47 protein-coding genes and 1 tRNA gene (1 of these 48 running past the window's edge) are annotated in these 57,671 nt (G+C 39.6%); 23 read left to right on the top strand and 25 right to left on the bottom strand.

All coding sequences use genetic code 11. The features are described 5' to 3' along the window. Window positions 1–200: 200 nt before the first annotated feature. Entirely contained in the window at window positions 201–1,655 is a 1,455-nt protein-coding gene (locus tag P2W72_RS05960; RefSeq protein ID WP_276360038.1) for an arabinose isomerase, read from the top strand. A gap of 56 nt (window positions 1,656–1,711) precedes the next feature. Here P2W72_RS05960 and P2W72_RS05965 read toward each other — a convergent pair whose 3' ends face one another. The 6 genes from P2W72_RS05965 to P2W72_RS05990 all read right to left on the bottom strand — a co-directional run bounded on the left by P2W72_RS05965 (window position 1,712) and on the right by P2W72_RS05990 (window position 6,764). Continuing rightward, on the bottom strand, window positions 1,712–2,200 hold the full coding sequence (locus P2W72_RS05965; RefSeq protein ID WP_276360041.1) for a DUF4920 domain-containing protein: 489 nt from the start codon (window positions 2,198–2,200) through the stop codon (window positions 1,712–1,714). Window positions 2,201–2,250: 50 nt separating this feature from the next. Next, window positions 2,251–3,657 carry a DNA repair protein RadA gene (gene radA, locus P2W72_RS05970; RefSeq protein WP_276360043.1) on the bottom strand — a complete coding sequence of 469 codons (1,407 nt, stop codon included), beginning with the start codon at window positions 3,655–3,657 and terminating at the stop codon, window positions 2,251–2,253. 129 nt (window positions 3,658–3,786) lie between these two features. Then, window positions 3,787–5,337, bottom strand: coding sequence for an Rne/Rng family ribonuclease (locus P2W72_RS05975; RefSeq protein WP_276360045.1), 1,551 nt, complete (start codon window positions 5,335–5,337; stop codon window positions 3,787–3,789). Between the two features lie 163 nt (window positions 5,338–5,500). After that, the gene (locus P2W72_RS05980; protein WP_008506795.1) at window positions 5,501–5,590 is read right to left on the bottom strand and encodes a hypothetical protein; all 90 of its coding nucleotides are present in this window, start codon (window positions 5,588–5,590) and stop codon (window positions 5,501–5,503) included. A 28-nt stretch (window positions 5,591–5,618) separates the two neighbouring features. Continuing rightward, window positions 5,619–6,464, bottom strand: a complete 846-nt coding sequence (locus tag P2W72_RS05985) for a tetratricopeptide repeat protein (RefSeq protein WP_276360047.1) — start codon at window positions 6,462–6,464, stop codon at window positions 5,619–5,621. A gap of 15 nt (window positions 6,465–6,479) precedes the next feature. Continuing rightward, entirely contained in the window at window positions 6,480–6,764 is a 285-nt protein-coding gene (locus tag P2W72_RS05990) for an HU family DNA-binding protein (protein ID WP_276360049.1), read from the bottom strand. Between the two features lie 170 nt (window positions 6,765–6,934). Between P2W72_RS05990 and mutY the strand changes: the two genes are divergently transcribed. After that, window positions 6,935–7,993: an A/G-specific adenine glycosylase gene (gene mutY / locus P2W72_RS05995; RefSeq protein ID WP_276360051.1), complete on the top strand. Its 1,059-nt coding sequence runs from the start codon at window positions 6,935–6,937 to the stop codon at window positions 7,991–7,993. A gap of 19 nt (window positions 7,994–8,012) precedes the next feature. Continuing rightward, complete coding sequence (locus P2W72_RS06000) at window positions 8,013–8,465, top strand: single-stranded DNA-binding protein (RefSeq protein WP_276360053.1); 453 nt, start codon at window positions 8,013–8,015, stop codon at window positions 8,463–8,465. Window positions 8,466–8,507: 42 nt separating this feature from the next. On the opposite strand, the gene P2W72_RS06005 is transcribed toward P2W72_RS06000, so the two are convergent. The 4 genes from P2W72_RS06005 to aspS all read right to left on the bottom strand — a co-directional run bounded on the left by P2W72_RS06005 (window position 8,508) and on the right by aspS (window position 13,450). Further along, window positions 8,508–9,815, bottom strand: coding sequence for an amidohydrolase (locus P2W72_RS06005; protein ID WP_276360055.1), 1,308 nt, complete (start codon window positions 9,813–9,815; stop codon window positions 8,508–8,510). A 54-nt stretch (window positions 9,816–9,869) separates the two neighbouring features. Then, window positions 9,870–10,598 (bottom strand): copper homeostasis protein CutC, encoded by a 729-nt coding sequence (locus tag P2W72_RS06010; RefSeq protein WP_276360057.1) that lies wholly within the window; start codon window positions 10,596–10,598, stop codon window positions 9,870–9,872. 1 nt (window position 10,599) lies between these two features. Beyond that, window positions 10,600–11,616, bottom strand: a complete 1,017-nt coding sequence (locus P2W72_RS06015; protein ID WP_276360059.1) for a N(4)-(beta-N-acetylglucosaminyl)-L-asparaginase — start codon at window positions 11,614–11,616, stop codon at window positions 10,600–10,602. Window positions 11,617–11,704: 88 nt separating this feature from the next. Further along, window positions 11,705–13,450 carry an aspartate--tRNA ligase gene (aspS, locus tag P2W72_RS06020; RefSeq protein ID WP_276360061.1) on the bottom strand — a complete coding sequence of 582 codons (1,746 nt, stop codon included), beginning with the start codon at window positions 13,448–13,450 and terminating at the stop codon, window positions 11,705–11,707. Between the two features lie 832 nt (window positions 13,451–14,282). Between aspS and P2W72_RS06025 the strand changes: the two genes are divergently transcribed. From P2W72_RS06025 to P2W72_RS06040, 4 genes are all read left to right on the top strand, one after another. After that, a complete protein-coding gene (locus P2W72_RS06025) occupies window positions 14,283–16,649 on the top strand; it encodes a TonB-dependent receptor (RefSeq protein ID WP_346429769.1) in 2,367 nt (788 codons plus the stop codon). A 63-nt stretch (window positions 16,650–16,712) separates the two neighbouring features. Further along, the gene (locus tag P2W72_RS06030) at window positions 16,713–17,348 is read left to right on the top strand and encodes a thiamine phosphate synthase (protein WP_276360063.1); all 636 of its coding nucleotides are present in this window, start codon (window positions 16,713–16,715) and stop codon (window positions 17,346–17,348) included. 36 nt (window positions 17,349–17,384) lie between these two features. Next, window positions 17,385–17,951, top strand: coding sequence for a thiamine pyrophosphokinase (locus tag P2W72_RS06035; RefSeq protein ID WP_276360066.1), 567 nt, complete (start codon window positions 17,385–17,387; stop codon window positions 17,949–17,951). A 1-nt stretch (window position 17,952) separates the two neighbouring features. Continuing rightward, window positions 17,953–18,441 carry a GNAT family N-acetyltransferase gene (locus tag P2W72_RS06040; RefSeq protein WP_276360068.1) on the top strand — a complete coding sequence of 163 codons (489 nt, stop codon included), beginning with the start codon at window positions 17,953–17,955 and terminating at the stop codon, window positions 18,439–18,441. Here P2W72_RS06040 and P2W72_RS06045 read toward each other — a convergent pair. Further along, window positions 18,438–19,739: a M20/M25/M40 family metallo-hydrolase gene (locus P2W72_RS06045; protein ID WP_276360070.1), complete on the bottom strand. Its 1,302-nt coding sequence runs from the start codon at window positions 19,737–19,739 to the stop codon at window positions 18,438–18,440. The genes P2W72_RS06040 and P2W72_RS06045 overlap by 4 nt on opposite strands. A gap of 62 nt (window positions 19,740–19,801) precedes the next feature. Continuing rightward, window positions 19,802–20,920 carry a DUF4407 domain-containing protein gene (locus P2W72_RS06050; RefSeq protein ID WP_276360073.1) on the bottom strand — a complete coding sequence of 373 codons (1,119 nt, stop codon included), beginning with the start codon at window positions 20,918–20,920 and terminating at the stop codon, window positions 19,802–19,804. A 140-nt stretch (window positions 20,921–21,060) separates the two neighbouring features. Here P2W72_RS06050 and P2W72_RS06055 point away from each other — a divergent pair, with 140 nt between their 5' ends. Beyond that, window positions 21,061–21,378: a rhodanese-like domain-containing protein gene (locus tag P2W72_RS06055; protein WP_276360076.1), complete on the top strand. Its 318-nt coding sequence runs from the start codon at window positions 21,061–21,063 to the stop codon at window positions 21,376–21,378. 6 nt (window positions 21,379–21,384) lie between these two features. Beyond that, window positions 21,385–21,579 carry a DUF6358 family protein gene (locus P2W72_RS06060; protein ID WP_276360078.1) on the top strand — a complete coding sequence of 65 codons (195 nt, stop codon included), beginning with the start codon at window positions 21,385–21,387 and terminating at the stop codon, window positions 21,577–21,579. A gap of 24 nt (window positions 21,580–21,603) precedes the next feature. On the opposite strand, the gene P2W72_RS06065 is transcribed toward P2W72_RS06060, so the two are convergent. Further along, window positions 21,604–22,617: a dipeptide epimerase gene (locus P2W72_RS06065; protein ID WP_276360080.1), complete on the bottom strand. Its 1,014-nt coding sequence runs from the start codon at window positions 22,615–22,617 to the stop codon at window positions 21,604–21,606. Between the two features lie 133 nt (window positions 22,618–22,750). On the opposite strand from P2W72_RS06065, the gene P2W72_RS06070 reads away from it, so the two are divergent. Continuing rightward, on the top strand, window positions 22,751–23,716 hold the full coding sequence (locus P2W72_RS06070; RefSeq protein WP_276360082.1) for a nitrilase family protein: 966 nt from the start codon (window positions 22,751–22,753) through the stop codon (window positions 23,714–23,716). Between the two features lie 4 nt (window positions 23,717–23,720). Here the strand turns inward: P2W72_RS06070 and P2W72_RS06075 are convergent, their stop codons facing one another. Next, entirely contained in the window at window positions 23,721–24,395 is a 675-nt protein-coding gene (locus tag P2W72_RS06075; RefSeq protein WP_276360084.1) for a TetR/AcrR family transcriptional regulator, read from the bottom strand. Window positions 24,396–24,593: 198 nt separating this feature from the next. Here P2W72_RS06075 and P2W72_RS06080 point away from each other — a divergent pair, with 198 nt between their 5' ends. From P2W72_RS06080 to P2W72_RS06095, 4 genes are all read left to right on the top strand, one after another. Beyond that, window positions 24,594–25,235 (top strand): carbonic anhydrase family protein, encoded by a 642-nt coding sequence (locus P2W72_RS06080; RefSeq protein WP_276360086.1) that lies wholly within the window; start codon window positions 24,594–24,596, stop codon window positions 25,233–25,235. A 104-nt stretch (window positions 25,236–25,339) separates the two neighbouring features. Next, window positions 25,340–26,095, top strand: a complete 756-nt coding sequence (locus P2W72_RS06085; protein ID WP_276360088.1) for a DUF2490 domain-containing protein — start codon at window positions 25,340–25,342, stop codon at window positions 26,093–26,095. A 151-nt stretch (window positions 26,096–26,246) separates the two neighbouring features. Continuing rightward, entirely contained in the window at window positions 26,247–26,927 is a 681-nt protein-coding gene (locus P2W72_RS06090; RefSeq protein ID WP_276360091.1) for a hypothetical protein, read from the top strand. Window positions 26,928–26,956: 29 nt separating this feature from the next. Continuing rightward, on the top strand, window positions 26,957–27,946 hold the full coding sequence (locus tag P2W72_RS06095; RefSeq protein WP_276360093.1) for a hypothetical protein: 990 nt from the start codon (window positions 26,957–26,959) through the stop codon (window positions 27,944–27,946). Between the two features lie 9 nt (window positions 27,947–27,955). Here the strand turns inward: P2W72_RS06095 and P2W72_RS06100 are convergent, their stop codons facing one another. Together P2W72_RS06100 and P2W72_RS06105 are read right to left on the bottom strand one after the other, a co-directional pair. Continuing rightward, window positions 27,956–28,588, bottom strand: coding sequence for a rhomboid family intramembrane serine protease (locus P2W72_RS06100; RefSeq protein ID WP_276360095.1), 633 nt, complete (start codon window positions 28,586–28,588; stop codon window positions 27,956–27,958). 140 nt (window positions 28,589–28,728) lie between these two features. Continuing rightward, complete coding sequence (locus tag P2W72_RS06105) at window positions 28,729–29,073, bottom strand: MmcQ/YjbR family DNA-binding protein (RefSeq protein WP_276360097.1); 345 nt, start codon at window positions 29,071–29,073, stop codon at window positions 28,729–28,731. A gap of 81 nt (window positions 29,074–29,154) precedes the next feature. Here P2W72_RS06105 and pepT point away from each other — a divergent pair, with 81 nt between their 5' ends. The 4 genes from pepT to P2W72_RS06125 all read left to right on the top strand — a co-directional run bounded on the left by pepT (window position 29,155) and on the right by P2W72_RS06125 (window position 35,434). Next, on the top strand, window positions 29,155–30,405 hold the full coding sequence (gene pepT / locus P2W72_RS06110) for a peptidase T (protein ID WP_276360099.1): 1,251 nt from the start codon (window positions 29,155–29,157) through the stop codon (window positions 30,403–30,405). 183 nt (window positions 30,406–30,588) lie between these two features. After that, entirely contained in the window at window positions 30,589–31,398 is an 810-nt protein-coding gene (locus P2W72_RS06115) for a hypothetical protein (protein WP_276360101.1), read from the top strand. A gap of 45 nt (window positions 31,399–31,443) precedes the next feature. Then, complete coding sequence (locus P2W72_RS06120; RefSeq protein ID WP_276360103.1) at window positions 31,444–34,302, top strand: outer membrane beta-barrel protein; 2,859 nt, start codon at window positions 31,444–31,446, stop codon at window positions 34,300–34,302. Window positions 34,303–34,411: 109 nt separating this feature from the next. Next, window positions 34,412–35,434: a PIG-L family deacetylase gene (locus P2W72_RS06125; RefSeq protein WP_276360104.1), complete on the top strand. Its 1,023-nt coding sequence runs from the start codon at window positions 34,412–34,414 to the stop codon at window positions 35,432–35,434. 67 nt (window positions 35,435–35,501) lie between these two features. Here the strand turns inward: P2W72_RS06125 and P2W72_RS06130 are convergent, their stop codons facing one another. Both P2W72_RS06130 and P2W72_RS06135 read right to left on the bottom strand, forming a co-directional pair. Next, window positions 35,502–37,829, bottom strand: a complete 2,328-nt coding sequence (locus P2W72_RS06130; protein WP_276360105.1) for a M1 family metallopeptidase — start codon at window positions 37,827–37,829, stop codon at window positions 35,502–35,504. 119 nt (window positions 37,830–37,948) lie between these two features. Then, entirely contained in the window at window positions 37,949–38,524 is a 576-nt protein-coding gene (locus P2W72_RS06135) for a HupE/UreJ family protein (RefSeq protein WP_276360106.1), read from the bottom strand. A 71-nt stretch (window positions 38,525–38,595) separates the two neighbouring features. Between P2W72_RS06135 and P2W72_RS06140 the strand changes: the two genes are divergently transcribed. Further along, entirely contained in the window at window positions 38,596–39,084 is a 489-nt protein-coding gene (locus tag P2W72_RS06140; protein WP_276360107.1) for a DUF6702 family protein, read from the top strand. A 30-nt stretch (window positions 39,085–39,114) separates the two neighbouring features. Then, window positions 39,115–40,521: a sulfatase gene (locus P2W72_RS06145; protein ID WP_276360108.1), complete on the top strand. Its 1,407-nt coding sequence runs from the start codon at window positions 39,115–39,117 to the stop codon at window positions 40,519–40,521. Between the two features lie 37 nt (window positions 40,522–40,558). On the opposite strand, the gene P2W72_RS06150 is transcribed toward P2W72_RS06145, so the two are convergent. Continuing rightward, a complete protein-coding gene (locus P2W72_RS06150; RefSeq protein WP_276360109.1) occupies window positions 40,559–41,305 on the bottom strand; it encodes an NIPSNAP family protein in 747 nt (248 codons plus the stop codon). A gap of 671 nt (window positions 41,306–41,976) precedes the next feature. Between P2W72_RS06150 and P2W72_RS06155 the strand changes: the two genes are divergently transcribed. Both P2W72_RS06155 and P2W72_RS06160 read left to right on the top strand, forming a co-directional pair. Then, on the top strand, window positions 41,977–45,024 hold the full coding sequence (locus P2W72_RS06155; protein ID WP_276360110.1) for a SusC/RagA family TonB-linked outer membrane protein: 3,048 nt from the start codon (window positions 41,977–41,979) through the stop codon (window positions 45,022–45,024). A gap of 101 nt (window positions 45,025–45,125) precedes the next feature. Beyond that, entirely contained in the window at window positions 45,126–46,733 is a 1,608-nt protein-coding gene (locus tag P2W72_RS06160; protein ID WP_276360111.1) for a SusD/RagB family nutrient-binding outer membrane lipoprotein, read from the top strand. Between the two features lie 159 nt (window positions 46,734–46,892). On the opposite strand, the gene P2W72_RS06165 is transcribed toward P2W72_RS06160, so the two are convergent. Next, window positions 46,893–46,964, bottom strand: a tRNA-Arg gene (locus P2W72_RS06165). 5 nt (window positions 46,965–46,969) lie between these two features. Further along, a complete protein-coding gene (metG, locus tag P2W72_RS06170) occupies window positions 46,970–49,072 on the bottom strand; it encodes a methionine--tRNA ligase (protein WP_276360218.1) in 2,103 nt (700 codons plus the stop codon). Window positions 49,073–49,252: 180 nt separating this feature from the next. Here metG and P2W72_RS06175 point away from each other — a divergent pair, with 180 nt between their 5' ends. Then, window positions 49,253–50,185 (top strand): LD-carboxypeptidase, encoded by a 933-nt coding sequence (locus tag P2W72_RS06175; RefSeq protein WP_276360112.1) that lies wholly within the window; start codon window positions 49,253–49,255, stop codon window positions 50,183–50,185. A gap of 131 nt (window positions 50,186–50,316) precedes the next feature. Here P2W72_RS06175 and P2W72_RS06180 read toward each other — a convergent pair whose 3' ends face one another. The 4 genes from P2W72_RS06180 to P2W72_RS06195 form a co-directional block, all read right to left on the bottom strand. After that, window positions 50,317–51,813, bottom strand: coding sequence for a hypothetical protein (locus P2W72_RS06180; protein ID WP_276360113.1), 1,497 nt, complete (start codon window positions 51,811–51,813; stop codon window positions 50,317–50,319). 24 nt (window positions 51,814–51,837) lie between these two features. After that, window positions 51,838–54,948, bottom strand: a complete 3,111-nt coding sequence (locus P2W72_RS06185; RefSeq protein ID WP_276360114.1) for a SusC/RagA family TonB-linked outer membrane protein — start codon at window positions 54,946–54,948, stop codon at window positions 51,838–51,840. A 350-nt stretch (window positions 54,949–55,298) separates the two neighbouring features. Next, window positions 55,299–56,774: a RagB/SusD family nutrient uptake outer membrane protein gene (locus P2W72_RS06190; RefSeq protein WP_276360115.1), complete on the bottom strand. Its 1,476-nt coding sequence runs from the start codon at window positions 56,772–56,774 to the stop codon at window positions 55,299–55,301. Window positions 56,775–56,800: 26 nt separating this feature from the next. Next, window positions 56,801–57,671: the 3' end of a TonB-dependent receptor gene (locus P2W72_RS06195; protein ID WP_276360116.1), read on the bottom strand. The gene runs 2,264 nt beyond the window's last position; the window shows 871 of its 3,135 coding nt (coding positions 2,265–3,135); the start codon falls outside the window, past its right edge; the stop codon is at window positions 56,801–56,803.

The following is a 57,671-nucleotide window of genomic DNA, read 5'->3' on the forward strand; positions in this document are numbered from 1 at the left end:
AGTAAGATAATTCCTGCTTGATCGTTTCATTAAAGTACTCCCAAAAGGAGTGGCTTTTTCAGTGCCCTCGTATTAATCTGCGGGCCTTTTGTCTTTTCAAGGGATTTATTTCTTTCCCGTTAATACTGAATTGAATGAATAAAAATTCGAAATTGGATTTTTCTATTGCATCTTTAATTAACGTTTAAATAAAATATTTCATGAACAAATTGAACAATGATGCAGTCAATAAATCAAGTTTGAAGATTGGCCTTTTCGGCATCGGACTGGATACGTACTGGCCTCAGTTTGAAGGTTTGAAAGAACGTCTGGAAGGCTATTTAAATACGGTAGGGCAAAAGCTTTCCGACATTCATCCCTCTGTGGTTAACGCCGGACTGGTAGACAGTCCTGATAAAGCTTTTCTGGCAGGAAAATTATTTAAAACAGAAGATGTCGATCTGATCTTTTTATATGTCACCACATATGCCCTGTCATCAACCGTACTACCTGTAGTGCAACGGGCAAAGGTTCCTGTCATTATTTTAAACCTGGCACCTGAAGCTGCAATTGATTATGCCTCGTTTAATGCAATGAGTGATCGAACCAAAATGACAGGCGAATGGCTCTCTTACTGTTCTGCATGCCCGGTTCCTGAAATAGCAAATGTTTTTAAGCGCGTCGGTATCAGATTCCAGCAGATTACAGGTATGCTAAATGATGATCCTGAATGCTGGAACGAAGTTACTGAGTGGGTGGAAGCAGCAAAAGTTGCAAATATCATGGCCTTTAACCGACTGGGGTGCATGGGCCATTATTACAGCGGCATGCTCGATATCTATACTGACCTTACTCAGCAATATGCAAGCTTCGGCGGACACATTGAACTGCTGGAGGTTGAGGAACTTGCCAAATTAAGAAAAGAAGTAAGTGAGCAGGAAACTCAGGAAAGATTGAAATTATTCTATGAAACATTCGATGTACAACCTGATTGCCCTGAAAATGACATGGAAAAAGCAGCAATCACATCTGTTGCCCTTGATAAACTGGTAGAAAAACATCAGTTGGGTTCTATGGCTTATTATTACAAAGGGACCGGAAATCCTGAAAATGAAGAGGCTATTGCTTCCATCATTCTGGGAAATTCATTACTCACTGCCAATGGTATTCCGGTGGCAGGTGAGTATGAAATAAAAAATGTTCAGGCGATGAAAATTATGGATTCATTTGGCGCAGGAGGATCCTTTACTGAGTATTATGCCATGGATTTTAAAGATGATGTTGTTTTAATGGGCCATGATGGTCCCGGACATATTGCCATTGCAGAGGGGAAAACCAAAGTAAGGCCTTTGCATGTTTATCATGGTAAGGTTGGCAAGGGTGTTTCGGTAGAGATGATGGTTAAGAATGGTCCGGTTACATTACTTTCAGTTGTTGAAAAACAGGGCGGCGGACTAATGCTGCTGCTGGCTGAAGGCGAATCAGTTCCGGGTACAGTACTACAGATTGGAAATACAAATAGTCGTTACAAGTTTGAACCCGGCGCAAGAAAATTTGTAAATATGTGGAACAGTCATGGCCCGGCACATCATTGTGCTGTTGGCGTGGGACATATCGGCTCAAAAATTGAGAAACTGGGGCAGTTGTTAAATCTGGATGTTATCAAGGTATGCTAAACATCTTTTTAAAGAGAGAACTCTAAATTCAGAACTCTCTCTTTAAAATCAAATAATCAGTTCATTACAACCACACCCTTAGCTTCATAAGCAAGCTGTACTTTAGGACTGGTTATTGCCGCTATCTCAACTTCAGATTTACCTGCATCTTTAGCATAATGCTGAAGACTTTCAACCGATGTGGTATCCAGATATGCAAACCCATCCAGTATAACTTGCCTTCCTCCCAGATCCTTTGGAACAAATATCTTGTAATCTTTAAAAGTAACACGAACAGTTTCACCGTTTCCCAAATCCATAGTCATCCAGCAGCCTTTACTCTGACATACTTCCTTTACCTGTCCTTTAATCTTCAGATTTTTTTTGGTCTCTCCATTCATTGCTGACTGAAGTGAAGCCAGCTGAATAATATTATCGTTCCTTACTGAATCACCATAAATGGCCGTACCTTTTATAATTTCCGGTGTATCATTTTGAGTTTTTGACTGATTGTTGCATGCAGCTAAAAATCCAATTGAAATAAGTAAAAGCGCAATTCTTTTCATTTTATATTGGTTAATTGTTCAAAGTTCGTCAAAAATTAGTTAACCATATATCAGCCAAATAAAGCATTGAACACCTCTTCAACCTTTGCAACTGTATTAATTTCAATATTAAATCTCTGCCATTCAGGTGCAGATTTAATTCCTTTACCAGCAGGCAAATTGTACTTGGAAATAAATATTCGTTCAAAACCCAATTTTTCTGCTTCGGCAATACGCTGTTCAATACGGTTAACCGCCCTGATCTCGCCCGATAAACCAACCTCTGCGGCAAAGCAGGTTTTGCTGTCAACCGGCATATCCTCATGAGAAGAAATAATAGCAACAACTACCCCAAGATCAATTGCAGGGTCTTCAACTCTTAAACCACCTGCTATATTCAAAAAGACATCCTTTGCACTTAGTTTAAATCCGCAACGCTTCTCCAGCACGGCAAGGAGCATATTCATCCTCTTCGTATCAAAGCCCGTTGCAGAACGCTGAGGGGTTCCGTATGCCGAAACGCTCACCAATGCCTGCGACTCGATTAACATCGGTCTGAGGCCCTCCATCATAGCAGAAATCGTAATTCCGCTCAGAGGTTCATCCCTTTGCGACAGCAATATCTCTGAGGGGTTGGAAACTTCTCTTAATCCGCTGCCCTGCATTTCATAAATACCAAGTTCAGATGCCGAACCAAAACGGTTCTTCACAGCACGTAAAATACGGTAGACATGATGCCTGTCGCCCTCAAACTGCAATACCGTGTCGACCATATGTTCCAGAATCTTTGGCCCGGCAATCATTCCATCCTTTGTGATGTGCCCGATAAGAAATACCGGAGTACCGCTTTCCTTGGCAAAACGCAGTAGTTCAGCTGTACATTCCCTGACCTGCGATACACTGCCGGGAGTTGATTCAATATGTGCAGAATATAAAGTTTGAATGGAATCTACTACCAGCAGATCGGGTTGTAAGATTTCAATCTGCTTGAAGATATTCTGGGTAGATGTTTCAGTAAGAATATAGGTATCTGTCTTCTTTCCCGGCACATTAAGCAAACGTTCAGCACGCATTTTAATCTGCTGTTCACTTTCTTCACCCGATACATATAATACTTTGAGGCCCGGAAGATTTAATGCCACCTGCAGCATCAGTGTAGATTTACCAATCCCTGGTTCACCACCGATCAGAATAATAGAACCACTGACAATACCCCCCCCAAGAACACGGTTTAGTTCCTTATCAGGAGTAATCAGCCGATGCTCTTCACTGTAAACTATTTCATGAATTGCTGAAGGTTTATTGGCACGCTGAGTACTTGCAGAAGCAGCTTTCCAGTCGGGAACCGACTGATTTCCCTTCTCAATAATTTCTTCTACAAATGTGTTCCATTGATTACATGAGGGGCATTTACCAAGCCATTTGGCAGATTCGTATCCGCAACTCTGACAGAAATAAGCGGAACGTGTTTTTGCCATTGTTTTTTAGATTTAGAGATTGCTAATTTATCGAAAAGATAGCTATCAAATACAAAACAGGATATTCGTAAATAAAAAATGTGCAAACGGGTTAGTATCATTTGCACATTTCTTATTTTGATAAGAGCTTTACAGCTTAATTTCTTCTTCCTTTGAATTTAGAAAGTGGAATTCTGTAAGGTAGTAGGACGGAACCGCCTTAACCTTGATCCACTTACTGAATTTAAAGAACCATTTCCATTGAATGGATATCAGCCCCTTTTTAATATAGGCTTCAATATACGGATGAACACATAAAGTGATGCTGCGCTCATTCTGCTCGTTAAGAATGTAATTCAGATTACTTTCGATATCATCCATTAAAATGATACTGGCCTTTATTTCTCCTGTACCATTACAGGCCGGGCATTTCTCATTGGTTATGATATTCATCTCAGGCCTTACACGCTGACGGGTAAGCTGAACAAGTCCGAATTTACTTGGAGGCAAAATGGTGTGTTTCGCACGATCAAGCAACATCAGATCCTTAAGATGATCAAAAAGTTCTTTACGGTTCTGAGGTTTGTGCATATCGATGAAATCGATAACCACGATACCACCCATATCACGCAGACGCAGCTGCCTGGCGATCTCCTTTGCAGCTTCCATATTGATCATCAGCGCATTTTGCTCCTGATTTTCAGTATTGGCTGTACGGTTACCACTATTTACATCAATAACATGAAGAGCTTCTGTATGTTCAATAACAAGGTAAGCACCACCCGGAAGGTTTACTGTACGTCCGAAAGCAGCTTTAATCTGCTTTTCAATACCAAAATGTTCAAAGATTGGTTCTTTGCCTCTGTAAAGCTTTACAATCTTCTCCATTTCAGGCGAGATCTCATGAACATAGGATCTGATCTCCTCATATAAAGCAGGATCTCCGATATGTATGTTTGTGAAATCGGTATTCAAAATATCCCTGAGGATAGTTGAAGTACGTCCCATTTCACCTAAAATCTTTTTTGACGGCTCTGTAAGCGGTAAACGGGTTGTGAATTTTTCCCATTTATCGATCAGGTCGAGAAGATCCTTCTGTAACTCTGCAACACCCTTACCTTCAGAAACTGTACGGATGATCACACCAAAGTTTTTCGGTTTGATGCTTTCTACTATTTTCTTAAGCCGGTTACGCTCTGTATTACTCTTAATTTTTTTGGATATAGAAATAACATCCGAAAAAGGAACAAGCACAGCAAAGCGGCCTGCAATAGAAATATCTGAGCTTAAACGCGGACCTTTTGTTGAGATCGGCTCTTTAGCGATCTGTACAGGAAGCAACATATTCCGGTTCAGAATCTCTGAGATCTTACCGGTTTTGTTAATATCCGTTTCCAGCCTGAAACTATTGAGCAGTTTATCTTTGTAACTGCCACTTTTTACAATCTTGGTAAGCTTTAACAGGGATTGAACCTGAGGCCCAAGGTCAAGATAATGCAGAAAAGCATCTTTTTCATAGCCCACATCAACAAAGGCAGCATTCAGCCCGGGCATGATCTTCTTAATCTTACCGAGATAAATATCGCCAACAGCATAATTGTTGCTGACCTGCTCTGTGTTTAATTCTACGAGTTGCTTGTCTTGCAGTAAAGCAATAGTAACCCCGCTGGGGGATGAATTGATAATTAATTCTTTTACCAATGGCTAAATTTAAGACACCGGTTGGGTAACCGGTATACGTTTAAAACAAGAGAAAAATAAAAACAAAGAAATAAATTTAACCTCCAACGCAAAACTGCGGGAGGTTAAATTATTTTATAAGTCTTTTAAGAAACCTGATCCGGAGGATCAAATCCGTATAAGACTATTTTTTCTTATGTCTGTTTTTTCTTAAGCGCTTTTTACGCTTGTGAGTAGCCATTTTATGTCTTTTTCTTTTTTTACCGCTTGGCATAATGTTGTTTTTTAAAATGTTTTATAATCTAATTACTTAATTCAGTCACTTTTCGATCAACAAACTGACTCATATTTGGGTCAGCCGCAATCTCTTTTGTTTTCAAATAGGCTGCAATAGCTTCAGTTTTCATGTCCATGTTCTCATAGCTGGACGCCAGATAGAACCATGCCTCAGCACTGGGTGCTATTGCAATTACTGTTTTAAAACGCTCAACAGCCTTATCAAACTGACCTGATTTCATCGAAAACAAGCCCAGATTCAGGTTAGCCTTTAAGTTTTTCGGGTCCTGCTTTACTACGTCAAGCAATAAAGTAATTCCCTGCATTGGATTCGGTGTTCCTGTTACGTAGGCAATACCCAATCCGGTTTTAACTTCCGGAGTATTTGGTTTAATCTTATCAGCTTTTTGATAAGAGCTGATAGCCTTTTGAACCAATGCCGGTTGAACAATAGTATCCATACTTTGCTGATAAGCATCCGTAAATTTATCACCTGCTTTTAACCATGAATCAAAATCAGGCTCTTTCTCAGCAATTAATTCATAGTAAAACGCTGCAGGAGTGGGCTGATTAACATCATCCCATTGCTGAGCAAGTTGCTTTTGAATATTTAGCTTTTCACCTTCCGACGCACTTTTAAGCATTGCCTCCAGATCAGAAACCTGCTTCTTCAGACTAGCATTTAAAGTTTTCTTTGCCGTCTCTGAAACCTCCTCAACACTTACTGCCTTTACAGGCGCTGCTGCAGGAACTGCACTGGATGCCGAAGCATTTTCTTCAGGCTTAACCAAACCCTGGATATCTAAAGAAAGCAGTATTCCCATCAGTATTACTACTGAACCAATGACTACAATTTGCTTTCTGTTCAACATTCGGGAGATTTTATATTATTTATTACCGGTTTTTACCTTTTCAACAAAAACCTTGGCAGGCTTAAAACTTGGAACAAAATGCTCAGGAATAATGATAGCCGTATTTTTTGAAATATTTCTTGCTGTTTTCTTCGCTCTCTTCTTCACTACAAAGCTGCCAAAACCTCTAACGTAAACGTTTTCACCATTTACCATTGAATTTTTTACAACTTTGAAAAATGCTTCAACTGCTTCCTGTACATCTACCTTCTCAATTCCGGTTTTATTAGAGATCTCTGTAATGATTTCTGCCTTGGTCATATCTATTTTCTTTAATTTTTGACTCTAAATACTTAACTTATTTGGGGTTGCAAAAGTATTGGTTTTAATTGAATTGGGGAAATAAATTTGCTTTTTTTTAAACCAAGTAACTATAAAACAAATAGTAAGATACTTTTGCATCCATAAATACGCATATATTAAAGATCTAAATGAATTTTGCCGGACTAATAATTGATTGGTACAAATCCCATAAACGGGATCTTCCATGGAGAAAAACATCAGATCCTTACATCATATGGTTATCAGAAATTATCATGCAGCAAACCCGTGTAGAACAGGGTACACCTTATTTTAACCGCTTTGCAGAAAATTTTCCTACTGTAAAAGATTTTGCTTCAGCAGGGGAAGATGAGATACTGAAACTCTGGCAGGGATTAGGCTATTATTCCAGAGGAAGGAATATGCACTATACTGCCCGCATGGTTATGGAAGACTATGCCGGATATTTTCCATCTGACTATGATTCACTGATCCGGCTAAAGGGGATTGGTGAATATACCGCCGCTGCTATAGCATCATTTGCAGCAAATGAACCAAGGGCTGTCGTAGACGGAAATGTATTCAGACTTCTTTCCAGATATTTTGGTATTGAAACACCCATCAATTCCGGAAAAGGCAAAAAATTATTCACCGAACTGGCGAATGAACTGATGGATAAAGACCGGGCCGGCGAATTTAATCAGGCTATTATGGAGTTTGGCTCACTTCAATGTAAACCCAAAAGTCCGGATTGCTCAATTTGCCCGCTACAGTTGGGTTGTGTTGCCAGAAAGACCGCAAAAATCAATGAGCTACCGGTAAAAATCAAAACATTAAAAGTCAGAGACCGTTATTTCAATTATTTCATTGCAATCAAAAATGATCAGATACTAATTAACAAACGATTATCAGGTGATATCTGGGAGAATCTTCATGATCTACCTCTGTTTGAGACTAATGAACCTACAGCTCCGGAAGAATTACTCAGATCAAAGCATTTCATAAACTGTTTTGGGAAGAATTCGAAAATATGTTCAGTTTCTGCACCGGTAAAACATATTTTAAGTCATCAGAGACTGCATACCCGGTTTATACAAATCGATAATTTCAGTGAAGATTTTACTTCAATAAAATCATGGTTTTATGTAAATCCCGACGATCTGGAAAAATTTGCACAGCCAAAACTAATTTTCCAATTCTTCGAAAATTTCCTTAGATTAACTAAATGAATTATGTCAAATCAGCACTATGTCGGGAATTAACAAAGTCATTTTAGTTGGACATTTAGGCAAGGATCCTGAAGTCCGGCACCTTGATGGAGGGGTTACTGTTGCCAGTTTCCCTTTAGCTACATCAGAGTCTTACAATAAAGATGGTCGGAAAATTGAACAAACCGAATGGCATAATATCGTCATGTGGCGGGGTTTAGCCGATATCGCCTCCAAATATCTCCAAAAAGGGAAACTGGTGTATATTGAGGGGAAACTCAGAACACGCTCATTTGAAGATAAAGAAGGGCATAAAAAATATACTACAGAAGTTGTGGCCGAAAACTTTACGATGCTTGGCCGAAAGAGTGATTTCGAAAATGAAAATGGCGAAGGTTCACATCAGTCAAAACCTGAAAATGGAATAGCTAAAGAGGATTTGCCAATGAACTATGACAAAGATACTGCGGCAGATGATGATCTTCCGTTCTAAAACAAAAAACCCGGTACATGCCGGGTTTTTTGTTTGAATTAATTATTTGGATTTCATCTCCATATAGTCCAGCGTCAATCCTGACAAGGCCTTAACTCCAAGTTTAAATGAACTTTCATCGATCATAAAATCAGGTGTATGATGTGAAGGAGCTAATTTGGGATCCATTCCTTTCGGCATTCCTCCGAGGAAGAAAAATAAACCCGGTACCTTTTCCTGAAAGAATGAAAAATCTTCTGCACCGGTAATTGGCGGTATCAGTTTAACATTCCCGGCACCGGCAACTTTTGCTAAACTTGGAAGCATTTTTTCAGTCAGTGCAGGGTCGTTAAAAGTTACAGGATAATGATTGCTGTATGGAATTTTTATTTCTACGGTAGCACCACCTGCCTCTGCAGTTTTAGTTGCTATGGTTTTAATTCTGCTGATCAGCAGCTTTTCATCCTCAACGCTTAGAGCCCTGATTGTACCCAGCATTTCAGCCTGCTCAGGAATAATGTTGGAACGTACACCCGCATGCAGGGATCCAATGGTAACCACACCTGCATTTTCAGTAATATTCAGATTACGGCTCACAATAGTCTGTAAATTATTGATGATCTGCGCAGAGATCACGATCGGATCAACCGATGCCCAAGGAGCAGCTCCATGTGCCTGTCTTCCTTTCACAATAATCTGCATATCATTTACTCCGGCCATCATTCCACCCGGACGGTAAGTAATCTTTCCGGCTTCGGTCTGAGCCCAGATATGCAGGCCGAAAGCCACATCAACTTTAGGGTTTTCGAGTACTCCTTCCTTAACCATTAATTCAGCACCTCCTTCAACTCCCGGAGCAGAACCCTCTTCAGCCGGCTGAAATATAAATTTCACACTGCCCTTCAGGTCAGCTTTCATTCCCGCCAGAACCTCTGCAACACCCATGAGTATGGCAACATGCGAATCGTGGCCACAGGCATGCATAACACCTACTTCCTGACCATTGTATTGTGTCCTAACCTTTGAAGCAAAAGGAAGAGCATTTCTCTCTGTCACAGGCAGGCCATCCATATCTGCCCTCAATGCAACAACTGGTCCGGGTTTGCCTCCTTTTAATAATCCTACTACACCTGTTCTGGCAACACCGGTCTTCACTTCAATGCCTAAGCTTTCCAAATGTTTAGCAATAATTCCGGCGGTTCTGACTTCATTATTACCCAATTCAGGATGCGCATGAAAATCACGGCGCCATTCTATAACCTTTGCTTCAATTTTATCGGCTGCAGTATTCAGTTTTGATTTAACAGCTACAGTTTGTGAGAATGCAGGTACAGAAAACAGAAATAAGCCTGCAAAAAATAATTTGTTCATAATAAATGATTAGAGACTAAAAGTAATGAAAAGAATAGGAAATTCAAGTGCTCATCAGGCCCCCTGAAGAACCTCTTTAAGTAGCCTGACATTTTCGGGATCGGTTTCATAGTAAGCACAGGGATCCATACCGTTCGGATAAATGGAATCAGGAATTGCAGCTAAATGCGTCTTTGCTGTTGTATGAAATTCATGCGCACCTGTTTCCCTGAGAATTTCATTTAAATTAAAATTGGTAATCCCGGATCCGGGCATAATACTGATCCTTGAACCTGCCTGTTCAACAAGCGATTTTAGCTTATCCAATGCATCAATTGCATGTACTTTCCCTCCCGAAGTCAGAATACGGCGGCAGCCCAGCTGAATAATATCTTCCAGGCCAACTTCCATATCTTTACAGCGGTCAAAAGCCCGATGAAAAGTTATCTGCATTGATCCGGCAAGCGAAATCAACTCTGAACATCTTTCTGTATCAATACTTCCGTCCCTTTTGAGCATTCCGATAACAACTCCATCACATTTCAGTTTACGACACAAGATTACATCTTCCTTCATCACCTCAAACTCGTCCTGAGAATAGACGAAATCACCACCACGTGGTCTGATAATCGGGAAAAAAGGAATATGAAGCAGCTTCTTACATTGAGAAATCATGCCTGCAGAGGGAGTTGTCCCACCTTCAGCAAGATTATCACAAAGTTCCACCCTATCTGCACCATTGGCTTGTGCAATCAGAGCTGAATTTAATGTTCCTGCACAGATTTCAAGAGTATAATTTGGCATCCTAATAATAGCTCGGGGATTTTACCAGCTGTTTCTGGTCATTTTGATCGCAAACAGCAAAACTGAATCCTTTCTGAATAGCAAAACCACCATACTGCCCCTTTTTATTCAGTGCCAGAAAACCAACCTGGATCTGCTTTGCCGTATCAGGTTTTTTTCTGATGATTCGCATCACCGCCTCTTTACAAGCTTCCTCCGGAGAATAACCCTGACGCATCAGTTCAACAACCAGAAAGCTTCCTACATTACGGATTACCTCTTCGCCTACACCCGTTGAAGTAGCCCCTCCAACTTCATTATCAATGTAAAGTCCGGCTCCAATGATCGGCGAATCGCCAACACGCCCATGCATTTTATAAGCCATACCACTCGTTGTGCAGGCTCCTGAAAGGTTTCCTGCAGCATCAAGGGCAATCATTCCAATGGTATCGTGATTATATTGATTCCCGGGTAGTTTTGCCGGACTGAAAAGTCTGTTCTCAACATTTATCTCGGGATTATATTTTGCAGTTTTAAGCCATTCTTTCCAGGCTTTTTCTGATTCGGGAGTCAGCAGATTTTCTTTTTTAAAACCCTGATCAAGAGCAAACTGCAATGCTCCTGCACCTACCAGCATGACATGCGGGGTTTTTTCCATTACCCTTCTGGCAACAGAAATGGGATGCAGAATATGCTCTAAAGCTGCAACGCTTCCACAATTGCCGAAATCATCCATGATGCAGGCATCAACAGTTACACGCCCATCACGGTCAGGCAATCCGCCATAACCTACTGATTGATTATTTGGATCAGCTTCAGGAACATGAACTCCTTTTTCTACCGCATCCAATGCCCTGCCCTTATCTTTTAATACCTGCCATGCTGCTGCATTTGCGGCAATTCCAAAATCCCAGGTTGAAATTACAATTGGAGAATTTTTAATTGGGGTACCCGGAAATTCGGCCATAACTTTGCTTCCGCTGAGTACTGAAGCGCCGGCAAGTGAGGTGGCGGCTATGAATTTACGTCGATTGATCATAATTAAAGGTAGTATTTAAGACAGACAAGCTAAAACAAAAAATCCCCTTAATCGTGAAATTAAGAGGATCTTTTAAGGACTATTAACCTTAGATTGTGGTATTGATCCTCAACTCTTTTAACTGCTCATCAGCAATTGTTGAAGGTGAATCGATCATTACATCTCTTCCTGAATTATTCTTAGGGAAAGCAATCACATCGCGAATTGAATCCAGCCCGGCGAAAATTGAAACCAACCTGTCGAATCCAAAGGCGATACCACCATGGGGAGGAGCACCATATTCAAACGCATCCAGCAAGAATCCGAATTGTTTCTGTGCTTCTTCAACACTAAATCCAAGGTGTTTGAACATCAGCGACTGTAATTCTCTGTCGTGGATACGAATAGAGCCCCCGCCAATTTCTGTACCATTGACAACCATATCATAGGCATTTGCCCTTACCTGTCCCGGATTGGTATCAAGCATGGCAATATCTTCGGGTTTAGGTGAAGTAAACGGGTGGTGCATTGCATGGTACCTGCCACTTTCTTCGTCCCACTCCAGGAGAGGAAAATCGAGTACCCAAAGTGGAGCAAATGTATCTTTATTGCGTAAGCCAAGACGGTTACCCATTTCCAGACGAAGTTCATTTAACTGCTTGCGTACTTTGTCTGTTTGACCTGCCATTATCAGAATCAAATCGCCAGGCTCAGAATTAAATGCTGCAGACCATTTCTTCAGTTCATCTTCACTGTAGAATTTATCTACAGAAGATTTTAAGCTGCCATCAGCACCATGACGCAAATAGATCAGTCCGGTAGCACCAATCTGCGGACGTTTTATAAAATCGGTCAATTCATCAATCTGCTTTCTGGTGTATTCTGCACAACCTTTTGCATTTATACCAACAACCAGCTCTGCATTATCAAAAACAGGAAAATCTTTCCCCTTTACAATATCATTAAGCTCAACGAACTTCATGTCGAAACGGGTGTCCGGTTTATCAGAACCATATAAACGCATTGCATCAGCATACTGCATTCTTGGAACTTCAGCCAGATCAATACCTTTTATGTTTTTGAATAAAGTACGGATCAAGCCTTCAAAAACATTTAAAATATCTTCCTGCTCAATAAAAGCCATTTCACAGTCAATCTGAGTAAACTCCGGCTGTCTGTCGGCACGAAGATCCTCATCACGGAAACATTTTACGATCTGGAAGTATCTGTCGAAACCTGAAACCATAAGCAATTGCTTAAAGGTTTGAGGTGACTGTGGTAAAGCATAAAATTCGCCCGGATTCATACGACTTGGAACAACGAAATCGCGTGCACCTTCAGGAGTTGACTTAATCAGAACAGGGGTTTCGACCTCAATAAAATCTAATCCGTCAAGATAACGCCTCACTTCCTGCGCCATTTTATGGCGAAGAACCAGATTACTTCTAACCGGATTACGACGAAGATCAAGATAGCGATACTTCATACGCAGATCATCACCACCATCGGTTTCGTCTTCAATCAGGAAAGGAGGCAATTTTGCGGCATTGAGCAGTTCAAGTTTCGAAACCTTGATCTCAATCTCTCCGGTAGGCATTTTCTGATTTTTATTGGAACGCTCAATAACCCTTCCGCTAACTTTTATCACAAACTCTCTTCCCAGTTCACGTGCCTGTGCTCTCATTTCAGCATTATCATCAGAATTGAATGTTAACTGTGTGATACCGTAACGGTCGCGCATGTCAATAAAAGTCATTCCTCCCAGATCGCGCGATTTCTGCACCCATCCGGTTAGAGTTACTTCCTTATTCAAATCAGCTATGGTTAATTCGCCGCAAGTATGTGTTCTTAGCATAATTTTGTTCTAATCCGCAAAAGTACAGTTTTTAGAAAAACGATAAGTAATTTATTGAATTTTTGTAAAATCAATTAAAATTATCGTTGCAGGTATGGATTTCAGGATGTTTTTTCTAAAATATTTGAGAAAAACATAAAATCTTAACCAGATCATCGCAGGTACGAGATTATTGCAGGTATCGAAACCTCCATCTTAGCACACTCATAAATTTCATTGAATCGCATCTGAAAACTTCTTGCCTTTTCAATATCCCGTTCAAATTAAATATCATATCCCGGAGGGATCAAGCTTGTAAGACCTGTATACTCTATGAGCTTTTTGGACGTCTATTGGTCGTCTGTTAGTCGTATATTGGTCGTAGTTATGACAATTACAGACGACTAAAATACGTGCCAGATACGAATTACATATATAGAACAAAGAATAACAAGTAAAGTCTTACATGACTTAGAGATAATCATTTATTGAGCTGAACAGATAGATTTATTAGTAACCTGCGGAACAAATTATGTTTATTCATTCATCATGAGACTTTAGCCAGAGAATATTGTTTAATTCAAATTGTTTAATTTTTCTATATCTTTGTTGCATCAACAGGGGTGCCTTGTTTGCGATATCAAACACAAAAACAGGCTGAGAATATACCCATCGATGGAGTTGTAAGTTATAAGTTTTTAGGTTATAAGTTTCGCGAATACTTAATAATCAATGCTCAAAACCCAAACTTCTGAGAGCACCTGATCCGGATAATGCCGGCGTAGGGAGGCACAAGTTAATTGGCTGCATATTACCCCATTATGCAGGGTCTTTAACGAATTAAACATTTAAATTGAAAAAGCTATTATTCATTGCTGCGGTGATACTGATGCCTTTTATGGTATCGGCTCAGTTTTCCATTACTGGAAAAATCTCGGACAAAAGTACAGGATCAGCATTGGCAGGAGCCTCTGTTAACCTGGAAAATTCATTTTCTTCTACCCGGACTGATGCTTCGGGGAATTATTCTATAAAAAATTTGAAAGCAGGTAATTATCTGATCAGGGTAACTTATCTGGGTTATCTTTCTGTTCAGCACCATATCAACCTGAACGGAAACATCACTCTTGATCTGGAGCTTATTACAAACAGCTTACCGGCCGATGAAGTTTTAGTCAGGTCCACCCGCGCATCTGAAAATTCAGCAAGCACATACAGCAATATCAGTAAAGAGGATCTGGAAAAGAATAATCTTGGGCAGGATCTGCCTTTTCTTCTGAATCAAAGTCCATCAGTTGTTGTAAGCTCAGATGCAGGAAATGGTGTAGGTTATACGGGTATCCGCATCCGCGGAAGTGATCCAACCCGACTAAATGTTACAATTAACGGCATTCCCTACAATGATCCCGAAAGTCAGGGAACCTATTGGGTAAATCTGCCTGATTTTGCATCATCGGTTGATAATATTCAGATACAGAGGGGAGTAGGTTCCTCTACTAACGGTGCAGGAGCATTCGGGGGAAGTTTAAACATCCAAACCACTACCCGGAACGACTCGGCCTATGCAGAACTTAATAATACCATCGGTTCATACCAGACCGCTAAGAATACTATTAACATAGGAACCGGATTGATTGCGAATAAATTCAGCTTAGACGGCCGTTTGTCAAGAATACAATCTGATGGATACATGGACCGTGCATCCTCAATGCTAAAATCTTATTTCATGAGTGCGGCATGGTACGGCAAGAAAGATTTACTCCGTGCCAATGTATTTTCAGGTTCAGAAAAAACTTACCAGGCATGGAATGGCGTACCTGAAAATCTGCTGAAAACAAACCGCACATTTAACGGTTTTACCTACGACGACCAGACAGATAATTATATTCAGGATCACTATCAGCTCTTGTATTCGCACACTTTCTCTTCTGCTTTTTCTGCAAACGCTGCTCTGCATTATACTCATGGTAGAGGGTATTATGAGGAATTTAAAGAAGACCAGAATCTTTCTAATTACGGAATAGCGCCATATACTTCAGGTGGGATAAGTATCAGCAGAAGCGATCTGGTGAGACGGCGCTGGCTGGATAACGATTTTTATGGTATGACTTATTCCCTTAACTACACTCCTTCAAAGGCATTTAACTTCACATTAGGTGGAGCATACAATGAATACGATGGCGATCATTTCGGAGAAGTAATCAGAGGCCAGTTTATTCCTATCGGCAACAGTTTACCGCGTTACTATAATGGAAATGGTTTTAAAACAGATTTTAATACTTATGCTAAAGCTGAGTATGGAATTGGTAAATTAAATCTTTTCGCTGACCTGCAATTGAGAAGTATTGACTATAAAATAAGCGGAACCGATAAAAACAGAATGGATCTGAATCAGTCAGACAAGCTGAATTTTTTCAATCCGAAAATTGGATTCAGTTATGATCTTGAACAGGGTAGCAGTCTGTATGCTTCGGCCGCAGTTGCAAACAAAGAACCAAACCGCGACGATTATATCAATTCAAATCCTGCAAACCGCCCTTCATCAGAAAACCTGACGGATATTGAAGCCGGCTACCGTCTCAGAAGAGGCAGATTTACTGCGGGTTTGAATGGCTATGCCATGTTTTACAAAGATCAGCTGGTTCTAACCGGAAAAGTGAATGATGTGGGTGAATATATCCGTCAGAATGTAGACAAGAGTAATCGACTCGGACTTGAGATTGATAGTAAATTACAGATTAACAATCAGTTATCATGGGCATTTACCGCAGCAATCAGTAAAAATAAAATCAAAAATTTCACAGAATATGTGGATGATTATGACAATGGTGGCCAGATCGTCAATAATTACACAAATACGGATCTTGCATTCTCACCAAAGTTTGTCGGATCATCAGAACTCAGCTTTCTGCCATTCAAAAAAACTGAGATTGCCCTCATCAGCAAATACGTGAGCGATCAGTATCTGGATAATACTTCCAATTCGGAACGTATGCTCGATGCATTCTTTGTAAATGATCTGCGTCTCAGGTACAATACATCGATTAAAGGAGTAAAGAATATTGGTGTGACCCTTCTGTTTAATAATATTTTCTCAGAGCTGTATGAAGCCAACGGGTATACATTCAGTTATCTATATGGTGGTACATTTACAACCGAAAACTATTATTACCCGCAGGCACCACGTAATTTTTTACTTTCACTTAGTTTGAAATTTTAATCATAAGGCTGACAGTCCCGGACTTGATCCGGGATTGAACCCTGTCAGCCTTAAATAAACGATATGAAAAAGTATATCTCCAGATTTCATTACCTGACTCAGGATCTGCCTCATCGCAGTCATATTGAACAAACAGAAATTGCCTGTAAAGCAGGGGCAAACTGGGTACAATACCGTTGTTTTTCAAAACCGGATGAGGAAATGATTCAGGAGCTGCATCAGGTGGCTTCAATCTGTGATGACTGGGGTGCGACGCTTATTCTGACCGATCATTATCATTTGCTGGATAAAGTTGATGCTCAGGGTGTTCATATTGAAGACATGCAAGCTGATTTTGTGCAGATCCGGAAGATCATCAGCGATGAAAAAACACTTGGTGCTTCTGCAAATACCATAGCAAACATAGAAAGGATCTCAAAATCAGGTGTGGTAGATTATGCCGGATGTGGTCCATTTGCCCATACCGATACCAAACCCAACGATCTCCCGTTACTGGAAACCGAAGGATACAGGGAGATCAGTACTAAAATGAAAGCTCTAAACATTGGCCTGCCGATTCTTGCAATTGGAGGAGTAAAATCAGAGGATACAGAAGCATTAATGCAAAGCGGAATTTATGGAATCGCTGTTTCATCAGCCATAAATCTGGCAGAAAACCCTGCTGAAGCCATTAAAGATTTTTATAAAAAGATCTATTAAGGCTCTACTATTAAAAGCCTTTCCTATTTTTGAGGTATGTCTTCACATCATATCGTTCGCGAAAAGCAGGAACCGGCATTACTGATCATGAGCCTTGATGGCTTTGAGGATGAGAATCTGGGTCAGATTCTGGAATGGAGTCCGACGGTGATTGTTCATGAAGATATTTATGAAGAAACCGATTCAATGGCCTTTAAAATTGATGCCGTTGTTACAAGTAATTCGCATTTCAGGACACAGGAAAACACACGTCTGATCATCACAGACACCGATCCGCTGGAAGATGCTTTTAAATTTCTGGTCGGAGAACAATACCCTGCAGTAAATGTAATCATCAATACCTTCGTGCTTAAAGATTATGCTCTTTTTGTTGATGAGATCAATATTGTAGTGTTTATAGGCAATAAAAAAATATTCCCTGTCAGATCAGGTTTCAGCAAATGGTTGCCGGCAGGTGAAAAAGTGGAGATTCTACATGAAGTACATCATCTGCAAACAAGCGGATTGATCCTGCTTGAAGATCATATTCTTGAAACAGAAAAAGATGGGTTTTATTCCCTCACATTTGAACAGCCTTTTATTTTCATAGCAGAAACTATTTAGTATGCCGATAAGAAAAGCAACAGATCGGGATATCCCACTTATCATGGAACTTGCCCAAAAAACCTGGTGGTCAACTTATACCAATGTTATTCCGGATGAGCAGATAAATTTTATGCTTGAGGATATGTATTCGGAAGAAAGTCTGAAAAAACAAATGGAATCAGGTATTGAGTTTATAATCACCGAAAGGGAGAATATCCCCACCGGTTTCGCCGCCTTTTCACAAAATGATACCGATAAACAGGTTTTTAAGATCCACAAATTATATGTGTTGCCTTCAGAGCAGGGGAGAGGAACAGGAAAAGAATTAATCAATTACATTTCAGCTTCAGCAAAAAAACTGGGCGGAAATACTCTTGAATTAAATGTAAACCGTGGAAACAATGCACAGAATTTCTACCTGAAATCAGGTTTCAGCATCTTCCAGACTGTGGATATACCCTACCATCAGTTTGTTCTGAATGATTATGTAATGAGGAAGACAATTTAAGGCCTGCTATTAAGCTTAGGTATTCTTTTCGGAGTGTCTTTCCCTGCAACAATACTTCTTGCACTCAATGCAATAGCTTTAATTGTTGCATGAATATTTGCTACCTCCAGTGTTTCAAATTCATCATTCACCGTGTGATAGAATTTATCTGTATCGATCTGATCAGTTGATATGGTATGAGCCGGAACTCCCAGAGCTGCCAGTGTTGCATTATCACTGCGGTAAAATAGATTCTGGGTTGGATAGGGATCAGGGTGAAACTTAAAATCCGTTCCGACCAGGTTTTTTTGAAGAATCTCTCCAAAATCAGATCTTTCATATCCGGTAATAAAAGCCGCATTTTTGCCGAACTTCGATTCTTTGCCAATCATCTCGATGTTGAACATTGCAGCAACATCATCCGGATTTAAGAGCGAAGAGAAATGACGGGCACCGAAACCTCCAACTTCTTCTGCTGTGAATGCAACAAATATCAGAGTCCTTTCATTATTATTCAGTTTCTTGTAGTATTTAGCAAGAGAAATTACGGCGGTAGTACCTGAAGCGTCATCATCTGCTCCGTTTGCAATGGCATCACCATCAACTTCTTCGACTATACCTAAATGATCGTAATGTGCTGAAATTAAAACCAGTTCTTTTGCTTTAGAGCTGCCGGGCAGCATCCCTGCTACGTTAAACAAGGGAAGTTCTTCAATCTTATTGCTGAAACTGACCTTATACGAAGCAGCATCTGATTCGCCAAGAATGAATACTGCAGCTGCAGTTTGATTCTGCTTTTCAACTATACGACCCCGGCTACTGTTATCCTTAAGGCGTTTAAACATCTGAGCATGCTGATTATCAACCAGTACCAGAACCGGTGATTTCATCGCTGTTATTTCCCTGTATTTCTGAATGAACTGATCTCCGGAGGCTATAAGTATTACCTTGTTCCCTGAGCTTTGATCAAAATCTGAAGATGGCAGATCTGAAATAAGCAGTACATTTTGCTGATCAATTGTTTTTCCGTTTATCGTAGCCTGAATAGCTTCAGGCTTGATTCTCCTGACCATAAAGTCCTGTCTGAAATCATTATCACCGGCGAGTGGCTTAAGGCCAATCTGCTTAAATTCATTTTCTATGAACTTTGCAGCTCTGTCAATACCCGGGTTAAAAGTTCCTCTGCCTTCCATTTCATCAGAAGAAAGTGTCTTTATAATTCGGGCAACATCTGCTTGTTTAATAATCTGCCCGGGTTTCTGAGCATAAACGGCAGTAACGAATAATATGGTGATAAATCCGGCTAAGACTTTTTTCATTTGTTTCTGATCTTAAGATTGGTTAGTGGCAGAGGCGAAGTTAAAAATTCAAATACATTTAATTAATCCCAGTCGTATTTTTCTGAGTCGGGAGAAGGGTTTTCTGAAAGAATTTGTTTTTGCTGCTCCAGACTTCTGCTGACCCTGGTTTCATGAACTCCATCAATTACTGAATAGTCCTTTTCTCTGGTTTTCCCCGATTGATAAATAGCAGTATCATCCCTATTCTGCAAGGCTACATCGTAAGGCCCTTTATTACTCATCAGCTTCACTAAAACCGGCAGACATTCGAAAAGAATAAATAAAAAAGCGATGAATGATACGGCCAGCCAGTTATCAATGTCTCTTGTTCCGTCTTCTTTAATAGTCAACTGCCCTAATGCACGATTCCTGTCAGCAAATCCGGCCATATTTGCAAGACTATCGAGTTGTCCGGCACTATACATTTTCTGATCAAGTAAGCCTTCATGCAGTTTACGATTTATAAAAAAAGTATCCAGAGCAGCCATTTCCTGCCGGACTGTTTCCAGTCTTTGCTCCTTTTTCGAGAGTACACTCTCCTTTTGTTTGGCGTAAGTTCCATATCCGGTAATACCCGAAGTCTGGTTAGTTTTATCACCAAATACTTCCTGGTTAAGAATAAATCTTGAACGGTTTATATCTTTCTCAAGCGAATCCTTTTCCTTTTTAAGATCCGCAGTTTTCTGCATTTCAGCCGAATATTTCAGTTCAAATGTATTCTTGAGCGTATCGATCTTTGCCCGCTGATCTTTCAGGTAAGTGGTTTTTAACTGCTGACGGATCTCCTTATCAAATATCTTCAGTTCCAGAGGTCTGGATATTACGATACCAATCAATACTGCAAGAACAATCCTTGGAGTAGCCTGTATAAATTGCTTAAGCCCCGATCCGCTTTTGCTGATCCCGGAAACAATATACCGGTCCATGTTAAAAATGGCCAATCCCCATATTAGACCAAATGCTATGGCAAACCAAACTGCTGCCCCGGTGCCTGAAAAGACAAAATACATGGCATATCCACCCGATAAAGCAGCAAACAATGCAGTGAAGAAAATGGTAGCACCTATACCCACGTATTTATTATGTTCTGTGGGGTATTTCTTTAAAGTACCGGTATGTGCTCCCGAACAGAACCAAAAAAAATCACTCAGATGCTTCATCTAAAATAGATTACAGAGATTTAACTATGTATTAAACGCCCGTATATCCGACATGTTACAGTTCAGGCTGATGTTTCACATATTTCAGAACTTTACTATTATTTAAGGAAAAGCGTACCTTTACATAATATATTAAAATCATGAAAGAGATAACCGTACAGGAGCTAAAACAAAAGATCGACAATAAAGAAGATTTTCAGATTATTGATGTTCGTGAACCGTTTGAATACGAAATGTCAAATATCAACGGACTAAACATTCCATTGGCAGGAGTTGTACTGGAGGCAGATAAGATCAGCAGAGACAAACCTGTAATCATGCAATGCCGCAGCGGTGCCAGAAGTGCAGCAGCACTAAACCAGCTTGAGCAGCAGTTTGGTTATACCAATCTTTACAATTTAAAAGGTGGTATTCTTGCCTGGGCAGCAGAATTTGAGCCTGGAATGAAGGTTTATTAATGCCAGATGATTAAGAAGGTCTTATTTAATATTTTACTGAACCTGGCCATTATCGTGCTTGTCATGAGTTTAGCCTGGTCATACAAAAATGGATATTACCTGTATATTTTTGCAGGACTGCCACCCTTAGCCATGATGATCTATCTGAAGATCAGACTGGTAAAAAGTGTGAAGGAACTGACAAAAAATAAACAGGGATAATCCCTTTCTAAGCTTTCAAAGAGTTCAGGGCTTAATAAGGCCCAGACCCGGAGTTTCAGAAAGTACCCATTTCCCATCCCTGAACTCAGGATCCCGGTAAGGATTATTACTGGTAAGGAATGGTCCGTCGAGATCTGCCCAGTCACATAGTGGCGCCAATGCCGCTGCTGCAAGCGTTCCGCAGCTGGTTTCACTCATACAGCCGATTAATGTTTTCAGGCCCAGCTCTTTGGCTTTCATGATCATCCGGTATCCTTCATGCATACCAGCACTCTTCATCAGTTTCATATTGATACCATGATAAACCCCTTTAGCCTTTTCAACATCAGCATAACGCTGAACTGACTCATCTCCAACTATGGCAATCGGACTTCTTTCTGTTATCCATGCGTTAGAGTCTACATCATCTTTTGCCATTGGCTGCTCTATCAGAACTACTCCCTGTTCATGTAACCAGAAAACCATATCCAAACCTTCCTGTTTATCATTCCAGCCCTGATTAGCATCCACATACAAAGGTTTATCAGTAACTGAACGGATCGTATTGATCAGCTCCTTATCATTGTCCCGGCCAAGTTTAACCTTAATAATATGGCAATCTTCGCCCTCCCTTATTTTCTGTAAAAGTACTTCAGGTGTATCAATTCCAAGAGTATAAGAAGTTGGCGGCATTTTATCCGGATCAGATCCAAAATATTTATAGCAGGCTTTCTGTTCAATTTTACCACGGAGATCATGAAGCGCAATATCTATTGCCGCTTTAATATTCGGGTTACCCGGCGCAATACTATCCAGATATTCTACAAGCTCATCAAAATTGAATGGCGTTTTCAGCCATGAAAGATCAACTTTTTTCATGAAAGCTGTAGCTGTATCAATATTCTCACCCATATAAGGCACCATTGAAGCTTCCCCATAACCCGTAAACCCTTCATGGCTAATCTCCATTAACATGATCGGAGTTGAGGTACGCGAAAATTTAGCAATGGTAAAGGGATGTCTTAAATTAAGTTCAAAGGGTTTATAACTGATCTTCATTTGAGTGGATTTGAGATACGAAATAACGAAATAAATAATTCCGGAAGCCAAACAATTGAATAAATGTCTGCAAATTTATATAACAGAGCATCTAATGGTTAAATTTATGGCTTGATTTTGCGAACAGTATAATATGGAAAAACTAAAAATATCAACAGCGCAGTTTGAAAATAAAAGCGGCGATAAGGAGTATAATTTATCTGTTATCGATAATCTGGCTGCCAAAGCTGCTGCAGAGGGTTCAAAAGTCATAGCATTTCATGAGTGTTCCATTACAGGTTACACCTTCGCAAGAAATCTTTCAAAAGAACAAATGCTTGATCTGGCTGAATATATTCCTGATGGCCCCAGCATCAGACAGCTGATACAGATCGCAGCTAAACATAACATAAGCATCTTAGCCGGGCTTTTTGAAAAAGATTTGGATGAAAATATCTATAAAGCTTATGTATGTGTTGATAAAAATGGCCTGATTGCCCGACACAGAAAACTGCACCCCTTTATCAATTCCCATATAAAGGCCGGCAATTCTTACACTGTTTTTGATCTGAACGGCTGGAAATGCGGAATTCTGATCTGCTATGATAATAATGTAATTGAAAACGTAAGAGCGACGGTGCTCCTCGGTGCGGATGTCATTTTTATGCCTCATGTAACTATGTGCACCCCTTCAACCCGTCCAGGAGCCGGCTTTGTGGATCCTGCTTTGTGGAAAAATCGCGAGAATGATCCTACCTCCCTGCGTCTCGAATTTGATGGAATGAAAGGAAGGGATTGGCTCATGAAATGGCTTCCTTCAAGAGCCTACGATAATGGTATTTATGCAGTTTTTTCCAATCCAATTGGCATGGACGATGACCAGCTTAAAAATGGTTGTTCAATGATTATTGATCCTTTCGGGGATATTCTGGAAGAATGCAGATCGTTTGACGATTCATTTGTAAGTACAACGCTCATACCTGAAAAATTGAAACAGGCAGGTGGTTACCGTTATACCAAAGCCAGAAGGCCTGAACTTTATAGAGAGATTATCGGGCAGCAGCATCAGTCTGAGCTGAATGTGGCCTGGCTTAATCAGGGAAATAAAAAAAATAGTTAACCAGTTATTTACGGATACTGCAAAAAACCAGATCCTCAAGATATTCCACAACTAACTGTTCGTCCCTGCTCTCGCCAAAATCTGTAAGAGAAGGTAAATGATTCATAAAAAACACCTGCAAATGTGCCATTTCAATTATTGTACTTGCAAGTGAGCGTGGGTGCGTATAATGCGGATTATATTCAAGTATAATTCCTGCAATTAAGGAACAAAGATCTTTATAGGGTTTGAATAACCTGTCCTTGTTATCATCCGATACATGTTTGGTCAGATATGCTTTTGAACCTTCAGCAATAATTATCTGATGCAAAATACTTTCATTAACATAGATTGTACTGTCATCATCAATAACATTTGCGGCAAGCAGCTGAATAAGCTTCTTTAACTTAATTGAGGGATCAGAAATATTATTCAGATGAAAGGTAACCCTGAACTCAAGCCAGCTCCAGTACCATGCAGTAAGATAGATCAGCAAACGATGTTTATTTTCAAAATACCTGTAAATACCGGCCTCTGTTGAGCCAATCACTTCTGCCAGCTTCTTAAATGTAAATGCTTCAAAGCCATTTTCATAAATCAGTTGAATACTGAATTGAATAATCTTTCTGCCGAGTTCTGTTTGTTCAGGATTACGAACAAACAATTTCTCATTCATCTTTATCTGAAGCTGTAATTCCATAAATCTGATTATTGAACCATAAATACAAATTGCCTTCTGTTATTTCAGGTTTGTAAAGTTAAATAAAAGTTTTACAATTAAATTAGATAGTAATACTATCATTTGATATGATAAAACTATCTTCGTATTATCAAACTAAACAGGAATTCAAGTAGAAACAATCAATTTTACAGACCCACAAATTATAAATTAAGAAAGATGAAAACATTAACTAAAGAATTACAGGATGCTATTTCTCCGGCCTTAGCTTTAGATCTCTTAACAGAAGGAAATAAGCGGTTTGTAAACAATCTTAAAATAAACCGGAATTTGCTGCAGCAGGCCAACGAGACTTCAGACGGACAGCATCCTTTCGCAGTTATTCTGAGCTGCATCGATTCAAGAACTTCTGCTGAACTGATTTTTGACCAGGGACTTGGAGATATATTCAGCGTTCGGATTGCCGGAAATATTCTGAACGAAGACATTCTGGGAAGCATGGAATTCGGATGTAAAATTGCCGGATCAAAAATCATTGTTGTATTGGGACATACTAAATGCGGGGCGGTGAAGGGTGCCTGCGACCATGTAGAAATGGGAAATCTAACCTCATTATTAACTAAAATCAGGCCGGCTGTTGATGATGAAGCCACTGTTAAATCAGATCGAAATTCATCCAATGCTGATTTTGTTGAAAAGGTATCGGTAATTAATGTGAAACGTACGGTAAAGGCTATAATGGAAAGAAGTCCGATACTTAAGGAAATGATTGAATCCGGACAGATTGGTATTGTTGGCGGAACTCATGATATTACTACCGGTATTGTTAAATTTTATGATGATGCTATGATCATTAAATAATTCGGGGGTGGTTGCTGAGGCTTAGCCGACACCCTTGATATTCCTTAGAATCGGGCATGAAATACTACCGACTCCTTTAAAAACAGTTTTCTAAAATTAGCCGCATGTACAAATTAACCTTTATTGCCCTTTTAAGTCTTTTTACGATCACTTCCAATGCTCAGAATACCAGAATATCTGACCGGAATACAATTGGCTGGATGGCTTATACCGGAACTATTAAATTAAATGAAAAATGGGGGTTGCACACAGAACTGCAGTTTCGACGGGATAATCTGATTGCTGACCCGCAGCAAAATCTGTTTAGAACGGGAATCAACTATACTCTCAATAACAAGCTTAGTTTAAGAGCCGGTTATGCATTGGCAGAAACCTTTAACTACGGCAGCATACCTTTAAATAACCTTGGAAAACAGTTTACTGAACACCGGATCTATCAGATGGCAACTCTCAGTGATAAATCCGGAATATTCGAAATTAGCCATCGTTTCATGCTCGAGCAAAGATGGATTGGCAGATACACAAACACTTCATTAACAAAAGAGGATGATTTTGTGTTCTGGAACAGAATGAGGTATATGCTCAGAACCAATATTCCATTAAAAGGAATAACTATCGCTGATAAAACCCCTTATCTGGCTCTTTATGATGAAATTCTCATCGGATTTGGCAAAAATGTCAATGAAAATGTATTCGATCAGAACAGATTAGCCATACTGCTGGGTTATCGGTTTTCTCCCAAAGTACGTATCGAAAGTGGTTTCTTGAATCAAACCCTGCAATTTTCGCGGGAACTTAACGGAAGTAACGTTTTTCAATATAATAATGGTTTGATCTTAAACAGTGTGTTCAATTTTTAAACAGCACAGATCAGGGCCATTTCAATGGCTCAACGGTATCTGAAAACATTAAATAGTTTTTAAGCCTGAATTTCAATTATTTCCAATTAAATGATTAAATTTAAATAGATCTGATCAAGATCTTATTTCAAACAGATCAAAGCCGGATATTATGAAAAATTTCGGATGCATTTTATTGATACTGTTATCATTTACATTTGGATGTAAAACACGAAATACGCCAAAAACTCCCAAAAGAGATGTTACAATGGCGCTCAATATATCAGGCGAAAACAATACAGGAACAGCTTTCATCAGTATTGACTACTATCGCCTGCAGTTACTGAATGAACTGGAAAATTTTCAGCCTGTGAACTTTGTATTGGTCGAAAATGATGAAAACCCGGAAGTAACTGTAAATATCAGGATTGATCATTTTATGCTTTGGCCCAGGGATGAGAGAATGTCAAGAAGAAGAGTGAGCCGGAATGTGCAGGTTGGAAACAACAGCAACGGCAAGCCGGTCTATCAGACTGTATATGCACTTGTTGATATTGTACAGGTGCAAAGACGATCAAATGCACGATTTACCGGTTCAATTACAATTAAGGGCGAAAAACCCCTGAAATTTCAAAGAGCATTCAATTCAAACTATAACTATGTAAATACTTATATCGATAATATTCAGGGTGATGCCAGAGCCGTTGACGGTTCACTGAACATGTTGCGGGGAATAGGCATAGAGCCCATGGAAAATGACTTCATCCTGCTGCTTTCAAAACAGGAAATGACAAGAACCTTGTCTTATGAGCTTAGAAAATATTACGATACAGCGACGAAAATCAGGAAATAAGAAATCCCTGTTTACTACCTTTGCCTCCCATGGCGGTTACACTTTACAAACCCTTCGAAAAGCTGAATTTCAGCAAACAATTCTGTTTCCTGAGCGGAGAAAAACTACAGTCGGCAGAAGAAGAGATCTCTGTTTTCCCCTTATGGCTGATGCAGGAATATGAATTGCAGGATAAGCCATTCAAACTTCTTGACGAAAGTATTTCAACCTATAGCGATATGAAATTACCCTGTTCGGGAAATATCTTTGAACAGTACATCGAGCCGCTTGAAGAAGAGATCAAAGCTGCATTTCTCAGCGGATACGAGAGTGTTAAACAAGTGCCTGAGATCAGACTATTTCAATGGATTAGTAAAATGGTCTATGGCATTCTGTTCAATGAGATCCGTACTGGAATAATTCAGCAAAAAGCTAAAGGTGAAGAGTTCAGTTTTTCACAATCGCTTGTACATAAATTCGGCAATCTGCATCTGATGCTGCAATCGTTGAATAAGCCATTGATCTTTGACGGGAATATGCCCTGGTCAATAAAAGTATTTAAGATTGAAGGCACCAAAGATCTCTTTAACTATCGTGATGAGATCAATACACTCACTTTTTCGCTGGCAATGAAAGATTTCGGGATCGTTGCCTGTCTTCAGGATAATGGAACAAATAGTATTTACCACAAGGAGATTCTTGACAAAATTATTGGCAAAGCTTTACATCCGGCTCAGTTTGAAGAGATCTGCGCGAAATTTTTCTATTCCAACTATCTTTTTAACCGCTTGCCCGAATATACAGTAATGCCGACTGAAGATGCCGTTTACATTGAAGCAATGCCGTTAAGAGGCATGAGCAGTAAACCACTTTTCGATTTCTGGCAGAACAAAACCTATGCACAAGTACTTGAAAATTTCTGGAAGCCATGGGGTATACTCATGTTTGAAATTATCAAAGACCCTGAGAGTCCGATGAGCTGGCTGTTGGATAAAGAACAGGAGTTCATTCCGGCATCATCGGTTGAATTACCTTCCTGATCGGAAATTCTATCTTCCTGTAAGCTGATTCACAAAATACCCCGCAATATCCGGGTAATAAATTATTGTGAACAGAATTCCGGTCAATGCCCCGTAAAAGTGAGCATCATGATTGATACCATCCTGAGAGTTACGGGATGAATACCAGCAATAACCCAGAAAAAGAAATCCATAAAGTACGGCTGGAATTGGCAATGGGATTGGGAAAATCATCATTTTATTCATTGGGTAGAACAAAATATAGCTGAAAACCACTGCACAAACCGCTCCGGAGGCCCCCAAACTGTTAAACCAAAAATGTTCTTTATGTTTAAAAACTGAGGTCAGATCACTTAAAACAATGCTTGCAATGTACAATACTCCAAACTGAACATGCCCCCAACTGCTTAATGATACAAAAGTCTTTTCCAGGGTAAATGCAAAGAAATAGAAAGAAAGCATATTTACAAGTAAATGGCCCCAGTCTTTATGAATCAGACCACTGGTAATCATGCTGTAAAGACGACGGCCCCTGCTTACACTATAAGGATGAAGCATAAACTTACCGTAAACCTCTGCATTTGAGAAGGCATAAATACTGGTAACTATCGTGAAAATAAAAATTATAGTGGCAATTGGTGTTTCGTTAATAAAGCTTTCCATATATCTCAAATCTAATTTTGCAGGCCGCATGAAAAACATGCATACTCTCTCACAATAATCTCATTTTACACTGAGAAGTGCAGCAAATATATAAGCCTTATTCAACTTCAACGATAATCATCCTGATTTAATATCATGATTTAAATTAAATCTCTTTTACTCTTCGGCAAACTGTCAAAGATCAATTCATAAGAATGATCGATCATTTCCTTTAACTGAGCATCACTTAATCTGCCATTCATAAAGACTGTATTCCAGTGGGTTTTATTCATATGAAAACCCGGCTGCACCTCTTCATATTCTTCTCTCAGTAAAACGGCTCTTTCCGGATCACATTTTACATTAAAACGATCGGGCTGATCAAGTCCGCAAAGCAAAAAGATCTTCCCCATCAGCTTAAATACAAGAGTGTCCTCACCGAAGGGAAAGGATTCGTCCACATGGTTTTTGGACAAACAATAATCTCTTAAAATTTCAACATTCATCCGAAAAACTAATTGGTTCAGTATATCAGTCATGCAACAGGATTGATGTAATTTTGCAAGCCTGAATAAATTTAAAAAAAAATGACCTATCCCGAAAATATACGCCATACCGTTACCGGGCGATTTTTACGATACACAGCAATAGATACGCAATCTGATGATTCTTCAGATAGCTGTCCTTCGACCCTAAAACAAAAAGATCTGGGAAGATTGCTCGTGTCAGAATTACTTGAGATGGGGCTTACAGATGCCCATATAGATGATAACGGATATGTTTATGCAACGATTCCGGGAAATACAGACAAAAAAGTGCCGGTAATTTGCTTTTGCTCTCACATGGATACGTCTCCCGATTGCAGTGGTAAGAACGTAAAAGCCATCATTCATAAAAATTATCAGGGCGAGGATATTGTCCTTCCCGACGACAGGAATCAGGTAATCAGAATGAATGAGCATCCTGATTTAAAGAATCAGATTGGCAATGACCTGATCACAGCCAGTGGAACAACACTTTTAGGTGCTGATAATAAAGCCGGAATTGCTGAAATAATGGATGCTGTTAATTTCCTGGTATCGAATCCTCAGTACAGGCATGGGGAAATAAAGATTCTTTTCACACCTGATGAAGAAATCGGGAGAGGAGTGGATAAGGTTGATCTGAAAAAATTAGCAGCAGATTTTGCGTATACGATTGATGGAGAAAGTGCAGGAACTATTGAAAACGAAACATTTTCAGCCGACGGCGTAAAGGTAATCATCCATGGACTAAGTGCACACCCCGGCTTTGCAAAAGATAAAATGGAAAGCGCTATAAAAATTGCTTCAGAGATTGTAGCTGCACTACCTAAAGAACTATCCCCTGAACGTACCTCTGATGATAAGGGTTTTGTACATCCGGTCTCCATCAGCGGGACAGTTGAAAAAGCCTCGATCGAATTTATTATCCGCGATTTTGATACCCGAATGCTCAATGAACATGAACAGATTCTGGAGGAGATAGTTTCGAAAATTCTTAAAGCCTATCCGAGCAGCCGTTATGAATTCATTATTGAAGAACAATATCGCAATATGAGGTCTGTTATTGAGCAATATCCCCAACTCACCGCTTTTGGAATAGAGGCAATCGGGCGAGCCGGGATGCGTGCAAAACTGCAGCGCATCAGAGGCGGAACGGATGGATCGAGGCTCTCTTTCATGGGTCTTCCCTGCCCGAATATATTTGCAGGTGAGCATGCGTTTCATAGCAAACAGGAATGGATATCGGTGCAGGATATGCAGAAAGCGGTTCAAACTATCATTAATCTGGCGTTGATCTGGGAGGAAAAAAGCTGAAGCAATTCTCTCACAGAAAATTACTCTTAACATTTTTTAACTAAAAGGCAGAAACAGTCAAGGTATATTTAATGATCAATAAAGACTAACCAATTCTCATGAAATCATTTAGAATACTATGTAATGAAATCATTACGAAACAGCCTTTTAAACCTTTATCTGAAACACAGTCTAAAAACTCGTATGATGACCAAAAAAAGTAAATTCTTAGTTTTCTTAACATCATTATTTCTGCTTACAGGTCAAATAGCCTGGGCACAAAAAAAAGCAGAAATGATCCTGACCAAATGGGCAGATCAGGCTCCTGTAATTGATGGTCAGTTAAATGACTGGAAAGATAGTCTTGAACTGTATAATAATACAGCCAGGCTTTATTACAGTCTGTCAAATGACAACGAAAATATTTATCTGGCTATAAAAAATAATTCCAGAGAAAATTTAATGACGATACTGGCCACAGGTATCAGCTTTTCAGCAAATATTGAAAGCAATAAAAAGAATCCACCAAAAATTACATTTCCGGTAGTAGACCGTACTCCGGGTAAAAAACGTAATACCACAGAACAGCCTGAACCGGAAGAGATGCAGAAGGAAATACTGTCCAGAATTAAAGAAGTTCGGGTGAGTGGCTTCAAAGAGATCATTGACGGAGGAATTTCCCTTTACAATACCTATGGAATTAAGGCAGCCACCGGTTTCGATTCAAAGAATAATCTGGTTCAGGAAATTGCCATTCCGCTTAGTTTACTTGGCTTACAAACAGGAAATAATGAACCGGTAAGCTACAGTATCCGGATTAATGGATTTCAGGGTCCGGCGGTAAAACAGGAACGCGATAGGTACAATGATATGTATGGAGGAAGATATGGCAGAAACTATGGCGGAATGTACAGAGGTATGTACGGCGGAATGCCGGGAGGAAATTATACCACGAGGCCACAATCAACAGCAATTGAATTTTTTATAAAAAGTCCGCTGGCAGTAAAAAAATAAGCCGGTCAGATTAATTCAAATACTACCAATTATAAATTAACAAAAATGAAAAAAATTTTACCCTTAGTTATCGGCTTTCTGATCAGTTTCGGAGCTTTTGCACAAACTAGTCGTGATATAAGCGGGGTGGTCAAAGACTCAACCGGCACCGGTATTATTGCAGCAACCGTAAAATACATTGCAGGTAAGGATACTTCCTTTACCAGAACCAATGTAGATGGAAATTTTATTTTCAAAGGGGTAAAATCATCCACATTCCTCCTCACTGTTACAAGTCTGGGGTATGAAGGTTTGAATAAGCGTTTCCTTTACAGAGATGGGGATACACCAATTCAGCTTGAGCCAATAACCCTGAAATCAATGAACCGGATGCTCAATGAGGTAGTTATTTCTGGCACACCGGCGGTTTCAATCAAGGAAGACACTGTTGTATATCGTGCATCCGATTATCCATTAAGGGAGAATGCATTAGCAGAAGATTTGCTGAAAAAGCTTCCTGGCGTTGAAGTAGATAAAGATGGCAATGTAACAGCTCAGGGTAAATCTGTAACACGTGTAAGAATTAATGGCAAAGACTTTTTTGGCGGTGATGTAAAGACCGCTACACAGCAGCTTCCTGCAGATATCCTTGAATCTGCTCAGATCATCGACGACTATGGCGATCAGGCCAATCTGACCGGAATCAGAAATGGTGATCCTGAAAAAATACTGAACTTTACAATCAGGGCAGATAAAAACAAGGGATATTTTGCACGCGGAACTGTTGGCGGAGGTGATAAAGAACGATATCAGGCATCATTAACAACTAATACCTACAATAACTCAGAACAATTTTCATTCATCGGAAACCTGAACAATACCAATAGCTCTGTATTTAACTTTGGTGGTGGGGGCGGCTTCGGAGGCGGTGGTGGTGCTGCCCGTGTACAAATGGCCGGCGGAACAACCGGTGGCGGTGGCATGCGATTTATGGGTGGTGGTGGATTTGGAGGTGGAGGCTTCCAGGGTTTTGGAAACAATGATGGATTAACCTCTGTTGGCTCCATTGGCATGAACTACCGTAAAGATTATGGTAAAAAAGTAAGTTCATACGGAAACTATAGTTATTCTAACCGAAATAACGATGTGATCAGTGATCAGCTTCAGCAAAACAACTTTCAAAATTCTATGGTATCAACAGATCAGAACACTTTAAGAAACCTGATTAATGATAATCATCGCTTTAGCTGGAATGTGGAATACCGCCCGGATAGTTTAAGTTTTATCAAATTTAGTCCTTCGTTCAGTTATGGAAAAACTCAGGATGCAACAAGCTCAGATTATATTCAGTATGACAATGGGCGTCTTAACTCTGATGGAAGCAGCAAAAGCTATACAGACTCAAAAAATCCAAACTTTGGTGCTAACCTTCTTTTAAACCGCCGGCTTCAGAAACGTGGTCGGAATATTTCTCTTTACGTTTCAGCCAATAATGCAAAAACCAAACAGGAAGATGATCAACTCACTCAATATATCAATTATCTTGTCAATGGTGGCACTTCAAACGTATACCGGAATCAGGAGTTATACGATAATAACAGAAATTACAACATAAGTACCAACCTGTCTTATAATGAACCACTTAGCGCAACAAGTAATCTGGAATTTAATTATAATCACAGTACCACCAATTATAAAAATACCAGGGAAACGTATGATATCAGTCTGACAGGAGCATCAGCTTACAATAATACCTTAAGTAATGATTATGACTACTCTTTCATTACAAACCGCTTCGGAATGAACTACAGGGTAAACCAGAAAAAATACAATTATTCATTGGGTATCAGCGCTCAGCCAACTTTGCTTGAAGGTAATTCGGTAGTAATGGGAGTGAGCACCAGAAACAAAAATACAGGCTTTAATATTATTCCTTCTGCACGCTATTCTTACAACTTCTCAAGAACAAGAGCATTTAATGCCATGTACTTTGGAAGAGCAAATGAGCCGACTTACATACAGTTACAGCCAACACCTGATATTTCAAACCCGCAATATCCGGTATATGGTAACCCTAATCTGGGTGCAGAATTCATGCATCTCCTGAATTTCAGATACAATAATTTCAACTTTAATTCTGGAGATGTTTTATTCTTCAACTTATCGGGTAACTATACTGAAAATAAGATCGTTTCCAATATCGTGCGTTCAATGGATCCTGCTGTCGGGTTGGTTCAGGAAACAAGATATTTAAATACAGATGGATATTATACTGCAAATGCTTTTTATAACTTCTCAAAACCATTTCAGGAGAAGAAATATGTATTCTCATTTAACGGTTCGGCAAACTATATCAATAATATTTCCTATACTGATAATATCAAAAACAGAGGTAAGAACTGGATATTTTCACAGGGTCTGAATATGCAAATCAACCCAAACAAAAACCTTGAGCTTAACCCGGGCCTGAGATATAGCTTCAACAGTAACTCAAATGATGCTATCACCAATAATAATACAAAAGTTTCTACTTATACCCTGAATTTCAACAGTAAGGTCTATTTCCTTAAAACCTGGCTGATAGGTTCAGATTTGGGCAAATCATTTAATAATGGCTACAGCAGTTCACTTGCGGTAAATCCGTTTATTATTAACACCTACCTTGAAAAACAGTTTTTCAAAGATAAACGTGCTACTTTAAGATTACAGGGCTATGATCTGCTGAATGAGAATACCAGCGTATCCCGTTCAGTAACTGCCAATGCAATTACTGATAGTCAGAGTAACCGTCTGTCAAGATATTTCATGCTGAGCTTCACCATGAGAATTCAAAAATTCAGTGGAAAGCAACCTCAGCAACAGCAACAAATGATGGGTCCGGGTATGAGACCCGGAATGGGTGGCCATGGGCCGGGAAACTTCTGATAAACTATTTTAAAACCACTTAAAGCTACTCCCTGAAGAGTAGCTTTTTTGTTAAGACACTTTTATTAAAGACAGGAATATCTATATTAGAATGAGAAAACATTCGAATATGGAAAGAAGAAAATTTATATCCAAAGGATTGGCAGCAGGCGCAATATTGCCTGCAACCTATGCTACTCTATTAAGTTCAGAGGCTCAGGCAGCTGAAACTACTCCAAAATCAGAGGCTGAAGCAAATAAACTGGCTGAAGAAGATGGGATAATCATCGAAAGAAGTGTATCCGGCAGACCGCATGAGGGTAAAGTACTTGCAGTAATACAACCCCATGTTGATGATTCGACCTTATTTGCCGGTGGCACTATCGCCAAACTGATTAGCGAAGGCTATACCGGCTACCTGATAAGAACTACCAATGATGATGCCGCTGGTGGCGGAACAGATGGTGACAGGGTTCTAAATAATGAAAGAGACAATGATAAAGTTGCCAAAATATTAGGACTGAAAAAAGTATATAATCTGGGATATCGTAATCACCGTATGGATGAATACAATACGCAGGAAATTAAAGGAAGATTAATCTTTTTATTCAGACTATTAAAAGTTGATACAATTTTCAGTTATGATCCATGGGGTCACTATGAAGAAAACCCTGATCATTATGTAACTGCACAATGTGTTGAAGCAGCCAGATGGATGTCGGGAAGTGTTGACTACCCTGAGCAGCTGGAAGTAGTGAAACCTCATTCAGTAAAGGAGCGTTATTATTTTGCAAGAGGCCCGCAGTTGGTAAACAGAATTGTGGATATCACGAAGCATATTGATACCAAAGTTGAAAGTAACGCGGTAATTACTACTCAGGGACCCGGAGGTAATGCAGGATCAAGAATCAAAAAGAGCCTGGCTGAAAAGGGTAAAAAATTACCAATACTTGGTGATACAGATGCCTCTGCAGATGCAAATTATATTAAACACTTCGTTCTGGATAAAGACTCCCTAACTCAAAGAGGAACTCCTTCAGATCGTGAAGTAGGCAAGAAATATGGTCTGGAGTGGGCAGAAGCATTTCACTATATTGGAGATACCCCTTCTGTTCTGCCAGATTATATTGAGAAAAACGCGGTTTCGAAATAAAATCAATATACAATTAAAGAAAGGGCCCCGGTGATGAATCACCGGGGCCCTTTCTTTATTAACTATTTTAGTTCTTTTTGGCTTTTTTCATTGGATTATCACCTGTGGATACGCCTCTGGTACTTCTGCTACCTTTAAAAAGCTCAAATCTGCTTGGCAGAAACTGCCTTGGCCAATAGTTATTTTCCTCATCAATATCTGCTGTTTCGCGTAATGGATCAAGTACAATGCTTTTTACTTCCTTCTTCCTGGCAAACACTTTAGACACTTCTGATTCATTCAATCTCCAGATCTCAGCAGGAATCCTTTCAATTTCCGAAGTTCCGTCAGTAAAGTTAAACTGAATGATCAGAGGCATAACCTGACCTCCGACATTTTTGAATCTGAGTTCGTAAAAGTTTAGATTGTTGTTCAGCAATTCCTTTTCCTGCGCACTTAACCCGGCAATAAACTCAGAATATGCCTTTTCATCTTCAGGAGTAACACTGAATGGATTATAGGAGTTGTAAAAATCGCGGGTAGCCGGATCTGATTCCACAATTGTTTTCGGAGTATCCTTAAGGTTATTATTCTTGCTGATATAGCTTTCTTCCCGGTCAAACACCTTCTTTGCATCAGCTTTCTTTTCTGCCGGGCTGCGATTATCAAGTTTAAACCAGCTGGCTGACTCGAGTGAAATATCAACAGGTTCTGTTTTGAAGAACCAACCCCTCCAAAACCAGTCAAGATCAACTGCTGATGCATCTTCCATAGTTCTGAAAAAGTCGTCAGGAGTAGGATGTTTGAACATCCAGCGCTGAGCATATTGCTTAAAAGCATAATCAAACAATTCCCTTCCCATAACCGTTTCTCTGAGAATATTTAATGCAGTTGCAGGCTTGGCATAAGCATTCGGTCCAAACTGAATGATATTTTCAGAATTAGTCATGATCGGCTCAAGCAAATGCTTCTCACTTCTCATATATGGCACTATTTTATGTGCAGGACCCCTTCTTGATGGATAATTTCTATCCCACTCCTGTTCAGCCATAAACTGCATGAAAGTATTTAAGCCCTCATCCATCCAGGTCCACTGACGCTCATCCGAATTGACGATCATCGGAAAGAAATTATGTCCAACCTCATGTATAATCACAGAAATCATTCCGTATTTGACGGCATCTGTATAAGTACCATCAGAATCCGGGCGACCGTAATTGAAACAGATCATAGGGTATTCCATACCATTGGAAGCCTCTACAGAAATAGCAACCGGATAAGGATAATCAAAGGTTTTTGATCCGTAAGATTTAATGGTATGTGCAACAACCTTGGTAGAGTATTGCTCCCAGAGTGGATTTCCTTCCTTAGCATAATAAGACATGGCCATTACATCCTTATTCTGCTGTTTCACTGCCATCGCATCCCAAATAAATTTGCGTGATGAAGTCCAGGCAAAATCCCTAACATTTTCTGCATGATAAATCCAGGTTTTCTTATCCTTAGATCTGCCTTTCTCCAGCTTCTCGGCTTCTGCCTGCGTACGGATGATTACAGGTTTGTCATAACTTTTCTTTGCCTCTTCCCATCTTTTCAACTCAACCTGACTTAAAACCGACTCAGGATTTTGCAATACTCCGGTGGCACCAACCATATGATCTGCCGGAACAGTAATTTTAACTTTATAATCACCGAAAGTCAGTGCAAATTCACCTTTGCCCAGGAATTGCTTATTCTGCCATCCCTGAAAATCGGAATAAACTGCCATTCTCGGAAACCATTCTGCCATGGTATACAAATAGTTACCATCCTTAGCAAAATACTCGTAACCCGGACGACCACCGATAAAACTCATTCTGTCATGAATATTGAAAGTCCAGTCCATGGTGAACTCAATTTTAGCTCCCGGTTTAAGTGGCTCAGGCAGATTAAGCCGCATCATTGTTTTATTAATCGTCACAGGAATATCCCTGCCCGACATGTCTTTAACTGAGATGATCTTGTATCCAAGATCCTGATCATGCCATAAAATCCCCTGAAGCTGGGTCATTGACATGTTCGGAGAAATTTTACTCTCGGCAACTTTAGGGGTATTTGAGTCCTTAGCCCTTTCATTCTGATCAAGCTGGATCCATAAATAAGAAAGCGGATCAGGAGAATAATTATGATAAGTAACTTTCTGCCATCCTTTTATAGATTGCTTCTCGTCATTCAACTCAACCACAATTTCATGGTCAGCTTTTTGCTGCCAGTACATATGACCTGGTGCTCCGGATGCCGTCCGGTAAACATTTGGAGAGCGAAGACTGCTTCCTAATTGTTCAAATCTTTCAGCATGGTTTTGCCCGGTTTGTTGAGCAATGCCTGTAAATCCGCAAAGCAATAAAATTGCTAAAGCAATTGATATTCTTTTCATTGTCTTAAAAAGGGAGTTAATACAATTGGTAATTTGAGTCAGGATATAGACCCGTTTTTATCCAGAGGATAAAATCTTCACTAAGATAATCAGCAGGAGTAGAATTCAAAGAAAAATACTCACCAAAATTTCGTTTCAATCATCATCATAACTGCCATTCCAAGAATTATTGCGGAAACCACAATTGTCCATTGCTTTCGGTTTACCCTGAAGATCTTAAATGCTATCAATGAGGAAAGTAGAAAAATCAGAACTATAAATAACTGGCCGGCCTCAAGCCCGACATTAAATGCAAAAAGAGGATTTAAGACGGACTCTTCATTCCCCAGCAATGCCTTCAGATAATTGGAAAACCCAAGCCCGTGAATCAGCCCAAAGAAAATTGCAAAAAAATAATTAATCTGTACTCCTTTAGCTGTTTTAGGATTCAGTACATTTCCTGCTGCTGTAATTGCAATAGTTACAGGAATCAGAAACTCTACCAGATCTGAGCTGACACTTACCAATTGAAACGTTGCTAAAGCCAGAGTTACCGAATGCCCTATTGTAAAAGCTGTAATTAATATGATGATTCTTTTCCAGTCTGCAATAGAATACAAACTGCACAGAACCACAACAAATATTATATGATCAAAACCGGCAAGATCAAGAATATGATTTATTCCAAGCCGGAAATAAAGTTCAAACTGCCCCATAAAAATCAGATTGTTAAATAATCTCTGAGCTTAATCAGATAATCTATAATTTGCAGCAAATATCAAACATTATGCTCTATAATTGTATCTTTTCAGTATTTCTGCTCATTCAAAGCTTATTTCATCCCTTTTATATAAGCCTGACTGAAATTAAATACAAGGCCAGGGAAAGCACTCTTGAGATCTCTCAAAAAGTTTTCCGGGATGACCTTGAGGTTGAATTAACAGATCTTTATAAAAGCAAAATAGATTTTTTAAACCCAAAAGATAAAGCCGATCTCGATAGAAAATTAAAGCAATACGTTCTTCTGAATAATGAGATTTTCGTGAACGGAAAAAAAGCAGAATTAAACTATTTGGGTTACGAAATTGAAGAAGATGCGGTCTGGTTTTACCTTGAAGCAAAACAAATACCCTTACCTCAGAAAGTAGAAATCAGAAACAGTATTCTTCATAAGCATTTTGACAGCCAGCAAAATATTATCAATTTCTATCGGGATAAAAATCCGAGAAGCCTGATTCTGATTAAGGGAAAAGATCGCGGACAACTCATATTTTAAAAATAAATTATTGATTTAAACTTTATTCAAATGCAGATTAAACTGATTTTATTAAGCTTATTCTTGTTAGCCACGGCATCAATTAACGCTCAAAGTAAAACCCCCAATATTATTCTTGTGTACATTGATGACATGGGTTACGGCGATATTGGAATCGCAGGTGCAAACGCTTACAACACACCGAACTTTAATCAGATGCAAAAGGAGGGTATTTTTTTTACCCAATTTTATTCACCACAGGCAGTTTGTACCGCATCACGTGCAGGTGTTCTGACCGGAACTTATCCAAACAGAATTGGTTTTGCCGGAGCACTGGACCATATGTCGAAAATGGGATTGAATCCGGATGAACAAACGATCCCGGAATTATTAAAGAGTAAAGGCTATAAAACCGCAGCCTACGGCAAATGGCACCTTGGGCATTTACCCGAGTTTCTACCCTTAAAACATGGATTTGACGAATTCTTTGGAATTCCTTACTCAAATGATATGTGGCCAAATCATCCAACCGGCAAAAACTATTATCCGCCCTTACCGCTTATCGAAAATGAAACAACGGTGCAAACCAATCCTGACCAGACTCAGTTTACCACACGATTCACTGAAAAGAGTTTAAGTTTTATTGAAAAGAATAAGGCAAATCCGTTTTTCCTTTATCTGGCTCATCCTATGCCCCATGTACCCCTGTTTGTTTCTGATAAATTTAAGGGCAAATCAAAACAGGGTCTTTATGGCGATGTGATGATGGAACTCGACTGGAGCATCGGCCAGATCAGAAATAAGCTGAAGGAACTTAAAATAGAGGAAAATACGCTGCTCATAGTTACTTCAGACAATGGGCCCTGGATTAATTACGGTAATCACGCTGGAAGCACCGCCGGACTGAGGGAGGGCAAAGGAACATCATTTGAGGGTGGTCAGAAAGTCCCTTGTCTAATGGTGTGGAAAGGAGTTATTCAGGGAGGAACTATATGCAATAACCTGGCATCTTCCATTGATATCCTGCCTACAATTGCTGCAATAACCGGTGCAGAATTATCAGGAAGAAAGATTGACGGGGTGAATATTTACGAACTGATGAAAGGCGATTTCAGCCAGAACCCACGGGATCACTTTTTATATTATTACAGAAAGAATAGTCTGGAGGCAATCAGAAAAGGTACATGGAAATTGGTATTCCCGCATCATAGCAGAACTTATGAAGGATTTAAGCCGGGAATTGATGGTATGCCCGGTCAGGTTAATGAAAATTATTTTGTTGAAGGCGGATTATATGATCTCAGAAGAGACCCCGGCGAAAGATATAATGTAAGAGGAGATTATCCTGAAATTGAAGCCGAACTGCTTAAAATAGCTAAGGAAGCACGGGAAGATCTTGGTGATGATCTGACCGGAAATCCGGGAAAAAACAGAAGACCTGCCAAAGTGCTGAATTAAATCCGGCAAGTGGCAGGTCTGCTGTATTAAATGGATATTATTTTATTTTAGAAAATTCGGCCGGCTTCATATATACCGACTCCACTTTTGCTACCAGCTTACCATTTACTTCAGATGCTGTACTGGCTTTTATCCAATCAGGATCCTTACGGAAATTTTCCCAGGATAATCTGCCTGCTGCCTCATCTTTGTATGCAAGAAAATACAGAAGTTTAGGCTGCTCTGCCGGATCTTTTTCAATAGTTGTAAAATAAGCCACATTCTGCATGCCATTATTCTTAAAGATCTTCATGGTATGATCTCTGAATCGGTTTTCAAGATTATGAAGTTTCTCAGGCATTGCAGTATAGATACGCATTTCAAAAGTGCGCATTTCACCTGCTTTTGAAGGCTTAATTTTAGGTGAAAAATCTGCAGCTTTCAGGAAATAAATATTGGCTCTGGCAATAATCTTTCCGTTTTCTTCTGATTTTTTTGCAGCTGCCTGCCATTGAGGATCTTGACCGAATTCTTTCCAGGATGCATCTCTCGCTTCCTTGCTTGGATAAGCCATTAAATAATAGAAAGCATTATCGGGATTATTGGTAGGAATCCAGTAACCCAGACCATCAATACCATGTTTCTTAAACAAAGGCACGGCATGGTCTCTGAACCTGTCAACCAGGGCATCCAGTTTACCGGGATTACAATAATAAACTCTGAGTTCAAAATAACGATTGTCTGCTTTTTGAGCAAAGCTTAACTGGGAAACCAGAAGCAGGCATAGGAATAGTAGTTTTTTCATATTTGATAAAGAAACAAGGATTGTCATAAATCCATAAGATAAAAGTTTGCGTTCGCCGCAGGAAACACCGCCTAAGTTAAGGAAACTTCTATTTAACGCAATAAAAAATGATAATTCACAATTACTGTGCCTTCTTATTTTTGCTTTTAAATACCTTCGACCCACTGACATCTTGAAATACTTCTCTTTTTTAACGCTTCAGACCTGGTTTTGCATCTTTCAAAATAACCCAATTTAAAAGGAATGTATAATCGTATTGATTGGGTTTTCCCCCTTAATTATATCGTTTGAGTCATAAATTCAGATGTTCAGGACAAATTCATAAAAATTAATTTTAAATCTAATTCCCTATCCGGGTTCCGCACAAAAGAAAAATTTTCATCCGTTTATTTTTTTGTTTTTTAAATCATACCCCTGCGGGTTTTGGCAAAATCATGATGGTTTCTACTGCTTAAAGAAGAGCCCCTCATAAAATAACCGAACACCTTTACTCTCTTAATAATATTTTTCATACTATTATTTTCCGCCCTTAGTATAGTAGTTTTTTTATATTTGACAAATAGAGTGATATGCTTTATATAAGTGTTAAAATATCTCTGGATTTTATTTTTTTACCATAAATTCTTAATCAATTCCAAATCTGCAATTCAGCAGTAAACCAAATTATTTTCATGAAAAAAAATTTACTAATGTGTTTTTTGAGCATTTTGATATTAGCTACACATGCTTATGCTCAGGAAGTAACAGTAACAGGTCAGGTGACCTCAGCGGAAGACGGTCTGCCGCTTCCGGGTGTTTCTGTTAAAATCAAGGGATCGAATGTCTTTGATTTAACTAATCAGAATGGAATGTATTCCATTAAAGCAGGTCAGGAAAGTGTATTGATATTCAATTATATTGGTTCGCTTCCGGAAGAAAGAAAAGTTGGTTCCTTAAGGGTAATCAATGTTCAACTTAAAGCAGACTCTAAGGTTTTAAACGAAGTGGTGGTAACAGCATTTGGTGTGAAACAGGAGGTTAGGGGTTTGGGCTTTTCTACACAAAGTGTAAAAGCCAAAGAAATTGTTGACTCTAAACAACCAAATCTTGTAAATGCCCTGCAGGGAAAAGTTGCCGGTGTGCAAATTACTAATTCCAGTGGCTCTGCAGGTGCCTCATCAAATATTATGATCCGTGGTGGAAGTTCTTTAAGCGGAAATAATCAACCATTATTTGTTGTGGATGGTATTCCTGTAGATAATACTACCCCACTGAGTCAGGGAGGTTTGGGTGCAGGTACTGCTCCGGCTTCGAACAGGGCAATAGATATCAATCCGGACGATATAGAGAGTATCACAATCTTAAAAGGACCTGCTGCTGCTGCTTTGTATGGTATACGGGCCGCATCCGGTGCTATTGTGGTTACAACAAAAAAGGGTTCCGGTGGTTCAGCAAGAGTTAATTATCAAAACACATTTTCATTGGATAATGTTAACAGATTACCTACTCTGCAAGATAAATACAAACAGGGTGATCAAGGTGTTTATAATACCACAGCTTCCGATTCATGGGGACCAGCCTTTGCTCCCGGCGAACAAATTTATGACAATCTTGGTAATTTCTTCAGCACAGCTTTTGCTCAGAACCATGATATCTCAGTAAGTGGCAGCTCAGAACAAACCCGATATTTTACTTCAGCTTCTTTATTGGATCAGGGTTCAATTGTTGATAATTCTGATTTTAAAAGGAAATCTTTCAGGTTAAATGCTGACACCAAAATAGGTGAAAAACTAACTGTTGGCGGATCTGCAAATTACGTTCGTACTGACAGGAGTTATGTTCCACAAGGCAGCGCCAACGGAGTGATGGGTGCTTTATACTGGCCGCGAAATGAGGATATGAAAAACTATCTGAATCCAAATGGTACTCAAAGGGTGTTTAATGTTGCCGACAATGATAATCCATACTGGACTATTCAAAATAAGCCGATCATCAACAATATCAACAGGGTAATTGCTATCGGAAATATTGACTATAACCCTTACAGTTTTTTAAATATTTCATACAGGTTAGGAACAGACTACTACAGTGAGAATTTCAAGTCCATCACAATGCCCGGAACTCTTGAATCAACTGCAGTAAGAGGTGCTATTGCACAAACTTCCGGAGACAATCAGATAACTACCTCTACAATTATTGTTACCGGAAAGAAAACTATTGCAAAGGATTTTAAACTTAGTCTTGCATTGGGTCAAAACCTAGAGAGTGCCAGCAATAGAAACACCACATCCAGTGCAGTCCGTTTTATAGATCCTACTTTCCCAAGTATCAACAATACTGTAGCTGCCGATCGTACAGTTTCTGAGAGATTGTACAGAAGAAGAATATTTGGATTATTCGGTGATTTTACCGCAGATTGGAAAGGCATGGCTTATATCAATCTTAGAGCAAGGAACGACTGGTCATCTACGCTACCGGTTACCGACAACTCCTTTTTCTACCCTTCGGTTAGTGGAGCCCTGATCATTACTGATATTTTGAGGGAGTGGGGCCTGAAGCCTAATGACAACACATTTTCTTATGGTAAGATCAGAGCAGCATATTCTGAAGTTGGAAAAGATGCACCTGCACACGTAACTACAACATCACTTGCATCCGTAACCAATACTTTTACTATCAATCCCAGAGGATTTATCACCAATGCGAATAATCCTTTCGGTAACCCTACTCTGGTACCTGAGTTTACAAAGGCATTTGAAATTGGTACTGATCTGAGATTTCTAAAAAACCGTATTGGCATTGATGTTACTTATTATAACAGCAAATCAAGCAATCAGATACTTGCTACAAGAGTACCTCCATCTTCAGGTGCTTTCCTTACCTATCTGAACGGAGGATCAATAAAAAATGAAGGAGTGGAGTTTGTTTTCAATGCACAGGCTATTACTAATCCGAATTTCAAATGGTCTGTCGATCTTAACTTCGCAAAGAATACTTCAATTGTAAAAGGCCTTCCGGGAACATTGGACCGTATCGAGTTGTCTGATGCATGGGTTTCTGCAAATGCAGCTCAGGGCGCAGCTTTCTTAAATGGAAGTTTATTCGGAATTAATGGAAATGTCTGGAAGCGTAACTCAGGCGGACAACTGCTATTAGCAAACAACGGCTATCCACAGGTTCAAACTGCATTAACAAATATAGGAGACAGAAATCCTGATTTTACTACCGGCATTACCAATACATTTACTTATAAAAAATTATCTTTTGCTTTTATGGTTGATGTTCGTGTTGGCGGAAAGGTATATAATGCAACAGAGAACTCTCTTGTGCGGTCTGGTTTAAGTACCAAAACACTCGACAGAGGTACAAAAGTATTTGATGGAGTGATCGAATCAACCGGTGTTAAGAACACTATTGCTGTGCCATTGAATCAGAATTACTACCAGACCATCTATGCCAATCATGGATATGATTTTGTTGAGGATGGCGGATGGTACAGACTTCGCTATGCAACATTAAACTATAAAATGCCGGCTAAGCTTCTGGAGAAGATCAAGGTTAAAGGATTAGACTTCACTGTAACAGGAAGAAACCTGCTATTAATCACCAACTATTCAGGTGTTGATCCTGAGGTTTCAGGCAGTGGTGCCGGTGTGGGTGGTTCAGGATCCTTTGGTTTCGATAACCTGGGCATTCCGGCAACTCGCGGTGTAGATTTTGGCTTGAGATTAACGCTTTAACAGAAAATTGATTGACATCTGCAGGAATAACTAATGTATCAAAGCTTATGTTCCAGAAACAATGGCCTATACAAGTTTCCTGCGTTTAAATACAAAATAATATGAAAATTAAATATAAAAAAATCACTTACGTCTTATTAAGTATGCTCTTGCTGAGTACCTCATGCGAGAAATACCTGGATGTAAATAAGGATCCGAATAATCCATCAAAAATTTCTGCTGCAAGTCGTTTAGTAGGTGCAATAACTACCTCTAACGGTTCAGCGATGTGGAGAGGGAGCCGGGAAGTAGCCGGCCTGACCCAATATGGAGTAACAAAGCTTACTACAGGTAGTAATATGGCGGCAGAAACCTGGCGTTTTACCTCCTCCTATTTCCTTTGGCAAAATGCATATGTTTTTACTATGCCTAACTGTGTGGATCTGATTGTCCTTGGTCAGGAAGAAGGGAGCCCTCATTTTGTTGGTGTCGGAAAAACTTTACTGGCTATGAACTTCGGTCTGCTAGCCGATCAGTACGGTTCAATTATCGTAGATGATTTTTATGATGGTAAGTCGCAACTGAACCTGACGCCTAAAATGCAGGATCAGGAGACAGCATATAAGCGTATTGATCAACTACTTGATGAGGCTATTCTGGCATTCAACAGTACAACGAATGCAACCTCTTTAAATGCAAATGGCGGAGACATTATGTTTCAGGGAGACATTAATAAATGGAAGCGTTTTGCCTGGGCATTAAAGGCAAGATATCTGAACCACCTCTCGAAAAAGACAGGCATTTATAATCCCGCAAAAATTATTGAGGCTTGCGGAAATGCATTTAATGGCGACGGTATGGATGCGGAATTTGCTTATTTAGGTGGCGGTATGGAAACAGACCAAAACCCATGGTACAGTTGGGGAGGATTCGTGCTTCCGGTAGGGATAACTGACCCTAATAGTGCTTTATATAATCCAAGATATTTTGCCTGGAGCCAATTCTTTGTGAATATGCTTACCAGTCTTCCGGTTACAAATGCTGCTTATCAGGATCCACGGATCAGTAAGATTATGAAGCCTGCTGCATCAGATGGACAATATAGAGGTCTAAGATCAGGGGGCGCTTTAGCCGGAGGTCAGGGAATTCTTGCAAACGGACAAGCAGGAGATGCAACAAAGAAAAATGGCAATGATTATGGAAGATTCAGTAACAGCGGTTTTTATACAAGTGAAAAATCTCCAATGCCTTTTATAACTTACTCTGAGGTAAAATTAATTGAAGCAGAGGCCAGATTAAGAAGTAATGATGTTAGTGGTGCAATTACTGCCTATACAGAAGGTGTAAAAGCAAATATGCGTAAACTTGGCGTTGCCCCTGCAGAAATAAATGCTTATTGGGATGCTATTCAGGCTAATGGCTTAAATGCTCAGTTTAGCAATCTTACACAAGGATTAAGTCATATCATGAGACAAAAATATATTACACTGTGCTTAAATCCTGAAACCTGGGTTGATATGCGCAGATCTGATTTTAGCCAGGCTATTTATGGCCCGTCTCTGGTACGTCCGTTAAACTTAAATTCTGTTGTATTTGATGTAAATAATTCCAGTCAATGGATCAGAGCAATGGTTTACGAAGGCAATGAGCAGACCCGTAATCCGCAAGCCGTAGGTGATAACTCTGAAAAATACCGTTTATTAACTCCTTTATGGTGGGATAAGAATTAAACATCATTCCGGATATGAACAGGAAAGCCTCTGAAATCAAATCAGAGGCTTTTCTGTTTAAAACCCATTCTGCTTTAATAAAGCAAATCTATAGTGCTATAAAATACCCTTTTACAAGTGGGACATGCCACTCTAAAAATATTAACAATCAATTAAAAGTGGTCTCAGCGGGAATCGAACCCACATCTAAAGTTTAGGAAACTTCTATTCTATCCGTTGAACTATGAGACCTGATGTTATCTAATCACGCTGCCATTATTGATAGCAGCGGGAGGCGCAACAAAACTAAGATTTCCATCTGAATTTTCAGCCATAAGAATCATTCCCTGTGATAAAATACCTTTGATCTCTCTTGGCTCAAGATTAATCAAAACAGAAACCTGCTTCCCAATAATCTGTTCAGGTTCAAAATATTCTGCAATACCCGAAACAATAGTACGCTGATCCAGTCCGGTATCAATCTTTAACTTAAGTAGTTTCTTTGTTTTTGCTACTTTCTCTGCTTCCAGAATTGTACCCACTCTGATATCCATTGATGCAAACTGATCAAAATTCACATTTGGCTTTGCATCTTCAGGTTTTATTGCTGCCTGAGCATTTGCCGCCTTACTGTCTGTCAGCTTTTTGATCTGTTCTTCAATCAGTGAATCTTCAATCTTTTCAAATAAGAGCGCTGCCTCATTAAGCTGATGCCCTGCTGAAAGAATATCGGTACTTCCTGCCTTGTCCCAGGTCTGAGTACCCATATTCAACATGTCTGCTAATTTTTTGGCGCTGAAAGGAAGAAAAGGACCGGCTAAAACGGCAAGATTTGCCGCAATCTGCAATCCGACATTAAGTACTGTTTTGACTCTGTCTTCATCTGTTTTGATCAGCTTCCAGGGCTCTTCATCAGCAAGATATTTATTTCCAAGGCGAGCCAGATTCATAAACTCAGAAAGTGCTTCCCTGAATCTGTACTGCTCAATAGAAGCAGCAATCTTTGCAGGATATAATTTCATTTCCTCCATTACTTTTTGATCTGTTTCGGTAAACGGAGAACCCATCATAACCTTGCCACCGAAATACTTGTGCGACAGAACCAAAACCCTGTTTACAAAATTTCCGAAGATTGCTACCAGCTCATTATTATTTCTTGCCTGAAAATCCCTCCAGGTAAAATCATTGTCTTTGGTTTCAGGCGCTGTTGATGTCAGCACATATCTGAGTACGTCCTGCTTGCCCGGAAATTCATGAAGGTATTCATGAAGCCATACCGCCCAGTTTCTTGAAGTGGAAATCTTATCACCCTCAAGATTGAGGAATTCATTTGCCGGTACATTATCTGCAAGAGTAAACTGTCCGTGAGCCATTAGCATGGCAGGGAATATGATGCAATGAAAAACAATATTATCCTTACCGATAAAGTGGACAAGCTTGGTTTCCTTGTCATACCAATACTTCTCCCAGCTCTCAGTTGGTCTCAGCTCTTCATTTAAATAATATTCCGACTTTTTTTCAGCACCAAGTTGCTGATTACAAAGGTCTTTTGTACCCGAAATATAGCCGATAGGGGCATCAAACCAAACATAAAGAACTTTACCATCAGCACCTTCCACTGGAACTTTTACTCCCCAATCAAGATCACGCGTCATGGCGCGTGGATTTAACCCGCCACTAAGCCATGATTTACATTGACCATAAACATTTGGCTTCCATTCTTTATGTGAATCAATATAAGCTTCAATCTGAGGCTGCATTTTATCCAATGGAAGGAACCAGTTCCTTGTTTTCTTCAGAATAGGTTGTGCTCCCGATAAAGTTGAATGAGGATTGATCAGTTCTGTCGGGCTTAATGAGGTACCGCACTTTTCGCATTGATCTCCATACGCTTCTTCATTACCGCATTTAGGACATGTCCCAACAATATATCTGTCAGCTAAAAACTGCCCTGCTTTCTCATCATAATACTGTTCAGTTTCCTCTTCATCAAATACCCCCTTATCATAGAGTGTTCTGAAAAATCCGGAAGCGGTTTCATGATGAGTTGGCGATGAAGTTCTATGATAAATATTAAATGATACACCAAAATCGCGGAAAGAATCGCCGATAATCTTATGATATTTATCAACCACCTGCTGTGGATCTACACCTTCTTTTCTCGCCTTCAGTGTAATTGGAACTCCGTGCTCATCTGATCCGCAAACAAAGATCACATCCTTTCCTGTCGATCTGAGAAATCTCACATAGATATCAGCAGGAATGTATACACCTGCCAAATGGCCAATATGAACCGGTCCGTTAGTGTATGGAAGAGCCGCTGTAACCGTATACCTCTTGAATTTATCGTTTCCCAAAATCTTAATATTTGCGTGAATGAGCCTGTTTTTACCTTTTGCAAAGATAAGGGCTAATGTGTTAAATTACTAATCAGTTAGTTTGACAATTTACTTATCAGGCATTTTGTAAATTTGTCTGTTCATCAATAACATCCGGGCAAAACATTCTGTATTACAAAATTCAAAATAACACAGCTAAAATTGACTAATCAGCTAAATCATCCATTCAAAACGCCCCCTTACCTGAAAAAGGGAGATACCGTAGCGATTACCTGCCCGGCAAAAAAATTGCCTTCCGGTATCGGTGAAGCCGTACGTTTACTCGAATCATGGGGGCTCAGAGTATTACTTGGTGATACTGTGGAAGCCTCATGGCATCAATTTGCCGGAAATGATGAACTCCGGACTGGTGATTTCCAGCGTTTTCTGGATGATGAGAATGTAAAAGCCATATTTGCTGCGCGTGGAGGCTATGGAACAATCCGGATAATAGACCGGCTTGATTTTAGCGGCTTCAGAGATCATCCAAAATGGATTATAGGCTTCAGTGATATTACCGTACTGCATAGCCATATTCAGGCTTTGTATAAAACCGAGAGCATTCACGGGCAAATGCCGATAAGCATTCCTGAAGGATCAAAGTTTTCACTGGAAATCCTGAGAAAGGCGCTATTCGATGAGTCAATTGAATACAGCTATAAAAGCATCCTTAAAAACAGACCGGGCAACAGCACAGGAATTCTGACAGGAGGTAACCTTACACTTCTGGTAATGATGTCGGGATCTGTATCTGAGCAGGACTATACCGATAAGATTCTGTTTATTGAGGATGTTGGCGAATATTTGTACTCCCTCGACAGGATGATGTGGAATCTAAAGCGTTCAGGCAAGTTAAATAATCTTAAGGGACTGATTGCAGGCTCATTCACAGAAATGAAAGACAATGATATTCCATTCGGACAAAATGCCGAACAAATCATTATGGATCATGTTAAAGAGTTTGATTATCCGGTATGTTTCAATTTCCCGGCCGGACACATTGCAGATAACCGGGCCTTAATTTTAGGAAGAACAGTGTCACTTCAGGCAGAAGATTATGCAGTAAGAATGATTTATAAAACCGATCATTTGTAGTAATATCCGTAACTGTGGTAAGTAAAGGGTATTGGATACAGGCCAGAGAATAAATCACCCCATCAGGAACAATTTAAAACAGAAAAAGCGAACAATGTCCGCTTTTTCTGTTAATTAAGGATCAGAGAATATTATCTCCAGCCTCCGTTAGAAGTATTGGTACCATCTGCTTTTGCAACAGTTCCAAAAGTATAGAATGGTTCAGTTAAGCCCATAGTCTGCTGAGTTTTAGCAGGAATTGGCAAGTGCAAAGGCGTACCTTTCTGTAAAAGATCCCTTTTTCTCATTTCAAAGAACTGCAAGCCAAGACCGGTTGTATACATCTCAACATGACGCTCATGATGAATTGCCTGAACTATGTCTGCAGACACTGCAGCAACATCAGCCATCTGACCACGGGTCTTACGGGTACTTGCATTGATAATTGCAGCAGCACCTGCAAGATCAGTTGTATATGCTCTTGCTTCAGCTTTCAGCATATCATTTTCAGCTTTCATTACCTGCGCTTTTGGACCAACACCGGCAACATACAGATCATCATATCGCTTATTTCTGTATGGAGAATAGTGATAATAACCTCTGGCAGCCTGAAACCATTGTGAACCAACATATTCAAAATCAGTCTTTAAACGCTGATCAACCGGATTTGTAGATGCAGTTGGATAAGGGAAAGTTGGACTGTCAGTCCAGTGCTGAGGCTTGGTAGGATCCATCATGTTCACAACATAATTGTCTGTTACACCCCATCCCTGATAAACAAGATAGTCACCAGCTTCATCATACCACTTAGCATATCCATCCTGCACTACAATAAAATCAGATGTAATTCCTGCATCAGCATAGGTCTTTACTTTAGCCCAGTTTACAGCCGCCAGCTGGCTTTTGTTACGGGGAGTATAAGACATGATTCTTGCAGCAAATGTACTTGCCAGTTTTTTGAATTCAGCACTTGTATAATCTTTATCAGTACCCAACCATTCTTTTGGAATAGTGAAGGTATTTGCCCCAGCCAGAGCAATTGCTTCGTCAAGATAAATTAAAGCCTGTGCAGATACTGCGGTATAAGAATCTGCAGCATCAACAGTTGATCCTTTTGCCGGAGTTTTTTCATCTACAATAAACGCTCTGTCAAAAACCATTGCAAGGTTGCCGTAACCAAGCCCCTGTGCAAATTTACACATAGCCTTAGTTCTTGGATTTCCTGCACCTGCAGCTCCAATATTCACACCTTCATTTATTGCTTTCAACACATCAGAAGCTGTATTGATGGCAGAATACATATTATTCCATAAATGAAGCGTGGAAACCTGATAGCTGTAAGTAGGAGCGTTATTCCATGCGTTGTTGCGGGGCTCCCATGACATATCCCTCATGGCTTGATTACCCCATGAACATGATACGTTATCTGCAGCAGTTGCAAGCATCATCTTTGATCCGCTAAATGCATTCTCGCCAACATAAATAGTGTTATATAAACCCGAGGTTAAGTTTTCAAGTGCAATACCATTGGAGAATACTTTATCAAAATCGGGCTGATTTAAGTTTTCTACCTGCAGCAAATCTTTTTTACAACCCTGTACTAAAAACAAGGTCAGTGCGATTGCATATATATATTTAATTTTTTTCATAATTCTTTTTATTTAACTGATGTCTTAGAAATCCATTGATAATGAGAATGCATAATTTCTGAAGTTTGGATATTTATAAGTTCCATCGTATGGTTGTCTTAAACTTCCAACTTCAGGATCATATCCACTATAGTCTGTAAATGTAAGCAGGTTACGTCCAACAACTTTTGCTGTAATACTTTTAACCACGCCACCAAATACATTTAAGCTCTTCAATGGGAATGTATAACCTAAAGCAACTTCTCTTAATTTCAAATATGTACCGTCTTCAACCCAATAGCTGTTCGGGGTATTTACATCATAGAAATTAAGGAAATAATCGTATGCTTTCTTTTCTCCCTGAGGCACACCAGCCATATCCATTTCAGGGTTTCTAAGATCTCTTGTTAACCACTGGCCTTTTGCATTGTAGATGTCCCCGCCTTTCTTAAGGTCAAGCAGGAAATAAAGGGTAGCTCCTTTGTAGTTGAAGGTATTTGATAATCCCATATTGAAATCAGCATTACCATCGCCAATCTTAGTAAATAAGTTAGCACCTTTTGAATCTAATTGTTTAATAGCTTTCTCGGCGGTTGTACCCTGTGTACCCTTAGCTATAACAAATCCTCTTGAATTTATTTCATAGTCTGCAATTGTTTTACCTGCAGGTAACTGCTTCGCCATCTGATCCAGTGATTTTACCCAGGTATGACCATACATTGCTCCATAGGTTTCATTTTCTTTAACATAGAACATCTGCTGCCCGCCACCATCAGTATCACCGAAGGTATAGGCCGGAATTGGAAGACTGGTAATTTTTTGTCTGATTCTTGAGAACACGAGATTAGAACTCCATGAAAAATCTTTCTTTTTCATCCAGTTAGCTCCAAGGCTAAACTCAAAAGTCTTACTCTCAACAGAACCTGCATTCTGGAACTGACTTGTAAAACCATTATTCAGAAATCCTAATAATGGAGCATTAAGGAACTGATCATTTGTTGTAGACTGAGCATAAACAGCTTCGAAAGTAAAGTTCTTCAGGAAGTCAACATTTAAACCAATTTCAGTTTCTGCAGTTTTTGAAGGCTTCAGGTTTACGTTACCTTTCTGAACAGCTGAAGCAGAACCATTGCTCAATGTAAAGGTCTCATATTGCCATGCAAAACCCGGACGAATACCTGCAGTTCCATAAGCAGCTCTGATTTTTAATTCATCAATACCTTTGATCTTAAAATCTTCAGAGATACGATATGCTCCTGAAGCTCTGAAATATGGGTTCCATCTTTCTTCTGACCCGAATAGGGATGAACCATCATAACGGAACATTCCGTCGAACAAGAACTTATCTTTATAATCAAGACCTAAAATTGCAAAGTAGTTCTGAGCTCTTTCAGTTTCATCATATGATTCAGCATCATTGATCACAGCGAAGTTGTCATAGGTTGGAATGCCCTCTACACCAAACTGTGATGAGGATACCTCATAATTTTCAAATCTGCGGTTTTCATACAGGTAAGAAAGTTTTCCTTTAACTGTAAGATCACCAAAGGTCTTAGCCATGTTAATGGTAGCCTGAGTATTCTGGCTGTTTCCGGCTTCTGAATAATCCTGAAGACCTCCGTTAGTGTAAGACATTCCATTAGTTGCTGCAGTACCTCCTGTTGGAGTCCAGGTATCTTTTGGATTGTATAAACGGTAACGGTAGTTACTTCTTTCAATAGAATGAGACAGATCAATATTAGCCCATGAAGTAACTCTTGCATTCAATGCAAAGTTTCCTACCCAATTAAACTTCTTGTTATTTCTATCTGTTTTATAAAGGGTGTACAATGGGTTAACTGTTTCACCACTCCAGTGGTTCATACGTAAATAGTATGGCTGACCATCCGGATTGAACTGGTTAAGGTTAACATCTGGTTCAGCTAAAGCAACGTTGAAGAAAACCGCTCCGGTTGATCCGGGATATTCAGTTTTAGTGTTGATCAATAAATTGGAAGTGCTGAACTTTAACCAGGGAGCAATTTGCTGATCTACGTTAAAACGGAAATTTTGTCTTTTGTATCCATCAGTCATTGCGATTACACCCTGCTGAGCATTATTCTCAAATGAAGCATAAACTCCAGTCCTTTCAGTTCTGGAAGCCATTGATACGAAGTTCGAATAGTTAACTCCGGTATTAAAGAAATCATTTTGCTGATTACGGGTTACACCGTAAGGATTATCCATATAATGATCGGCTTTGGGAGTCCTGTTTCCGGTAATTAACGGACTGTGACCCGCATCGCGATATCCTGCCGGATATGTAACACCCTGGTACTTGGTGAAAGTACCCGCATACTGCTGATAATCTGCAGCAAGAGCGAATGGATGGTGAGTAGCAAGATCAAGGGTATTTGCAATATCCTGAACACCGGCTTCATTTCTTATATTGATTTTTACAGCATTCATTCCAATGCTGTTACCCCTTTTAGTGGCTATTGCAATCACACCATTACCTGCTCTTGAACCATAAAGAGCTGATGCAGCAGCACCTTTTACAACCTCCATTGAGGAAACGTCATCTGCGTTAATATCTGAAAGAGACCCTGTAAAAATAACTCCATCAATCAGGATAAGAGGTCCGGATCCTACATTATTCAGGTTATTATCAGCTCTTAACTGAATATCAACACCGCCACCCGGAGTTCCGCTTGGAGCGCTTGCCTTAATACCGGCAACTTTACCTGACAGAGCACCGGCCAGTGATGTACCGGTTACAGCGTTTAATCTTTCCTCACCCACCTTGGTTACAGATACTGTCATCTTTTCTTTGGTAGTAGCACCAGCAACACCGGTAACAATTACTTCAGACAACTGTTTGGCATCAGTTGATAGTTGTACATTAGCTGTATTATTTGCACTGATTGTAACTTCTTGTGAAGAGTAGCCTATATAGGTAATCACAAGAGTATTATTTGCCCCTGGTACACGAAGGCTGAATTTACCGTCGCCACCTGTAGAGGTTCCGATATTAGTTCCTTTAACTTTAATACTAACTCCCGGTAATGGTAAACCATCCGTTTTGTCAGTTACTGTTCCTGTAACAGTACGTTCCTGTGCTATAGCCTGAAAAGCTATAAATAGCAGCAAGAACAAACTTTGTAGAAGTTTTTTCATACTTAATTGGTTTTGAAATGTTTAAAAAGAGGGTTGAATTATTTGGTTACTTTAATATCAAAGTTGAGCAACATAAATGTTACAACAAAATTATATTATTACTATTTTTAAAATAATAATATAAATGCCTGATAATCAATTGATTAAATTTGATTGGATTCAAATATTCAACGTAGTATTTTAAAATAATACCCGGAATTGCGACAAGTAAACCGGAATGTTAAGCATCATTCATTAAAATATAGTATATAAACAGCCAATAATTCCATAATATTTTTGCGGTAAAAATCCTTTAAATATAAAAGAGCCCCAATAGATATCCATTGGGGCTCTTTTATATTAAAACCGAATTAATTTGGTGTCATCAATTTATTATTAGCAAGCTCCTGAGCTGAAATAGGCCAGATATATGCCGGTGAACTGGATGCCACTGCCTGGGCAACATTGGTAGCATCTGACTTTGCAGGAATTGTTGCCCCTAATCTCAATAGATCAGTTGAGCGGAATCCTTCACAAATTAATTCTATTCTGCGTTCTGTCAGAATAGTATTTATTAAAGCAGCTTGTGTACCAATATCAGCTAATGGGAAAACATAGTTTGCATCAGACCTTTTTCTAACTTCAGATAATAAGGCAAGGCCCCGAACAATATTGCCACTTCTGGCATGTGCTTCAGCCGCATTAAGTAATACTTCCGCGTAACGAATTACAGGTACATAATCTGTATACGGAGACGGCTTTTTGAACTTAGAAACAAAGTTCTTGGTTCCATTAGCTATAATAAAGGCTTTACGGGCATCTGTTGAACCTGCAGCATAAACAGGATTTGCAAAAATACCCGCAGGATTCAGGTAATATTCTTCAAATCCACCTACTGATTGTGCAGTATAATAATGTGCTAATTGATTCTGGGTTCCCGGAGGGCTCAGATCAGTCATAGGTAAGAAAAATACAGCTTCAGAACCGGTATAGGTACCACCATATACGGTTGCAATATTTGCCTCTAACTGCATGGTTACACCAGAGGTTGATTTAAACGGCGCTGTAGCACTAATGATCTTATTTGACTCTTCAATAACTTTAGGATAATTACCCATTGCAAGATAAACCCTTGTTTTCAAAGCTATTACGGTATTTTTATGAGCCCTTGAACTGTTCAAAGCTGCATTCGAATAAGTAGCAGGCAAGCCGGTTTCAGCCTCATCAAGATCTTTCAGGATCTGGGTATAAACCTGTGCAACTGTACTTCTGGCCAGATCATTGTTAGCCGAAGTGGTTTCAGCCTGTATACGCAACGGAAGGCCGGGATTAGCTCCATTACCCATAGTATATGGCTTAGCATACAATTGTAAAAGATTAAAGTAACAGAATGCTCTTACAAATTTTGCTTCAGCACGATATTGGTCTGCAAGGGCAGTACTCACTACGCCTGCGCTTCCATCAATACCTTTTAGAAACACGTTTGCCTGATTGATCGTAGAGTAAGCAGTATTCCAAAAGTTTACCACCTCATTGGTAGCAGAATTCAAATTATGTCTCCAGGTATCCAAACCGGTAACCCCGTTTGGTTTATTGACTATAAAGTCTTCCCCTCTGATATCCTGATAAATTAAAAATCTTCCGCCTAAATGTTGTCCGCTTTTTAAACCGCCATAAAGTCCGTTTACCTGTCCGAGGATCCGATCAGGAGTGGCAAATGCAGTAGCATCAGAAAGACTGGTTTCGGGAAAGGTCTCCAAAAAGTCTTTCTTACACGATACGGAAACCGTACTTAACAGTAAGACAATAAAGAACAATCTTAGTGCCTTCACTTTATTTATTTTCATATTTTCCATTTCGAATTCATTAATAATTAAAATCCAACATTTAAACCAAATGTAATTGTTCTGCCCAATGGCACTGAGTTCCTGTCAACACCTGGTGCCAGGTTAGAGTTTCCATTAACAGATACTTCAGGGTCTGCACCAGCGTAATTTGTGAATACCAGAAGATTAGTAGCCTGAGCATACATTCTCAGGTTAGATATACCGGTTCTGCCAAGATATTTTGCAGGAATAGTATAACCTAAAGAAACATTTCTCAATTTCAAAAAGTCTCCCTTGTAAACGTTCGCTGACATTGGAACAGCAGAACCATTAGATGTATTATCTCCGTAAACTACACGGGGTATATCGGTTACCTGTCCTGCAGTGGTCCATCTTCTCAACATTCCGGCTTCATTATTCCAGAAACGCTGATCTCTCAAACCTGCCTGAGTACCATAATAGATATAATTTCCACCAGAGTATGTAATTCCCAGATTTAGATCAAATGCTTTGTATTTAAAGTTGTTATCAAATCCGCCGTAAAAAGTAGGAATTGAGTTACCCCAGATCCTTGCATCTGCAACTGCATCAATTGCAGGAGCAACTTGTCCGGCATTTGCACCATCGAGGTATAAATAACGGCTTGCAGCCGGCCTCTGGAAACTAAAGCGGACCTTTTGTCCGTTTCTGTTTACAAAAACACGCTCGCCGGTTGCAGGGTCAACACCTGCTGTTTCTACCACAAATATCTGACCTAAAGAATAGCCGACTCTGGTCCTGTTTGCAGTTTCAAGAGATGTAACACCCGGAAGATCTGCATTGTTATTTGCCAGTGAAGTCACTTCATTTTTGATGAATGAAATATTAAAGTTTGAAGACCAGCGGAAATTACCTTTTTCAATATTGGTTGAATTAATT

The organism is Daejeonella sp. H1SJ63, from assembly GCF_029360775.1.
GTDB lineage: Bacteria > Bacteroidota > Bacteroidia > Sphingobacteriales > Sphingobacteriaceae > Daejeonella.

What these genes read in the sequence shown, in the direction of transcription:
- mutY (WP_276360051.1), top strand. Translation starts at nt 6,935, where the DNA reads ATGAATTTTGCCGGACTAATAATTGATTGGTACAAATCCCATAAACGG.
- P2W72_RS06090 (WP_276360091.1), top strand. Translation starts at nt 26,247, where the DNA reads ATGAAAAATTTCGGATGCATTTTATTGATACTGTTATCATTTACATTT.
- P2W72_RS06140 (WP_276360107.1), top strand. Translation starts at nt 38,596, where the DNA reads ATGCTCTATAATTGTATCTTTTCAGTATTTCTGCTCATTCAAAGCTTA.
- P2W72_RS06120 (WP_276360103.1), top strand. Translation starts at nt 31,444, where the DNA reads ATGAAAAAAATTTTACCCTTAGTTATCGGCTTTCTGATCAGTTTCGGA.
- P2W72_RS06190 (WP_276360115.1), bottom strand. Translation starts at nt 56,774, where the DNA reads ATGAAAATAAATAAAGTGAAGGCACTAAGATTGTTCTTTATTGTCTTA.
- P2W72_RS06015 (WP_276360059.1), bottom strand. Translation starts at nt 11,616, where the DNA reads ATGATCAATCGACGTAAATTCATAGCCGCCACCTCACTTGCCGGCGCT.
- P2W72_RS06030 (WP_276360063.1), top strand. Translation starts at nt 16,713, where the DNA reads ATGAAAAAGTATATCTCCAGATTTCATTACCTGACTCAGGATCTGCCT.
- aspS (WP_276360061.1), bottom strand. Translation starts at nt 13,450, where the DNA reads ATGCTAAGAACACATACTTGCGGCGAATTAACCATAGCTGATTTGAAT.
- P2W72_RS06125 (WP_276360104.1), top strand. Translation starts at nt 34,412, where the DNA reads ATGGAAAGAAGAAAATTTATATCCAAAGGATTGGCAGCAGGCGCAATA.
- P2W72_RS06105 (WP_276360097.1), bottom strand. Translation starts at nt 29,073, where the DNA reads ATGAATGTTGAAATTTTAAGAGATTATTGTTTGTCCAAAAACCATGTG.
- P2W72_RS06100 (WP_276360095.1), bottom strand. Translation starts at nt 28,588, where the DNA reads ATGGAAAGCTTTATTAACGAAACACCAATTGCCACTATAATTTTTATT.
- P2W72_RS06095 (WP_276360093.1), top strand. Translation starts at nt 26,957, where the DNA reads ATGGCGGTTACACTTTACAAACCCTTCGAAAAGCTGAATTTCAGCAAA.
- pepT (WP_276360099.1), top strand. Translation starts at nt 29,155, where the DNA reads ATGACCTATCCCGAAAATATACGCCATACCGTTACCGGGCGATTTTTA.
- P2W72_RS06050 (WP_276360073.1), bottom strand. Translation starts at nt 20,920, where the DNA reads ATGAAGCATCTGAGTGATTTTTTTTGGTTCTGTTCGGGAGCACATACC.
- P2W72_RS06180 (WP_276360113.1), bottom strand. Translation starts at nt 51,813, where the DNA reads ATGAAAAAAATTAAATATATATATGCAATCGCACTGACCTTGTTTTTA.
- P2W72_RS05980 (WP_008506795.1), bottom strand. Translation starts at nt 5,590, where the DNA reads ATGCCAAGCGGTAAAAAAAGAAAAAGACATAAAATGGCTACTCACAAG.
- P2W72_RS06065 (WP_276360080.1), bottom strand. Translation starts at nt 22,617, where the DNA reads ATGAAGATCAGTTATAAACCCTTTGAACTTAATTTAAGACATCCCTTT.
- P2W72_RS06130 (WP_276360105.1), bottom strand. Translation starts at nt 37,829, where the DNA reads ATGAAAAGAATATCAATTGCTTTAGCAATTTTATTGCTTTGCGGATTT.
- P2W72_RS06185 (WP_276360114.1), bottom strand. Translation starts at nt 54,948, where the DNA reads ATGAAAAAACTTCTACAAAGTTTGTTCTTGCTGCTATTTATAGCTTTT.
- P2W72_RS06070 (WP_276360082.1), top strand. Translation starts at nt 22,751, where the DNA reads ATGGAAAAACTAAAAATATCAACAGCGCAGTTTGAAAATAAAAGCGGC.
- P2W72_RS06135 (WP_276360106.1), bottom strand. Translation starts at nt 38,524, where the DNA reads ATGGGGCAGTTTGAACTTTATTTCCGGCTTGGAATAAATCATATTCTT.
- P2W72_RS06040 (WP_276360068.1), top strand. Translation starts at nt 17,953, where the DNA reads ATGCCGATAAGAAAAGCAACAGATCGGGATATCCCACTTATCATGGAA.
- P2W72_RS06150 (WP_276360109.1), bottom strand. Translation starts at nt 41,305, where the DNA reads ATGAAAAAACTACTATTCCTATGCCTGCTTCTGGTTTCCCAGTTAAGC.
- P2W72_RS06075 (WP_276360084.1), bottom strand. Translation starts at nt 24,395, where the DNA reads ATGGAATTACAGCTTCAGATAAAGATGAATGAGAAATTGTTTGTTCGT.
- P2W72_RS06055 (WP_276360076.1), top strand. Translation starts at nt 21,061, where the DNA reads ATGAAAGAGATAACCGTACAGGAGCTAAAACAAAAGATCGACAATAAA.
- P2W72_RS06160 (WP_276360111.1), top strand. Translation starts at nt 45,126, where the DNA reads ATGAAAATTAAATATAAAAAAATCACTTACGTCTTATTAAGTATGCTC.
- P2W72_RS06000 (WP_276360053.1), top strand. Translation starts at nt 8,013, where the DNA reads ATGTCGGGAATTAACAAAGTCATTTTAGTTGGACATTTAGGCAAGGAT.
- P2W72_RS05990 (WP_276360049.1), bottom strand. Translation starts at nt 6,764, where the DNA reads ATGACCAAGGCAGAAATCATTACAGAGATCTCTAATAAAACCGGAATT.
- P2W72_RS06145 (WP_276360108.1), top strand. Translation starts at nt 39,115, where the DNA reads ATGCAGATTAAACTGATTTTATTAAGCTTATTCTTGTTAGCCACGGCA.
- P2W72_RS06045 (WP_276360070.1), bottom strand. Translation starts at nt 19,739, where the DNA reads ATGAAAAAAGTCTTAGCCGGATTTATCACCATATTATTCGTTACTGCC.
- P2W72_RS06005 (WP_276360055.1), bottom strand. Translation starts at nt 9,815, where the DNA reads ATGAACAAATTATTTTTTGCAGGCTTATTTCTGTTTTCTGTACCTGCA.
- P2W72_RS06155 (WP_276360110.1), top strand. Translation starts at nt 41,977, where the DNA reads ATGAAAAAAAATTTACTAATGTGTTTTTTGAGCATTTTGATATTAGCT.
- P2W72_RS06035 (WP_276360066.1), top strand. Translation starts at nt 17,385, where the DNA reads ATGTCTTCACATCATATCGTTCGCGAAAAGCAGGAACCGGCATTACTG.
- P2W72_RS05965 (WP_276360041.1), bottom strand. Translation starts at nt 2,200, where the DNA reads ATGAAAAGAATTGCGCTTTTACTTATTTCAATTGGATTTTTAGCTGCA.
- P2W72_RS06010 (WP_276360057.1), bottom strand. Translation starts at nt 10,598, where the DNA reads ATGCCAAATTATACTCTTGAAATCTGTGCAGGAACATTAAATTCAGCT.
- radA (WP_276360043.1), bottom strand. Translation starts at nt 3,657, where the DNA reads ATGGCAAAAACACGTTCCGCTTATTTCTGTCAGAGTTGCGGATACGAA.
- P2W72_RS05960 (WP_276360038.1), top strand. Translation starts at nt 201, where the DNA reads ATGAACAAATTGAACAATGATGCAGTCAATAAATCAAGTTTGAAGATT.
- P2W72_RS06085 (WP_276360088.1), top strand. Translation starts at nt 25,340, where the DNA reads ATGTACAAATTAACCTTTATTGCCCTTTTAAGTCTTTTTACGATCACT.
- P2W72_RS06060 (WP_276360078.1), top strand. Translation starts at nt 21,385, where the DNA reads ATGATTAAGAAGGTCTTATTTAATATTTTACTGAACCTGGCCATTATC.
- P2W72_RS05985 (WP_276360047.1), bottom strand. Translation starts at nt 6,464, where the DNA reads ATGTTGAACAGAAAGCAAATTGTAGTCATTGGTTCAGTAGTAATACTG.
- P2W72_RS06115 (WP_276360101.1), top strand. Translation starts at nt 30,589, where the DNA reads ATGATGACCAAAAAAAGTAAATTCTTAGTTTTCTTAACATCATTATTT.
- P2W72_RS06080 (WP_276360086.1), top strand. Translation starts at nt 24,594, where the DNA reads ATGAAAACATTAACTAAAGAATTACAGGATGCTATTTCTCCGGCCTTA.